We start from the raw sequence: 56,940 nt of genomic DNA, 5'->3' as shown, positions 1-56,940 counted from the left end.
GGACGCCCGGCAGGAGCCGCCGGACGAGCCGGAGCAGCCGCCGCAGGTGTCGGCGTCGGCGCAGGCTTCGGCACCTCAACAACAGCTTCGGGCTGGGGTGCGGGAGCCGCGGGCTGAGGCTCGGGAGCAACCACGACGGGCGCTTCCACCGGTTCCGGCGCTTTTGCGACGACGACCGGCTCAGGAGCAGGCTGGGGCGCAGGAGCGGGCGCTGCGGCCACGGGCGCTACCGGCGCAGGCGCGGGAGCCACCGCAACAGGGGCAGCAGGCTCGGGCGCAGGCTGAGCCGCGGGAGCGGCTGCGCCACCGGGACTGATGGTGCGCTTCTTCTTCTTCTCAACCACGACCGATTTCGAACGGCCATGGGAAAAATTCTGGCGCACATGGCCAGACTCGACCGTCCGGTTCAGGCTCAGCGTCTTGCCGCCCGAAGCCTTCAGTTTGCGATCACTCGAATCCGCCGAGTCGTTCATGCCAGTCCTTCGTGTACGGGGCGCTCTTTGCGCCCATAGCTTTCAAGTCTGGCGAGGTCGCCGAAGACTTTTTCTTTCATGCTGCCCTTGGTCAGGGCTGCATGTACCACATTTGCGCGACCCAATGCCAAACCCATTTCAGCCGCCCAAAGCGGCCTCAGGATCGGTGGCTGGGCCTTTTCGGTGCCGGAATTATGGGCCCTGAGGGCGGCTGCTACCTTGCGGCTGCCATCCTCGGACCCGTCCCGGGCCTCGACCAGAAAGGCGACCTCGCCCTTGCCGATCGCCGACAAAACCTTCTCGAAGCCGAGGACCAGGGCGCCTGCCTTGCGGGCCAGACCCAGGGCATCGGCTGCCCTTTTTGCCAGAAGCCGCTCGACATCCTCGGCGAAACCTTCCGGCACCTCGACCTTTTCCCGCGCGGCCTTTGAGAAAAGACCTTTGCGGATCGCGGTTTCCAGCGCCTCGCGGCTGGCGGAAACCCAAATACCTCGTCCCGGCAGCTTTTCGCCGAGATCCGCGACGGGAGCGCCATCGGGACCGATGACGAAGCGGATAAGGCCCTCTTTAGGCCCCACCTCGCCCGTCACGATACAGTGGCGCTCTTCGGCCTTTTTGGCCTCCGCCTTTTTCGACACCGTCAGGCCTGCGAGTCCTGCTCGAACTCGTCGGCGGTGGTCGGGTTATCGACATCATGATCGGCAGTGAGGCCGACCTTGTTCATGTCCTCGTCCGTGATCCAGCCGGCCTTGACGCGCGCGCGCATGATGAGCGCGTTCGCCTCGCTGGCGTCGATATCGAAGCCTTCGAGAATGCCCGCCTGATGCTTGCGTTCGCCGTTCACCGTCTCGTTCCAGCCGAGCAGGTCGTCGGTGGCGCAACCAGCGAGGTCGTCCACCGACTTCACGTCGTTCTCGCCAAAGGCGACAAGCATGCGCGGCGTCACGCCTTCGATGTCGCCGAGCGCGTCCTCAACGCCGAGTTCACGGCGCTTCTCGTCATATTCGGCATTCTGCCGGTCGATGAAATCTAGAGCGCGGCTCTGGATTTCCTGAGCCGTATCCTCGTCGAAACCTTCGATCTCGGCGATTTCATCGAGCGGCACGTAAGCCACTTCCTCGATCGAGGAGAAACCTTCGGAGGCGAGAAGCTGTGCGATGACTTCGTCCACATCGAGCGCATCGGCGAAAGTCGCGCTGCGGCTCGCAAACTCGGCCTGACGGCGCTCGCTCTCTTCGGCTTCGGTCAGAATGTCGATGTCCCAGCCGGTGAGTTGCGAGGCAAGCCGCACGTTCTGTCCGCGACGGCCGATCGCAAGCGATAGTTGGTCATCCGGGACCACAACTTCAATACGCTTGGTATCTTCGTCGAGCACGACCTTGACGACTTCGGCAGGCGCGAGCGCGTTGACGATGAAGGTCGCGGCATCGGGCGACCACTGGATAATGTCGATCTTTTCGCCCTGAAGCTCGTTCACGACGGCCTGAACGCGCGAGCCCCTCATGCCGACGCAGGCGCCGACGGGATCGATGGAGCTGTCGTTGGACAGCACGGCAATCTTGGCGCGGCTGCCCGGATCGCGGGCAACGGCCTTGATCTCGATGATGCCGTCATAGATTTCGGGCACTTCCTGGGCGAAGAGCTTCGCCATGAACTGCGGATGCGTGCGCGAGAGGAAAATCTGCGGACCGCGCTGCTCGCGGCGCACGTCGTAGATATAGGCGCGGATACGATCGCCATTGCGGAAGGTTTCGCGCGGCAGCAACTCGTCGCGGCGCACGATCGCTTCGCCACGACCCAGATCGGTAATGACGTTGCCATATTCCACGCGCTTCACGATGCCGTGGACAATCTCGCCGATGCGATCCTTGTATTCGTCGTACTGGCGCTCGCGCTCGGCGTCGCGCACCTTCTGCACGATGACCTGCTTGGCGGTCTGGGCGGCGATGCGGCCGAAATCGACAGGCGGCAACTCGTCCTCGATGAGGTCGCCGAGCTGGGCGGCCGGATTGCGGCGCTGCGCATCCCTCAGCTCGATCTGGACGGCGTCGTTCTCGACCTCCTCGACGACTTCGAGCAGGCGCACCAGACGAATTTCGCCGGTGGTCGGATTGATGCGGGCACGGATTTCATTTTCCGCGCCGTAGCGCGAACGCGCGGCTTTCTGGATCGCTTCGGCCATCGCCTCGAGGACGACTTCGCGCTCGATCGATTTCTCGCGCGCGACCGCATCGGCGATCTGCAACAGTTCAAGCCGGTTGGCGCTAACAGCCATTGTCTATTCTCCGTCGGATGGGGCCGGGGCGTCCCGGTCCCTTCGCTTCAAGCTTTCCCTGATGAGGTCGTCGCTCATGGTGAGCTTCGCCTCGCTCAACTGGCGGAACGGCAGGCCGATCACCTGCTTCTCCGCAAAACCTTCAACCTCATGCTCCAGCAGGATCTCGCCGTCCTGGAAGCCATGCAGAATCCCGCGAAAACGCTTTCTTCCGTCGATGGCATCGCGCAGTTCGACCTTCGCCTCGAAGCCCACCCAGCGGTCGAAATCCTTCGGCCTGGTGAGCGGCCGGTCGATGCCGGGCGAGGAAATCTCAAGATTGTATTCCCCCGAAATCGGGTCCTCGACATCAAGGATCGCCGACAGAATCTTCGACAGATCCTCGCAATCGGCGACGACCATGGTGCCGTCGGGACGCTCCGCCATGATCTGAAGCGTATGCCCGTCATGGAGACCGTAGCGCACGCGCACGATCTCGAAACCGGCCGCCTCGGAGGCGCCGCGGATCAGTTCGAAAATGCGTCTCGGCTGACCGGCTGCGGCGACAAGATGCGTGTCGAGCGCATCGGCTTCTTCAGCCGGCGCCGCGTCGCTTGTCTGTCGTTCGAGCTCGATATCCGCCAATAGACCCTCTTCGAAGAAAATGGCGCTCCAGAAACAAAAAAAGCGGGCCCCCGTTTCCGGAGACAACCCACTCGCTTAGTTCGAAGATCGACGATGACCTTCGCTATGTGAGAAGCGTCTTAGCTAACTTGGCGCCTATATAGCGCCATTAGGGGGTTTTTCGCAAGGGGCGCCAAAATGGGGCGGCGTCAGGCCGAAACCACGTGACGGAAGCGCAAATAGGCGGGAGTCCGGCCCTCGCGGATGGCCTTGGCCTCATAGCGGGTGCGGGGCTGGTCGACGGGCCGCTCGCGCCAGTCGGCAGGGCGTTCGGCCAACCATTCGAACCGGCCTTTTTCCTCAAGATTGTGACGGCGGATATGGGCGAGCGTCCAGGCGACGTAATGGGGGATATCGCTTGAGAAACGCAGCTCGCCGCCATCCTTCATGACCCGCGAAATGAGCGCCAGCGTCTCGGCATTCACGAAGCGGCGCTTGTGGTGGCGCGATTTCGGCCAGGGGTCGGGATAGTTGATGGTGACGCGGGAAAGCGTGCCGGGCTTGAGCTTTTCGAGCAGGAAGCGCGCGTCGTCGGCATGAATGCGGACATTCTGTAGCCCGCGCTCGTCGATCTCGGAGACGAGCTTCGCCACGCCGTTGATGAAGGGCTCGCAGCCCATAAAGCCGACCTGACGGTAGTGCTCGGCCTGCCAGGCAAGATGTTCGCCGCCGCCGAAGCCGATCTCGAGCCAGGCCTCTTCGGTCCCCGCCGGAAAGAGCGTCAGGGGGTCCACCTCGCCATCCTCAAGCGAAATGGAGACCCTGGGTGCCAGGGTCTCCATCAGGTTCGCTTGCCGGGGCTTCAGCGTCTTGCCATGCGTCCGGCCATAGACATGGCGGCGCCGGGCATTTTCTTTCTGGTCTATGGTTCGCGCAGTCACGCTTCAGCGGATCTCCGCCTTGAGCTTCTCGGCAAGGTCCGTCTTTTCCCACGAAAAGCCGCCATCGGCTTCCGGGATACGGCCGAAATGGCCGTAGGACGAGGTGCGCGTGTAGATCGGGCGGTTGAGCTGGAGATGCTCACGGATGCCACGCGGAGAAAGGTCGATGACGCGCGGGATCGCGAGTTCAATCGCCGCCTCGTCCACCTTGCCGGTGCCGTGCAGATCGACATAGATCGACAGCGGCTTCGAAACGCCGATAGCGTAGGAAAGCTGGAGCGTGCAACGGTCCGCAAGGCCTGCGGCAACGACGTTTTTCGCCACATAGCGCGCGGCATAAGCCGCCGAACGGTCGACCTTCGTCGGATCCTTGCCGGAGAAGGCGCCGCCGCCATGGGGCGCCGCGCCGCCGTAAGTGTCCACGATGATCTTGCGGCCGGTGAGGCCGGCGTCCCCGTCCGGGCCGCCGATGACAAACTTGCCGGTCGGGTTCACGTAGAATTCTTCTTCGGAAGGGAACCAGCCCTCGGGCAGAACTTCCTTCACATAGGCGCGCACCAGTTCGCGCAATTCCGGCTGCGAGACGTGCTCCTTGTGCTGCGTCGAGACGACGACGGAAGTGACGCCGACCGGCTTGCCGCCTTCATAACGCAGCGTGACCTGGCTCTTCGCGTCCGGCTCGAATTCGGGGCGCTTGCCCGAATGGCGGTCTTCCGCCATGCGCTTCAGGATACGGTGCGCATAAATGATGGGCGCCGGCATGAGCACGTCGGTTTCGGTGCAGGCATAGCCGAACATGATGCCCTGGTCGCCCGCGCCTTCATCCTTGTTGCCCGCGGCGTCGACGCCCTGGGCGATGTCCGCCGACTGGGCGTGAAGCAGGACTTCCACATCGGCATGCTTCCAGTGGAAACCGGCCTGTTCATAGCCGATCTCACGCACCGCGTTACGCGCCGTTTCCTCGATCTTTTCCTTCGTGATCGAGGCGGGACCGCGAACTTCGCCCGCGAGAACGATCTTGTTCGTCGTCGTCAGCGTTTCGCAGGCGACGCGCGCGAAGGGGTCGGCCGACAGGTAAAGGTCGAGCACAGCATCGGAAATCCGGTCGCAGACCTTGTCGGGATGGCCTTCGGAAACGGATTCGCTGGTGAAGAGATAATTGGACCGGGCCAATGTCATGCTCCCGTCAGAGGAAGTTCGGTGTTGATGTCATATCGACGAAACGCGGCGAAACCGGGCCGTCGAGCGTCAAAGGTTTTTGCAAGGAAAGCCCATTGGGTCAACTCCCGTGACCCTTTTTCACAGTAATGTCGCGGTCTTAGGTTTCATCGACCAATTCGCCGTCCGCAGCGGCGCCGTCCGCCCCATCCGAAAGGCCGGGAGCTTCGGTCTCGCCCAGCGCCTTGACGAGTTCGAGCACGCGCTTTCTGACCTTCGGGTCGCGAATGGCGAAAAAGGCGCTGTTGAGCTGGATGCCCTCGGAGGTCGAAAGCATGTCGAAATCGAAATTGGACGGCTCGGCTTCGGCCATTCCTTCGGTTTCGACCGCATCGTCGACCTGAATGCCCTCATAGAAGAACTCCACCGGAACATTCAACACGCGGGCGATCTGATAGAGGCGGCTCGCCCCGATCCGGTTAGCGCCCTTCTCGTATTTCTGCACCTGCTGGAAGGTGAGCCCCAGGCTTTCGCCAAGCTTTTCCTGGCTCATGCCGATGAGCATGCGCCGCATGCGAACCCGGCCGCCGACATAGACGTCGATTGGATTGGGCGATTTCCTTGGCAAGGCGCACCTCTTAACCGCAACCGGCGCGAACCGGCAGAACCAGCAAACCGGACCACATCGCCCCGGCGGCCGCGCCGGAGAGGACTTGAGGCCCGTTCCGACGATATGCAACCGATGCCGCCTTTCGGCAAGAAATACAACCGTCAGGCGGCAAACCCTGCAACAAAAGTTTCATTCAGCCGGAACCAACCTCCGGTGGGCAGGCTTCAGCGCGGCCTGAAAGCGTAAAGAAAGCCGGCGCCGGCAAGGAGCAAAAGCCCAAAGAGCCAGTCGCCGAAACGGGCATAGGGCGTGGGCGCAAGGGCATGGGGGAGCGGATAGTCGATGACGCCCGCCGTATTGAGCGCCCTTTGGGCGAGAATGCGGCCATAGGGGTCGATGACCGCGGAAATGCCGGTATTGGCGGCGCGCGCGATGGGCAGGCCCTGTTCGACCGCCCGGAGGCGCACCTGAGACAAGTGCTGGTAGGGGCCACTCGACGAGCCGAACCATGCGTCGTTGGTCACATTGACAATCCAGCCCGGCCTCTTCGTCGCGTTGACCACGGCTTCCGGGAAGATGATCTCGTAGCAAATGAGGGGGCTTGCAGACGGCGCGCCGGGCAACGGCATCGTTATCGGGCCGGGGCCGACATCGAAACTCCCCTGAAGCTTGGTCAGCTTGTGCAGGCCGATGCTTTCGAGCCAGCGGTGATAGGGCAGATACTCGCCGAAGGGAACAAGGTGGAACTTGTCGTAGGTGGCGATGATCTTGCCGTCTGAATCGACCGTGTAGAGACTGTTGTAGAAACGCTCGAGCTTGTCGGCTGGCCCATCTGGAGAGGGCTCGCCGCGCACACTTCCCGTGATGAGAAGCGCGCCCTTGGGCAGCATGCGGGAGATCGCGGAGAGCACGTAGGGCTCGCGGGCGAGAAAGATCGAGAGCGCCGACTCCGGCCAGACGACGATCGAATGGGGACCAAGGCCTTGCGGCGCCTCGGGCGTCGGGTCGGAACTCATGCGGAGAAACTGGCCGAGGATGGCGATGCGGCTTTCAGGCCGCCATTTCTGTGTCTGCGGAATATTGGGCTGCACGATCCGAAGCATGACATCGTCGGGGCTGGCCACATGGGGCTCCGCCGCCGCGAGGCGCATCGCGCCACCCGCCCAGAGAAGCACGAGCGCGGCGAGCGCCGCGAAGGGCACGACCAGCACTTCGCGGATCGAGAGCCGCACCGAATGAATATCGGCCGCGCGCGCATGCGGATCGAAGAAGGCAGGCGCCGCGACGATCAGGATCGCAATGAAAGAAAGTCCATAGGCCCCCGTAAGCGCCGCCCATTGCATCAGCGCGTCGGACGCCGTGAAGCTCTCGCCAATGAGGTTCCAGGGAAAACCCGTCAGCACATGGCCGCGCAACCATTCGAAGATGCACCAGCTGATCGCGAGCGAAACGATGCGCAGATAGCCCGGAAGCCAGACGGCGCGGGCGAGCGCCGTCGCGGCCCCTGTGAAGATCGCCAGGCCCGCAGGCAACAGCGTGATCGCGAAGGGCATGAAGATCGCGAACTTCTCCGCCTCGACCATGAAGGCATAGCCGATCCAGTGAAGGCCGAAGAGGAAATAGCCAAAGCCGAACCACCAGCCGATGGCCGCGCCGCCGCGCAGCATGCGCCGCCGCGTGGCCGTGGCGTCTTCACCGAGAACGACCGAAGCCGGACCACCGAGCCCGTCCAGCAACCAGACGAGCACGGGAAAGGTGACGAAGAGGATCGGCAGGAAATGGATGGGGGGCAGCGCCAGCACGCTGAGCGAGCCCGCGAAGAAGGCCGCGAGCAACCGTCGCCAGCTTCTCAGCAGCGCGACCTCCCGCGCAACCCGCTCCAGGGCGGAAAAGAGGGCGGTCAAGCCGCGATCGGCATTCATGCGTCAGCTTGCCGCCCGCTTGTCATCGTCCGTGCCATCCTCGTCCGATGACGCGGCGGCTTCGACCTTGTGAATGCGGAGTTTCTTGATGCGGCGCGGATCGGCGTCCTTCACCTCGAATTCAAGGCCGAGCGGATGCTTGATGAGTTCGCCGCGCACAGGCACGCGCCCGACCAACGAAAAGACGAGGCCGCCCAGCGTCTCGATATCGTCATCGCCTTCCTCGTCGACGAGTTTCAACCCGATCATATCCTCGAGTTCCTCGATCGGCGCGCGGGCATCAGCATCGATCGTGCCGTCGTCGCGCTTCACGAGCAAAGGGCCCTGATCGGTATCATGCTCGTCCTCGATGTCGCCGACGATTTCCTCGACCAGATTCTCGATGGTGACGAGACCGTCGGTGCCGCCATATTCATCGATGACGAGAGCGAGGTGGATGTGCGTCGCCTGCATCTTCAGGAGCAGATCGAGCGCCGGCATGGAAGGCGGTACGAAAAGCACCTCGCGCCGGACCGCCTTGAGCGAGAAGGGGTCGCGAGGTGCGCCGGTTCCGTCTGTCGCGAGATAGGTGACCACATCCTTGATGTGGACCATGCCCAGCGGATCGTCCAGCGTCTCGCGATAGATCGGCATGCGCGAATGGGTCGACTCGCGATAGAGGCGCAGTATCTCTTCCAGCGTGTCGCTTTCCTCCACCGCGACGACATCGGCGCGCGGCACCATAACGTCATCGACGCGAAGTTCGCCGAAGCTCAGAATATTCGCCAGCATGTGGCGCTCTTCGGGGGCAAGCGCACGGCCTTCCTCGTCGCGGCCTTCCAGCGCTTCCTCGAGACTTTCGAGCAGCGTCGGATCGCTCGCGGAGGGCGCACCGAGAACATTGCGCCAGAGCGTCTGGAGACGCCGCGCGAAGCTCGCGCGCGGTTTCGGTTCGTCGGCCAATGAGGCCGTGTCGGTTCGGTCGGATATTTTCTGCGCGTCAGACATCGGGGCCGCGGGGAGAACGCTTGCGCGAGTCGTCGGAACCGTCGCTCGGCGAGTAAGGGTCCGTTATGTCGAGATCCTCGAGAATGTCGCGTTCGAGCGCTTCCATCTCTTCGGCCTCGGCATCGACCTCATGGTCGTGACCGAGAAGATGCAGCACCCCATGCACGACGAGGTGAGACAGGTGATCTGGAAAAGTCTTGCCCTGTTCCTTCGCCTCGCGCTCGATGGTTTCGAGCGCCAGCACGACATCGCCGAGAAGCTGCGTCTGCACCGGTTCGGCCTGCGGCATGTCGCCGGTCGGAAAGGACAGTACGTTGGTCGGCTTGTCCTTGCCGCGCCAGGTCTTGTTCAGGGCCTGAACGAAGGGATCGTCGGCGAGAACGACGCAAAGTTCCGCTTCTTCGGCAGGCCCCGCCACGACATAGGCATGCTCGGCGGCGCGGCGCACCAGTTCTTCCGCGTCCGCCGCCCAGTTTCCCGCCTCGCGCAATATGTCGATCTCAAGCCCGGAAACGGGGCTCTGATCTTCCAGCGTTTTCGATTGTCGGCTCGGGCTCATTCCTTGTCCTCTCCGCGGGCGTCCAGAAGGCCCCGGTCGCGGGCATTATAGGCCTTAACCACGCGGGTCACGAGGGGATGACGTACGACATCGGCATCGGTGAAGCGCACCACGCCGATGCCCTCGATGCCGCCCAGCGTTTCCAGTGCGTCCTTGAGGCCGGATTTCGCGCCCAAGGGCAAGTCGACCTGCGAGGGATCGCCCGTGATCGCCATGCGGCTGTTCTCGCCGAGGCGGGTCAGGAACATCTTCATCTGAACGGGCGTGGTGTTCTGCGCCTCGTCCAGAATGACGAAGGAATTGGCGAGGGTGCGGCCGCGCATGAAGGCCAGCGGCGCCACCTCGATCTCGCCCGACTCGATCTCGCGCACCACCTGTTCGCCCGGTAGCGTGTCATAAAGGGCGTCGTAAAGCGGACGCAGATAGGGGTCGATCTTTTCCTTGAGGTCGCCGGGAAGGAAGCCCAGCCGCTCGCCCGCCTCGACGGCGGGACGCGACAGGATGATGCGGTCAACACGCTTCTGGAGAAGCATCTGCACGGCGACGGCGACGGCGAGATAAGTCTTGCCGGTGCCCGCCGGGCCGATGCCAAAGACGAGTTCATGCTTCATCAGCGCGTCGATATAGGTCGCCTGTGTCGGCGATCGCGGCCCGATGACGCGGCGCTTGGTCTGGATCTGGCGGGCGCCGCCGGCAGCCCGGCCTGCTTCTTCTTCCGGAGCTTTCGACATTCGGATGGCTCCATCGACCTCGCCGGCATTCACGTCGAGGCCCGATTTCAGGCGTTGATAAAGTTCGCGGAGAACGCGGTCGGCCTGCGCGCGGGCTTCCGGTTTTCCTGTGATGACAAGCTTGTTGCCGCGGGAACTGGCCAGAACGCCGAGGCCTTCCTCGATGCGGGCGAGGTTTCGATCGTGCTCGCCAAAAAGCTCTGTAAGAAGCCGGTTGTCGTCAAAGGCGATGACGAGGCTCTCGCTATCGCCCGGCGCTGCCCGGCCACCGCCTGCACCACCATTCCTTCCGAAGGTCTTCATCCCTCCCGATGCGCCCAACTGCTCCCTGTCCTTTCAAATACTGGTCATGGAAATACCGGCATCCGGCTCGTCACTCATCAGGCAATCACCTTCTCGCTTTCCGCGAGTCGTCCACGAAGACTATTCGCAAAACCCTGCTCGATGATGACAGGCGCGATACGCCCTAGAAGATCGTCAGGGCCTGCATCGATATGAACGGGCTGAAGATAGGGGCTGCGGCCCAGAAGCTGGCCGGGCGCGCGGCCACGGCGATCAAAGAGGACCGGCATGACCTTCCCCGCGCAGGAGGCGTTGAAGGCTTCCGATTGCTCCGAGAGAAGCGCCTGCAGACGATGAAGCCGCTCGGTCTTCACCTCTTCCGCGATCTGCTCGCCGCGCGTCGAGGCGGGCGTGCCGGGACGGGGGCTGTATTTGAAGGAATAGGCCTGCACGAACTTCACTTCGCGAATGAGATCGAGCGTCGCCTCGAAATCCGCTTCCGTCTCGCCGGGGAAGCCGACGATGAAATCCGACGACAGCGCGATGTCGGGACGCGCGGCGCGGATGCGGGCGATTATCTCGATATAGGTCTCCGCCGTGTGCTGACGGTTCATCAGGTCGAGGATGCGGTCCGAACCCGACTGCACCGGAAGATGCAGATAGGGCATCAGCTTTTCGACTTGCGCGTGGGCGGAAATCAATTCCTCGTCCATGTCTCTCGGATGGCTCGTCGTGTAGCGCAGACGTTCGATGCCGTCGATGTCGGCCAGCGCGCGCAGCAGCGCGCCAAGGGTCGCGGGACGGCCCTTCGCATTTTCGCCGTGATAGGCGTTGACGTTCTGACCGAGCAGCGTGATTTCGCGCACGCCCGCATCGGCAAGGCCGCGCGCTTCGTCGAGGATGCGCGACACGGGCCGTGAGAATTCGCTGCCGCGCGTATAAGGCACGACGCAGAAGGTGCAGAACTTGTCGCAACCTTCCTGAATGGTGAGGAAGGCCGTGGGGCCGCGGGCCAGCGTCTTGCGCCGGTCCGGCGCGGGGAGGCTTTCGAACTTGTCCTCGGTCGGAAATTCCGTCTCGACGATGGCGGGGCCGCCATTGCCGCTGCGTGCCACGAGGTCGGGAAGATGGTGATAATTCTGCGGGCCCACGATGATATCGACCACGGGCGCGCGGCGGCGCATTTCCTCGCCCTCGGCCTGGGCGACGCAACCCGCGACGCCGACGACGAGCTTCTCGCCCCGCGCGGCCTTTTCGGCCTTGAGCTCGCGCAGGCGGCCCAGTTCCGAATAGACCTTTTCGGCGGCTTTCTCGCGGATATGACAGGTATTCAGCACGACGATGTCGGCCTCCTCTGGCGAGGCGGCCTCGACATAACCTTCCGGCGCCATGACGTCGATCATGCGCTCGCTGTCATAGACATTCATCTGACAGCCATAGGTCTTTACGAAAATCTTCTTCTGCGGCACGTGGGAACTCAAAGCAGGGCCAATTCTGGCGGCAAGCGCCATTGCGTCATACTAGCAGGCAGAAGTGCCGTTCCGCATCCACCAATGCGAGGCGCGCTCAAAGCGCGGCAGCGAGGCGAGGCGGCAACTCGATCGTTCCGGCGTCAGGCGCCTCGGACTCTTCGTCAAAACGCCCGTTGATCGCGCGGATGACGCCACTGCGGCAGGCTTCCTCGCAATACATGGCCAGCGCCTTGCGGTTGCCGATTTCGCGGATCGTGACGGGCTTGTGATATTCGACCATCACGTCGATCGGCCCGAGCGAAAAGGCTTCCCAGAGATGGGGGAAGAGATCCATGTCGCCATACCAGGCGAAAAAGGGCCGGAACTGACGGCCCATGGGCAGGCCGTGAAGCTTCACATAGGCGACGGAAACAGGCTGAACCACCAGATCGTCCTCGCGATCTTCCTCGCCATTCACGATGGTGAGCTGGGCGACGCTCATCAGCGCGGATTTGAAATTCAGCACCCGGTTGCCGTCGCTCGACGTACCTTCCGGGAAGAGGATCAGCCGGTCGCCGCCGGCGATGCGGGCGTGGATTTCGTTGCGCGACTCCGCCGTGCGGGTGCGTCGCTCGCGCTCCACGAAGACCGTCTGCTGAAGGCGCGCCAGCGTGCCGAAAAAGGGCCAGCCCGCCACCTCGCTCTTGGCCACGAAGGACGAAGGCTGCAACGAAGCCATGATCGGAATGTCGAGCCAGGAGGTGTGGTTCGCCGCGATAAGACAGGCGCCACCCTGATAGGGCTCGCCGCGGGTCACAACCCGGATGCCGACGAGCTTGCAGAGGAAGCGGTGATAGAAATTGGGAAGGCGCTTGGCGAGCGGCCAGTTCATTTTGAGCGCAAGCGCCTGAACCGGCATCAGAACCATGGCCGACAAAATGAAACCGGCGAGGAGGAAACCCGCGCGCAAGCGACCCATGAGCGTCTCCCTTGTCCCGTCTTCCATTCCCTTATGCGCGAGGTCGAGGCCTCGTGCCTTCATTCTTTCTTGCGAGAGTCGGCGGCTTTCTTGTCCCTGCCGAGCGGAACACCATAAAGCTCGAGGCGATGATCGACGAGATCGAAGCCGAGTTCGCGCGCGATGATGTGCTGCAACCGCTCAATGTCGTCGCTGTGGAACTCGATCACCTTGCCAGTCGACAAATCGATCAGGTGATCGTGATGCTCGTCCGGCACCTGCTCGTAGCGCGAGCGGCCATCGCGGAAATCATGGCGCTCAAGAATGCCAGCCTCTTCGAAAAGGCGAACCGTGCGATAGACCGTCGCGATCGAGATCTTGTTATCGATCTTCGAGGCCCGGTGATAGACCTCCTCAACATCCGGATGGTCATGGGCGCTCGACAGAACGCGCGCAATGACGCGCCGCTGCTCTGTCATGCGCATGCCTTTTTCGACGCAAAGATTCTCGATGCGGTCAGCATCGTTCGCGTCGGTCTCTGTATGGCCGTTGGCGGAAGGGTTTGTCGTCATCGGTGTCATAATAGCTCTAGAGAGGCCTCATTGTCACGGACAAGCAGAACATCCGCTTCACCCTTCTTAACACACTAAGCACCTGAATTATAACCGTTTTGCGACGGCGCACCCACTTGGTCACAATGGTTATTGCGGCTGATCCGCGAGGTCGAGACGCATGGTCAGGGCCGCCACCGACGCGCTGCCACTGCGGCGGTAATAGCCGGGACGGCGGCCGACCGTCGTGAAGCCGAGATTCCGGTAAAGGGCGATCGCTGCAGGATTATCCTCGGCCACTTCGAGGAAAAGGACGCTCGCGCCGCCTGCGAGCGAAGCAGCGGCCGCTTCTTCCATGAGACGCCGGCCGAGGCCCCGGCGGCGATGGCTTTCGGCCACCGCAATGGTGAGAATTTCAGCCTCGCCGGCTGCGACGCGGGCCAGCACGAAGCCGGGAATATGCTCTCCGGCCTTCGCCATCAGGCCGAATGTGCCCGGCATGGCGATGATGTCCCTGATCGCCTCCGTGCCCCAGGGCTCATCGAATCCCGTCGCATGGACATGGGCGAGTTGAGGCGCGACGCCGCTCGTAACGGGTCGAATATCGATATGGTCAGGCCCGCTCATGCGGCGAAGGGGTCGATGCCGCCCGGCAGCTTCGCATCGGGCGCGCGCAAATAGAGGGGGGCAGGCGCAATGCGAAAGGCATCCACGCCCTCCGCGGCGAGGCGGGCGGCGGCGAGGCGACCGACCGAACGCGCATCGGGCTGGGCGGGCGCGTCCGAAAGGCGGGCCACGATGCCCTTCGCGGCGAGCGCGGCGGCAAGAAGACCGGCACCCGTGCCGGCGCAGACGAAAGCGTCGCCATGAACATGGGTCAGCGCCTCTTCGAGCGAGACGAGCATGGGCTCGCTCAGCGCCACATGGTTCGCATCGAAAGTCTGGAGATAGATCTCGCCGCGCTTGGCGTCGAATGCAGCAACGATCGCTTCGCCGGGCTCGGCTCTCACAGGCTCTGCCAGCGCTTCAAGCGTGGTCACGCCGACAAGCGGCAGCGAACGGGCAAGCGCCAGACCACGCGCGGCGGCAAGGCCGACGCGTAGCCCGGTGAAAGTGCCGGGGCCAATGGTGACGGCGAGCGCGTCGAGATCGGCGAAGCCCAGGCCTGCCTCCGCCATCACGGCCTCCAGCATCGGCATCAGATTTTCGGCGTGGCCACGCGTTCGCGGTTCGAAGCGATACGCGACGACGCCCTCCCGCCCAAGAATGGCGGCGGAAAGGGCGCCTTGCGCCGTATCGAATGCGAGAAGGGTCAGAACAGATGCTCCGTTGTCAGACGATCTGGCAGACATCGGCAAAGGGCAGGCGTGGACTGCGGCCGAAAAGCCCGTCCGGGTTGCCATAGCCGAGATTGCAGAGGAAATTGACCTTCACAGTGGTGCCGGCGAAGAAAGCCTCGTCGACCTTCTTCATGTCGAAGCCCGACATCGGACCGCAATCGAGGCCAAGGGCACGCGCGGCGAGAATGAAATAGCCGCCCTGCAGCGAGCCGTTGCGGAAGGCCGTCTGCTCGGCCCATTCCTTCGACCAGTTGAACCAGGTCTTGGCTTCCGGCGCATGCGGGAAAAGTTCGGGAAGGCGCTCATAGAACTCGACGTCATAGCCGATGATCGCAGTGACGGGCGCGGCCATGGTCTTTTCGAGATTGCCGGCCGACAGCGCGGGCTTCAGCTTTTCCTTCGCTTCTTTCGACTTCACGAAAACGATGCGAGCGGCTGAACAATTGGCGCTGGTGGGGCCCCACTTCATGAGATCGTAGAGCTTGTACAGGGTCTCGTCGGAGACCGGCTTGTCCTGCCAGGCATTATGCGTGCGCGCATGGCGGAACAGCGTGTCGAGCGCATCTTCGCTCAGGATACCACTCATGAAGCTGACTCCTCGGGAGGTACGAAAGGAATATTGAAGGGCGCACAGGATAGCGCCGCCTCGCGCGGGCGCTAGCCCCGGCGGTGAAACAATATGACGCGCCGATGAAACAATCAGATCGCGCGGACTTCCCTGACCTCAGGGACGTAATGCTTCAGCGTGTTCTCGACACCTTTTTTCAGCGTCAGGGTCGAGGAGGGGCAGCCCGAGCAAGCCCCCTGCATGGCAAGGAAGACAACGCCGTCCTCAAAGCCCTGGAAAGTGATGTCGCCGCCATCCTGCGCGACGGCAGGGCGGATGCGCGTGTCGAGAACTTCCTTGATCTCGCGCACGATCTCGGCGTCCTCGCCCTCATGCGCTGCATGAGCGTCGCCCGCCGCGAGATCACCGAACAGGATCGGCGCGCCGCCGGTGAAATGCTCCATGATGGCGCCGAGAAGGGCGGGCTTCAGATGCTGCCATTCGCCTTCGCTCTTCGTCACCGTGATGAAGTCCGAACCGAAAAAGACGCCCGAAACGCCGTCCACCGCGAAAAGCCGCATAGCCAGCGGCGAGCGACGGGCAGCTTCCTCATCCGGAAAATCGGCGGCGCGGCCCTCGCCCAGAACCTCGCGGCCGGGCAGAAACTTCAGGGTCGCCGGATTCGGCGTGGCTTCGGTCTGGATGAACATCTCGAAAAACCCTTTTAAAAACGCAGGCTTGCCGCGCTCTATCTGGCTCATAAATGGACCGTCGCGCCGCGGGAATCAAGCATGCCCGAGAAACCGCGACCCAAGGCCGCGAGAGAACTCACGCCAGCGCCCGGATCGCCTCTTCGGTGAGCGTGCCCGGCACGACAGTGACGGGGATCGGGAAACCCTTGCCACCAACCGTCGAAACGAGGGGGCCGGGGCCGTCCTTGCCGGTGCCTGCGGCGAGAACGAGGATCGCGACGTCCTTGTCCTGCGCGATGAACCGGTGCAGCTCGTCGGCCAGCAGCCCTTCGCGGATCACGAGTTCGGGCATGATCCCGGCATATTCGTTCACATGGGCGGCAAGCTTGTGGAGCGTGGCCTCCGCCTCGGCCCGCGCTTCCTCGCGCATGAGGTTCTGAACGCCGAGCCATTGCCCCGCGCTGTCGGCGGGCGGAATGACTGCAAGCAGCGTCACGACGCCATTCGTATGCTGGGCGCGCAGGCTCGCGAAGTGGATCGCCACCTCGGATTCCGGCGTCCCGTCGGCGACGACGAGGAATTTGCGGCGCTTCGCTGTGGCCCGTTCTGTCATGGGGCGCATGCTGCCACCGCCGGGAACCAGCGGCAAGACCGGGCCTATTTCAGTAGCACGTTGGTGATTTCGCGCAGCTGTGTGCGGGCACGCAGGAGGTAGAAGCCCTGTGCCGCAAGGTGGCTCGGTTCGAACTGGGCGTCGGGTGCGCCATTGACGACGACCCATGGCGAAAGCGCGGCGGCCTCGCGGAACGTGTCGAGCAACTGCGCCCAGTTCTTCTGCAAACCCTTCTCCTTGATGACCGGCGCGAAATCCTCGCCGAGGCCCTTGGTCAGCAGGTAATAGCCGTAAAGCTTGCCCTTGGTGTTGTAGAAGACGTCATCGGCATTGGTGTCGATGAAGTAGCTCGAATGCTCCCGCACTTCAGTATCGAGCACAGCCGACTGCGAGCCGAGATCGCTGGCGAAGCGATCGAGCGTCGCCATCAGATTGTCGGCACGACGCTCGAAGGTCGCGTCGCCCTTGGCAAGTCGCTTGTTGTAGCGAATAAGTGCCAGGCGCGCCGCGCGGTATTGGGATTCCGAGCTCGCCTTGATCGCGAGCGAAACGGTCGGATTCCAGATCCAGACGTCGCCGGGATACTGAAGAAGCCCCGCTGCCTTCTGCAGATCGGGATCCGCTTCGCTGCTCCCGCGAGAACGCCCGACCTGATCCGTCATCTCGAAGGAAAAGCGGGCCAACGCGCTGACGATGCCCATCTGATAGTTCGGCATGTTGTCGAGCAGCGCGCCGGGCTGGAAGAAGGGGTCGTTCGCCGTCCAGCTGTTCTCGTTGACCTCTCGGTCGATCAAGGCGGCCATCATGGCGACGGCCTGGCTGCCGCCTTCGCCGATCGCGTTGGCACCCGTAGGCTTGAAGTCCGGATCGTCGTCGATCCGGCTCACCATCAGCATGCCGATGGGATAGTAGAGAAGAACGACGACAACAAGAGCGACGAGCGCGCGCCAGACGATACCGCCCCAGCCCGGCTCATCGAGCTTCGAGAACAGCGCGCCGCCATTTCCAGCGCCCTCGGAAGAAGCGCCCTTGCGGTACATCCAGCGGTGACGCAGCCAGTCCGTCGCGCCATCAAACCTGTCCCTCCCCCAGTCGCGCATCCGCGCAACATTTTCACGAAAGGACATTTTCTCCGGCTCCTGTCGATTGTCGCCTTGACCAGATCGCTTCAACTAGATGGGAAGTAAGGCCTTCCGGTCAAGACGCCTGCGTTCCGCCTGGTCTTCAGATAAACCCAACGATCTCGCGGACGCGGCTGTAGATCGGCGCTGCGATGGCATTGGCGCGCTCGGCACCGCTTGCGAGCACCGCGTCAATATAGCTGCGATCCTGATCCAGCATGCGCTTCATTTCGCCGGTGATGGGCGAAAGTTTTTCGACCGCAAGCTCGGCAAGCGCCGGCTTGAAGACGCCGAACTGCCGGCCGCCGAACTTCGCAATCACTTCGGCCTTGGAAAGCCCCGACAGCGCCGCATAGATGCCGACAAGATTGTCCGCGCCGGCGCGGCCTTCGAGCCCTTCGACAGTTTCCGGCAGGGGCTCCGGATCGGTCTGCGCCTTGCGGATCTTCAGCGCGATGGCGTCTGCGTCATCCTTCAGCGTGATGCGCGAATAGTCCGACGGGTCCGACTTCGACATTTTCTTGGTGCCGTCGCGCAAGCTCATGACGCGCGTCGCCGGGCCCATGATGAGCGGCTCGGGGAGCGGGAAAAAATCGGTGCCGCCCGTCTCCGCGTAGTCGTTGTTGAACTTCTGCGCCACGTCGCGGGCAAGTTCCAGATGCTGCTTCTGGTCCTCGCCGACCGGCACATGGGTGGCGCGATAGGCGAGAATGTCGGCGGCCATCAGCACCGGATAGGAATAGAGGCCGACGGACGCCTTTTCGCGGTCCTTGCCCGCCTTGTCCTTGAACTGGGTCATCCGGTTCAGCCAGCCGATGCGGGCGACGCAATTCAGGATCCAGGCAAGCTCAGCATGGGCCGGAACCTTGGACTGGTTGAAGATGACATGCTTCTTCGGGTCGATACCGGCGGCGATATAGGCGGCAGCGACCTCGCGCGTGTTCGCCGCAAGTTCCTTCGGATCCTGCCAGACGGTGATCGCGTGCATGTCGACGACGCAGTAGAGGCATTCATGCGTGTCCTGGAGCCCGACGAAATTGCGGATCGCACCCAGATAATTGCCCAGATGCAGGTTGCCCGTGGGCTGCACGCCCGAGAAAACGCGGTTGGTCGGCTTTTCCATTCAAATCGTCCGTAACCCCGGCCCCGATGGCGGGCCGTTCCGCGAGGTTTATGCGGCGGAGGGCACCCGCTTGGCAATGGCGGCGGAGGCATTTCGGCAGGGGAACACGTAAATCGAAGCCCAGTATTTGAGAATTATTCTAAACTATCTTGACAGGCCAGTCCTCGATTTCTAAGTTGGAACTATTCTAACCTAGGAGGGCGCCATGAGCGACCAGAAAAAGAGCGATCCGACCGGCAAACCCGTCCGCCTGACGACCGCTGCCGGCATCCCCGTCCCCGACAACCAGAATGCGCTGACCGCCGGCCCACGCGGGCCGCTCCTCGTTCAGGATTGGCAGCTCTTCGAAAAGCACGCCCATTTCAATCGCGAGCGCATCCCCGAACGCGTGGTGCATGCCAAGGGCGCGGCCGCCTTCGGTGTCTTCCGCGTCAACAATGACATCACGAAATACACCAAGGCGAAGCTCTTCGAGCATAATGGCAAGGAGACGCCGGTGTTCCTGCGCATGTCCACCGTCGCGGGCGAACGCGGCGCTGCGGACGCCGAGCGCGACGTGCGCGGCTTCGCGGTGAAGTTCTATACGGAAGAGGGCAACTGGGACCTCGTCGGCAACAACACGCCTGTCTTCTTCGTGCGCGACCCCTACAAGTTCTCGGACTTTATCCACACGCAGAAGCGCGACCCGCGCACCAACATGCGCAACCCGACAGCGATGTGGGATTTCTGGTCGCTCTCGCCGGAAAGCCTCCATCAGGTCACGATCCTTTTCTCCGATCGCGGCATCCCCAAAACGCTGCGCCACATGCATGGCTTCGGCTCGCACACTTACAGCTTCATCAATGCGAAGAATGAGCGCCATTGGGTGAAGCTCCACTTCAAGTCGATGCAGGGCATCGAAAACCTGACCGATGCGGAATCGACGAAGCTCATCGGCGAGGATCGCGAGAGCCATCAGCGCGATCTTTACGAATCGATCGAGCGCGGCGACTTCCCCAGGTGGCGCGTCATGGTGCAGGTGATGACGGAAGAGCAGGCCGGAAAGACGCCCTACAATCCCTTCGACCTGACGAAAGTCTGGCCGCATAAGGATTTCCCGCTGATCGAGGCGGGCGTGCTGACGCTGAACAAGAACCCGGAGAACTATCACGCGGAGGTCGAGCAATCGACTTTCTCGCCGGCAACCGTCGTTCCCGGCATCGGCCACAGCCCGGACAAGATGCTTCAATTCCGCATCTTCTCCTATGCGGATGCCCATCGCCATCGCGTCGGCACCAATGCGGACGCGCTGCCGGTCAACCGTCCGCGCTGCCCGGTCCACACCTATCACCGCGACGGAGCGATGCGCTTCGACGGCAATGGCGGCGGGTCGGTGAACTACGAGCCGAACTCCTTCGGCGGTCCGAAGGAAGACCCGAGCGTGAAGGAGCCGCCGCTGAAGATCGAAGGCGATGCCGACCGCTACGACCACCGCGACGGCAACAACGACTACAGCCAGGCGGGCGATCTCTTCCGCCTGATGTCGGAGGGACAGAAGGCGGCGCTGATGGACTCGATCGCTGGCGCGATGAAGACCGTGCCGGAAGAGATCCAGCGCCGCCAGATCGGCCACTTCTCCAAGGCCGATCCGGCCTATGGCGCAGGCGTGGCGGCACGGCTCGGTCTGAAACCCTGAGATCGCGAGGCCGCTGGGCTAGTCTCCTTCCTCAGCGATCACCTTGCGAAATGCGGCCCCGGCGAGGGAAAAGCCGGGGCCGTTGCTATTTTGGCGATAGCTCAGCGCCTTCGCAGCAGGCGCATGACGTCCGAATAGCGCGCCGCACCGGTGAACTGGCAGAAGATCGCATAGGCGCCCATGCCGCCCGCAACGAGGCCCGTCAGCACCGAAACACTCCAGATGAAGCGCAGCCCGAACCAGGGCGCGAGGAAATGCGCGCCTACATAAAGCACTGCCCCCATGCCGACCGAAGCAAGGAGGGTAAGCGGCAAGCGCTTCATCAACTGCGCGTCGGGCACCAAATGACCATGCTTCCAGAGACGTAGTCCAAGCTGGCCCGTATTCACCCAGGCCGCGATCGACGTTCCCGCCGCGATGCCCGCATAGCCGAAGAACTGAAAGAGCGTAATGCTCGACGCGATGTTGACCGCAATGGAGACGGCGGCGAATTGCAGCGGCGTCTTCGTGTCCTCACGCGCATAGAAAGCCGGCGAGAAGACCTTGTTGAGCACGAAAGCGGGCAGGCCCACCGCATAGATCAGCAGCGCAAGCGAGGTCGCATGCGTATCGACCTCGTGGAAGCGCCCGCGCTCGAACAGCACCTTGATGATCTCATAGGGGATAATCGCCAGTGCCACGGCGGCCGGCACCGTCAGCAGCATCGAGAATTCGATGGCGCGGTTCTGGCTCCAATGCGCGCCGTCGCCATCGCCCGCACGCAAGCGCCGCGACAGATCGGGCAGCAGCACCACACCGATGGCAATGCCGATGACGCCGAGCGGGAACTGATAAATGCGGTCGGCATAATAGAGCCACGACACCGCGCCCTCCTGCCACGACGCCATGATCGTGCCGATGGTGAGATTGAGCTGGCCGATGCCACCCGAAATGAGCCCCGGCACGGCGAGAAGCAGCAGATGCTTCACCTCCGGCGTGAGCTTCGGCAAGCGCAGGCCCAGCGACATGTTCGCGCGGTGGCAGGAGATCGCCAGCCAAACGAACTGGATGATGCCGGCCGCCATGACGCCCCATGAAAGCGCGAGACCCGGATTGGTGGCAAGCGGCACGACGAACCAGAGCGCGACGATCATGGTGATGTTGAGCATCACCGGCGCGGCGGCGCCCGCGAAGAACTTGCCGAGCGAATTCAGGATCGCCGACTGGACGGCGGTCAGCGAAATGAAGAGCAGATAGGGGAAGTTCACCCTCGTGAACTGCACGGCCCATTCATGCTTCTGCGGATCGTCGCCGAATCCCGGCGCAAAAAGCCACATCAGCCAGGGCATGAAAATCTCGACGAGGATCGTGAAGACGAGAAGCCCCGTCAGCAACACCGAGGTCGCATCCTCGGCAAAGCGCCGCGCGGACGCCTCGCCTTCGCCCTCGAGCTTCTTGGCGAAGAGCGGCACGAAGGCCGAGTTGAAGGCGCCCTCCGCGAAGATGGCGCGGAACATGTTTGGAAAACGGAAGGCGACGAAAAAGGCGTCTGCAATCGGACCCGTGCCGAGAGCCGATGCCACCATCATGTCGCGCAGGAAGCCGAGAACACGACTTAGAAAAGTCGTGCCGCCGACGGTCGCGGCTGAACGCAGGAGATTCATCGGATGAACAGCCCGCCGTTCATTCCGCCGCCGCCGTTTCCTCGCGGCGGCGCGGCTTCGCGGGCCGCGCCTTTGCCATGGGATCAGCCAGCGCCTCGAGCAGATGGCGCTCGACGGCCTTCCTCTTGTTGGCGTTGGTGACCTTATGGCCGATCACGTCCTTCACATAGAACACGTCGACGGCTCGTTCGCCATAGGTCGCGACATGGGCGGAACCGATGGTAAGGCCCAGATGGAACAGCGCCTTGGTGAGCGCGTGGAGCAGGCCCGGCCTGTCGAGACCGTTCACCTCGATGACGGTAAAGGCATCCGAGGCTTCATTGTCGATGAAGACCTGCGGCGCGACGCTGAAGGCGTCCGTGCGGTTTTCGCCCTTGAAGCGTTGCTCGATCGCGTCGGGCGGCAGTACCTCGCCCGAGAGCACCTTGCGCATCGTTTCTTCGAGGCGCTTCACGCGGCGCTCTTCGCCGATCGCGCCGCCATGCTGATCCTGCACCCAGAGCGTGTCGAGGGCCATGCCGTCGCGTGTGGTGAAAATCTTCGCGTCGACGATGTTCATGCCGAGAATGGCGCAGGCGCCGGCGAAGCGCGAAAAGAGGCCCGGATGGTCCTGCGCGTAAAGCGTAATCTCGGTAACGTCGCGCGTTGGTTCCGACTGCGCGGCGATGGTGAGCGCGTCCTTCGCGCCCGAAATCAATCGCGCCTGACGCTCCAGCACATTGGTGTCGAAGGACAGCCAGTAGGCTTCGGTGTGTCGCGCGAGATAGGCGCCCCAGTCTTCCGCTGGCCAGTCCGACAGGCGTTCGCGCAGCGCGTCCTTCGCCGCCGCGATACGGTTCGCGCGATTGAGCAACGCGTCTCCGCCCTGAAGAACGGCGAGCGTCTCGTAATAAAGCTCGCGCAGCAACTGCCCCTTCCAGCCGTTCCAGACGCCTGGACCCACCGCCTTGATGTCGACCACGGTAAGGATGAAGAGCATCTTCAGCCGTTCGGGGCTCTGCACGAGGCTTGCGAAGTCGCGGATTGTGCGCAGATCGGAGATATCGCGCTTCTGAGCCACGTCACTCATCACGAGATGATTCTTGACGAGCCAGGCGACCGACTCCGTTTCGCCCTCGCTCATGCCGAGGCGCGGGCAGAGCTGTTTTGCAATGCGCTCGCCGGCATCCGAATGGTCTTCGTCGCGGCCCTTGGCGATGTCGTGCAGAAAGACGGACATGTACATCGCGGCACGGCTCTGCACCTTCTGAATCAATTCATTCGCAAGCGGATGATCGTCTTCCTCCTGCCGCTTCTCCACCTCGGAAAGAATGCCGATGGCGCGCAGAAGGTGCTCGTCCGCCGTGTAGTGGTGATACATGTTGAACTGCATCAGCGCGACGATCCGCCCGAAATCCGGAATGAAGCGGCCGAGCACGCCCGCCTCGTTCATCATCCGCAACGTATGTTCCGGGTCTTTTTCCGAAGTCAGGATTTCGAGGAAGAGGCGGTTCGCTTCCGGATTGGCGCGCAGATCCGCACCGATATATTTGAGCGAGCGCGTGACGAGCTTCAACGCATCGGGGTGAAGCTCGAGCGTATGCGCATCCGCAAGATGGAAGATGCGGATGATGTTGACCGGATCCTGCTCGATCATCTTGTCGCTCTGGAACGCAAGGCGCCCGCCCTCGAGCTTGAAGCCCTTCATCATCTTCTTCTTGCGCCGCAGCACCTGCATGAAGCGTCCAATGCCGGGCTTCTTCTTCTTTTCCTGTTCCTCAAGCGCAGCGCAGAAAATGCGCGTCAGATCGCCCACTTCCTTCGCGACGAGAAAGTAGTGCTTCATGAAGCGCTCGACGGCTTTCAATCCGCCATGCCCCTGATAGCCGAGACGGTCCGCCATTTCGGTCTGAAGATCGAAGGTGATGCGCTCCTCGGCACGACCGGTGAGGAAGTGCAGCTCGCAGCGCACCGCCCAGAGAAAATCCTCAGCCTTGCGAAAGGTCGCATATTCCGAGCGGGTGAAGACGCCGACACCGACGAGATCGGAGGGCTGCTTCACGCGGTAGATATATTTGCCGATCCAGAAGAGCGTGTTGAGGTCACGAAGCCCGCCCTTGCCTTCCTTGACATTGGGCTCGACGAGATAGCGGCTCTCGCCCGCACGGGCATGACGACCGTCCCGCTCGGCGAGCTTCGCATCGACGAACTCATTGCCCGTGCCCTTCACCACCTCGGCGTCGAAGCGCTTTTCGAATTCGTCGAAGAGGGCCTGATCGCCATGGAGATAGCGCGATTCAAGGAGCGCGGTGCGGATGGTGAAATCCTCGCGGGCGAGCCGGACGCAATCGGCGACCGAGCGCGTGGAATGGCCGACCTTCAGGCCCAGATCCCAGAGGACATAGAGCATGTATTCGACGACGCTCTCGCCCCAGGGAGTCTGCTTGTAGGGTCGCAGAAACAGAAGGTCGATGTCGGAACCGGGTGCCAACGTTCCCCGGCCATAGCCGCCAACCGCCGCGATGCAGATCTTTTCCGCCTGGCTCGGATTGGCAACCTGAAAGACGCGCGTGACCGTCACATCATGCAGCGCGCGGATGATCGTGTCCTGAAGGTAGCAAAGGCTCTCGGCGCAGACCCGGCCCCGATGGGCGCCCTGTTCCAGCCTTTCGCGCGCCTTGGCCCTGCCGGCGGCGAGCGTCTGCTTCAAAACGGAAACAAGCCCGCGCTTCAGCGCGACTTCGTCGCCCCCATTGCGGACGGCGACCTCATCAAGCTCTGCGGCCAGACGGGCGGGGTCGACGATTTCGAGAAGGCTCGGCAACATGCGGGCCATGAAAGGGCCACTCCTTGGGAGCCGGAAACCCGGCGGGTCAATGCATCATATAGCAAGGCTGCGCATCAAATATGGTGTTGATCGCAACGGAGCGCACCGGTTTTTTGCAGGTGCGCCGCGTCCGTCATCGCCATGAATGCATCGCCAGCTCCGATTTCGCACCGGGGCATTCCGCTTTTAAAGCATGACGGGACCCTGAACGCAGCATTGCCGAGGTTTAAGGCAATGCTCTCTGTTTCGTCGCCGCCTCCGGCCCTATCTTCTATCCGTTGGGGGGCAACATTGCAGAAAGGAGAAGACCATGAACCGCCTTCTGTTTTCGGCCGCATTCGTTGCCCTTCTGGCAAGCTCGGCCGCTCCCGCTTTCGCCGCAACCGACAACGGTCTGTCGTCGAGTGATGCCCGGGAGCTATGCAGCAAGCTCGACGCGCAATACCAGTTCCTGACGCCCTTCAAGGAGGGCCTGCCCTACTGGAAGGCGGCAAGTACCGAGGCGCAGAAGGGCGAGACAGCCTGCAAGAACGGCAAGGCGATCGACGGCGCCCACGACATGCAGGCCGCGATCTCCGACCTCTACGTCAAGCCGGATACGCTCTAGACTCCGGCTGAAGGCATCAACGCCTTCAGCCTGTAAAGAAGATCGAGCGCCTCGCGCGGTGTCAGCTCGTCAGGGCTGACACCGTTCAGAGCTTCCTCGACTGCGCTTTTCTGTGGCGCCGGCGGCGCCGACCTCGCCACCGCGGAAAAAAGCGGCAGATCGTCGATCAGCACATGGGCGCGGTCGCTCGAACCATCCTTTTCGAGCGCGGTCAGCACCTCGCGGGCGCGATGGATGACGGCGGCAGGGAGTCCTGCGAGCTTTGCCACCTGAATGCCGTAAGAGCGATCGGCGGCGCCGGGCCCCACCTCATGCAGGAAGACGACGTCGCCTTCCCATTCCTTGACCTTCATCGTCGCATTGGCGAGATGCGGCAGCTTTTCGGCAAGCGCCGTCAGCTCGTGATAATGCGTGGCGAAGAGGGCGCGCGAGCGGTTCACCTCATGCAGATGTTCGACCGCCGCCCAGGCGATGGACAAGCCGTCAAAGGTCGCCGTGCCTCGTCCGATCTCGTCGAGGATGACGAGCGCGCGGGGGCCCGCCTGGTTGAGGATCGCCGCCGTCTCGACCATTTCGACCATGAAGGTCGAGCGGCCCCGTGCAAGATCGTCCGCCGCGCCGACGCGTGAGAACAGACGGTCCACCGTGCCGATATGCGCGTCCTCGGCAGGCACGAAGCTTCCCATCTGGGCGAGAATGGCGATCAGCGCATTCTGCCGGAGAAAGGTCGATTTACCGGCCATGTTCGGGCCGGTGAGCAGCCAGAGGCGATGAGCTTCCTCGCCTTCACCGGTCAGATCGCAATCATTGGGCACGAAGGGTGCCGCGCTCGTCTCGCGCTCCAGCGCGGCTTCGACCACCGGGTGACGCCCGCCCCTGATGCGGAAGGCGAGGCTGTCATCAACACGGGGACGCGCGTAGCGCCGCTCAACCGCAAGTTCGGCGAGCGCCACCGTCGCGTCGAGAGCACCCAGCGCGGAAGCCGCTCGCGAAATCACATCCGCCTTTTCCAGCGTTGCCGCGACGAGTTCGTCGAAAAGACCGAGCTCGATTTCGAGAACGCGGCCTGCGGCTTCGGCGATGCGGCTCGCGAGATCGGCTAGCTCGCCCGTGGTGAAGCGGACGGCGTTCGCCAAGGTCTGGCGATGAATGTAGTTCTGCGAAAGCGGCGCCGCCATCATGCGCTCGGCATGTTTCGGGCCGACTTCGATGTAATAGCCCAGCACATTGTTGTGCCGAACCTTCAGGACGGAAACGCCCGTCTCATCGGCATATTTCGACTGGAGCCCCGCAATGAGGCGGCGGCTTTCATCGCGCAGCATCCGCAACTCGTCGAGCGGCGCGGAAGCGCCCGCAGCGATGAACCCGCCGTCGCGCGCGATGAGCGGCAGGTCCTGCGCGAGCATGGCGGCGAGGCGATCGCGCAGCGCCGCCGCAACGCTTCTGAGCGCATCCGCTGTGTCGGTGATTTCCCGCGGCAGCGGCATGAGAGAGGGTGGTGCCTGGTCGATGAGCCGCGCCAGCTCATGTGCCGCTCCGAGCCCGTCGCGGATCGCGGCAAGATCGCGCGGACCCCCGCGACCGAGCGAAAGGCGCGTCAATGCGCGGGCCATGTCGGGCGCAGCGCGAAGTTCCGCGCGAAGCCGCCCACGCAGGTCGCGCGCCTCGCCAAAACATTCAACCGCGTCGAGCCGCTCATTGATCGCATGGGGATCGGTAAGGGGTGCGGCGAGCCGCGCGCCGAGTTCGCGCGCGCCCGCGCCCGTCACCGTGCGGTCGATGGTCGAAAAGAGAGAGCCTCTGGTCTCGCCCTTCAACGTCTTCATGAGTTCGAGATTGGCCCGCGTCGCCGCGTCGATGGCCATGGCCGAGCCCGTCGCGACGCGGCGCGGCGTCTGCAGGGCGGGCATGCGGCCCACCTGCGTGAGTTCGACATAATCGAGCAGGGCGCCCATAGCCGCGATTTCGGGCCGCGTGAAACTGCCAAAGCCGTCCAACGCGCCGACACCGAGACGGGATTTCAGGCGTCGTTCGCCCGCGCCCGAGTCGAAGCGGGCGCCCGGAAGCGCCGTCACCGAGCCCACATGCTGGGCGATGAGTCCTGAGAGCATCTCGTCGCGGAAGAAGCTGTCGGCAACCAGAAGCTCGCCCGGATCGAGACGGGCAAGCTCCGCCCCCAGCGTCGCTTCCGAAACATTCGTTACCTCGAATTCGCCGGTCGAGACATCGGCCCAGGCAAGGCCGAAGCCCTGATCGGCGCCCGTGCGGGCGAGGGCGGCGAGATAATTATGGGCACGGGCATCGAGCAGCGTGTCCTCGGTGAGGGTGCCCGGCGTCACCAGCCGGACGACTTCGCGGCGAACGACCGACTTCGAACCGCGCTTCTTCGCCTCCGCCGGATCCTCGGTCTGCTCGCAGACGGCGACCTTGAAGCCCGCACGGATCAGCCGTTCGAGATAGCTCTCATGGGAATGAACGGGGACTCCGCACATGCGGATATCTTCGCCCAGATGCTTGCCGCGCCTGGTCAGCGCGATGTCGAGCGCCTCGGCAGCCTTCACGGCGTCGTCGAAGAACATCTCGTAGAAATCACCCATGCGGTAGAAGAGCAGCGCGTCCGGATAGGCGTGTTTGATCTCCAGATATTGCGCCATCATGGGCGTGGCATCCGCCGGAATGGCGGGGGCTGCCCCGGATTCCGCGGCGTATTCCCCGACTTCGGCGGCATCGCCGTCGAGCGGGCTGGGCATTGAGTTGGGTGCAGGTTCGGACATGGGGCGGAGCCTAACAGATCGGCCTCTCCCGAAAAGAGGGAGCCAAAAAAGAGCGCCCTTAAATTGGTTCTTCGGCTTAAATCAACCAACTTCGCTTGTTATTGGACCTTCAGGGGCCTAAAAAGCGGGCCTGCCAGCCCCCCTGTGGACAACTTGTCGCCCGCGCCCGGATCGAAGCCATCATGAGCAAAAAACGCAGCCAGTTTACCGACGAGGAAGCGCTCCTCTTCCACTCCCAGGGAAAGCCCGGGAAGATCGAGATCAACGCGACGAAGCCGATGGCGACGCAGCGGGACCTCTCGCTCGCCTATTCGCCCGGCGTCGCGGTACCGGTTCGCGCCATCGCGGAAAACCCGGACGCGGCCTATGACTACACAGCCAAGGGCAATCTGGTCGCGGTCATCTCGAACGGCACGGCGATCCTCGGCCTCGGCGACCTCGGCGCGCTGGCTTCGAAGCCGGTCATGGAAGGCAAGGCCGTTCTCTTCAAGCGCTTCGCCGATGTCGACTCGATCGATCTTGAAATCGACGTCAAGGCGAAGGACCCGGACACTTTCATCAACGCGGTGCGTTATCTCGGGCCCTCCTTCGGCGGCATCAACCTCGAAGACATTTCGGCGCCCGACTGCTTCATTATCGAAAGCCGGTTGCGCGAACTCATGAACATCCCGGTGTTCCATGACGATCAGCACGGCACGGCGATCATCACGGCGGCCGGCCTCATCAATGCGCTCTATCTCACGGGCCGCGACATCAAAGACGCCAGGATGGTCGTCAATGGCGCGGGTTCGGCGGGCATCGCCTGCCTTGAGCTGGTCAAGGCGATGGGCCTGCCGCATGAGAACGCGATCCTCTGCGACACCAAAGGCGTCATCTATCAGGGCCGCACCGAGGGCATGAACCAGTGGAAGTCGGCCCATGCCGTCGCCACCAAGCTGCGCACGCTCGAAGAAGCGATGGAAGGCGCCGACATCGTGCTCGGCCTGTCGGCCAAGGGCGCCTTCACGCCCGCCATGATCAAGTCGATGGCGCCGAAGCCCATCATCTTCGCCTGCGCCAATCCCGATCCCGAGATCACGCCGGAAGAGGTGGCCACCGTCCGCGACGACGCCATCGTCGCCACGGGCCGCTCCGACTACCCCAACCAGGTCAATAACGTCCTCGGCTTCCCCTATATCTTCCGCGGTGCGCTCGACGTGCGCGCAACCTCGATCAACGAGGATATGAAGATCGCCTGCGCCCGCGCGATCGCCAAGCTTGCCCGCGAGGATGTGCCTGACGAAGTCGCCGCCGCCTATCATGGCGAGCGTCCGCGTTTCGGCCGCAACTACATCATCCCGGTGCCCTTCGATCCACGCCTCATCCGCGAAATCCCGCCGGCAGTCGCCAAGGCGGCGATGGATTCCGGCGTTGCGCGTCATCCGATCGTCGATATGGATGCCTACAAGAACCAGCTTTCGGCGCGTCTCTCGCCGACGGCCGGCATGCTCCAGGTCATCACCGACAAGGTGCGCCGCGACCCGAAGCGCGTCGTCTTCGCCGAGGGCGAGGAAGAGCGCGTGATCCGCGCCGCCATCACCTTCCGCGATACCGGCCTCGGTCATCCGATCCTGATCGGCCGCGAGGAGCTGGTGCGCGAGACGCTGCGCAATATCGGCCTCGATCCCAATACCGATCTCGATATCCGCAATGCGCGGCTCTCGGACAGCAACCCGGCCTATACGGACTTCCTCTACAAGCGGCTGCAGAGACGGGGCTATCTGCTTCGCGACTGCGCGCGCCTCGTGAACAACGACCGCAACATCTTCTCCGCGATCATGGTCGAGTTGGGAGATGCGGACGCGATGGTGACGGGCGTGACCCGCAACTACGCCGTCGCACTCGAGGACGTGCTGCGCGTCATCGACCCGGTGGAAGGCCGCCGCGCCATCGGCGTGACGCTTGCCGTCGCGAAGGGCCAGACCGTGCTCGTCGCCGACACCAACGTGCATGAAATGCCGACGGCGGAAGAACTCGCCGACATTGCGGAGCAGTCGGCGGATGTAGCCCGCCGCCTCGGCTACGAACCGCGCGTCGCCATGCTCGCCTATTCAACCTTCGGCAATCCGATGGCCGAACGCTCGGAACGCATCCGCGAGGCGATCCAGATCCTCGACCGCCGCGGCGTCGACTTCGAGTATGACGGTGAAATGGCGCCCGATGTCGCGCTGAACCGCGAAGCCATGGCGCTCTATCCCTTCTGCCGCCTTTCGGATACGGCGAACGTCCTCGTCATGCCGGCGATCCATGCCGCGTCGATCTCGACCAAGCTGTTGAAGTCGCTCGGTCAGGCAACGCTGATCGGCCCGCTCCTCGTCGGGTTGAAGCGTTCGGTGCAGATCGCTCCGATCGGCGCCAACGTGTCGGAGCTCGTCAATATTGCGGCGCTCGCGGCCTATAATCTCGGCCGCTGAGCAGACGCCGACGCGGAGCTTTCCGCCCCGGCGACAGGCCTTGCTTCTCCCTCATTTGCGAATGACTATCAGCCGTCTGCAAATGAGGGAGCCCATCATGTCTTCGATCCGAACAGCAACACTCGCTGCCGCACTCATGCTGGCTGGCGTAAGCGCCGCGCCTGCCTGGGCGGAAGAAGCCGCTGCGCCGACGGCCCAATGGCCCGCCGAGGCCAAAGCCTACATCATCTCGCCGAAAAACGGCGCCAAGGTGAAGAGCCCCGTCACCGTGGTGTTTGGATTGAAAGGTCTCGGCGTCGCGCCCGCCGGCGTGGACAAGGCCAAGACCGGCCATCACCACCTGCTGATCGATGCCGACCTGCCGAAGGGCGAAGAACTCAACGATCCGCTGCCGAAGGATGAGCATCACATGCATTTCGGCGGCGGCCAGACGGAAGCCACGATCGAACTCGCGCCGGGCAAGCACACGCTGCAGCTGGTCATGGGCGATGCGAACCACGTTCCGCATAATCCGCCGGTCACATCCGAGAAGATCACGATCACGGTTGTGAAGTAACTTGGCGTGAATTGGCGGTCGAGGCGGGATCAGGCCGGCTTGCTCGAACCGAACTTGGTGAGATAGCGCTCGGCAATCTGCGTCACGGGGAAAAGGATCAGCACATCGGTGGTGCCGAATTGCTGATCCACCACCGCGCCGTCGCCGATATAGCAGCCTGCGCGGAGATAACCCTTGATCATGGGCGGCAGCATGCGCCACGCCTCGCGCTGGTCGATATCTTCCTTCGCCATGAGATTCATCTCGACATAGCGATCGGGCAGCGCGCGCACATGCCACTCCGACGGCGTCAGATGGTAGTGATAGAGATATGAGAGCGGCAGTTTGAGCTTCGCCGGGTCCGTGCCCTCGAAACTCGCGCAGCCGAACATCACATCGAGATTATGCAGCGCCACATATTGCGCGATGCCGTGCCAGAGAAGCTCCACGGTGGGCTTGTTGCGATAGGGCGCCAGCACGCAGGAGCGGCCGAGCTCAAGGAAGCGAAGATCCTTGTTCACCCGGGCGAGCAGCGGCGCGATGTCGTATTCGCTGGCCGTGTAGAAACCGCCATGGCGCTCCGCCACATCCTGACGCAGCAAACGGTAGCAGCCGACCACCGCATCGAGCGGCAGATCGTCGCCTTCCGCGCCCTTGGCCAGCGCATGATCGAAAACGAGAAGGTGGTCGCAGAATTCGTCGAAGCGGTCGACGTCGCGCTTGCTCGCGCGCGTCTGCGCATCGGCCTGGGCCGACATTTCCTCATAGAAGACGCGGTAGCGCAGCGACTGCGCCGCGTCGATCTCGCGCGGTGTGCGCGCAAGACGCACCTCAAACGTACCCTTGCGCGCAAAGCTCAAGGGGCTCGCCGCCGCTTTTGCGCGGGCCTGAGCCTCGGGCAATTGGGTGACGGTCGCATCCGAATGCGGCAACGTCATATGTTCGAACCCCGTTATCGCTCGTGCCCCGGCGCTTCCGCGCGTGGCAACACCCGGCAGCCCGGCCCTGAGCCGATCTGCCTCAACCTTGGCCATCAACGTGTGGCTGGCCATTTTAGCCATCCTTTCATTATCACGCCCGGAAGCCAAGAAAAGGGCGAGGGGTTTGTCACTTTGTGACGTCATATTGCGTCACGAGTATGACAGTCATAAGCCCTTGAAAGGCATTGTTTATTTGAAACGTTAAAAAGCAGTCACGATGCCGCTGCCGTCGATTCGACTTGCCCCGGCGTCCCGGTTTCGCGCCGAAGCAGGTAGAAGATCAGCAGAATGGCCGGGAGGCCGAGGAGCCCCGTGGTGACAAAGAAGGGTACATAGCCCGCCGTCTTGGCCGTCAATGTCGGAGCATAGCCGATCAGGACGTCCCGCAGGGTGCCTTGCGCGCCGTACCAGTCGACCATGATGCCGGACATGCCGCCGAGGAGCTTGCCCGGCAATGCATAGGCCGAGCTGAACAAGGCGTACTGCGTCGCCGTGAATTCGTGATTGGTCAGGCTCGACATATAGGCGATGAGGCTGGTGGCCGCGAAGCCGCCCGAGAAATTCTCCGCGCCGATGGCGATGGTGAGCGCCGAGACGTCGCCGCCTCGAGTCGCAAGCCAGGCAAAGAGGAAATTGGTGAGCGAGACAGCGCTGGCCCCGATCAGCAGCGAGCGCAGTATGCCGAGCCGCGCAATGGAGACGCCGCCGACAATGGCGCCCGCAATCGTCATCCAGACGCCGAAAACCTTCACCACGGTCGCGATGGTGGCGAGCGAAAAGCCGAGATCGATATAAAGCGGGTTCGCCATGACGCCCATGACGAAGTCCGGCAGGCGATAGAGTCCGATCAACGCCAGAATGACAAGCGCCTGCCAGCCGCGATGGCCGAAGAAGTCGACGAAGGGTGCAACGGCCGCACGATAGATCCATGTGACGGCGTCCTTCAGCGGCCCGTGGAGCGCGAAACGGCCCGCAAAGGCCTTCACCGCCGCTTCGCCAAGGACGGCAAGCTGCGCGTCGGCCAGACGGGGTGCTGCGAGCGCCGCGCCGATGCCGATGCACATCAACGCCGCCATGGCGAGATAGGCGGCATGCCATGAAACGAATTGCGCGAGATAGAGCGCGCCTGCACCCGACGCGATGATGGCGAGGCGATAGCCGAGCTGATAGGCGGCAGCCATCGCACCCTGTTTTTCGTCCGACGCCGCCTCGATGCGCCATGCGTCGACCGAAATGTCCTGCGTCGCGGAAGCGAAGGCGAGCATGACCGCAAAAAGCGCGATGGGCGTCAGCGCCACATGGGGATCGCAGAACGAGATGCCGACCAGAGCGAGCGCGACAAGCGCTTGCGCCACGATCATCCAGGCGCGGCGTTTGCCAAGGCGCGATGCGAGCCAGGGAAGGCGGATCTGGTCGATCAGCGGTGCCCACAGAAACTTGATCGTATAGGCAAGGCCCACATAGCTCATCAGGCCGATTTCGGTGCGGCTGACGCCCGCCTCGCGCAACCACGCCGACATGGTGCCGAAGACCAGCATGAAGGGAAGGCCGGAAGAAAAACCGAGTAGCAGCATGATGAGGACACGCCGCTCGCCATAAATCGAAATCGCGCTGGCGAACCGCGCCGCGAAGCTTCGCTTTTCCGTCATCTCCGCCACGACCTTGCCCTTGAAACCGACTCCAGGATGGGCCCGGAGTTTAGGCGAGATTTGTTCTTTCGCCAGTCGTGTCTTGCGGGACATAGCCCAGCGCACTGCGGCGCGACGACCAGAAGGCGAGCGAGCGGGCCAGCGCGTCGGGCATGATGGGCTTGGAGAGGTAATCGTCCATGCCGGCAGCAAGGCAGGTCTGGCGGTCCTCGGCCATGGCGTTGGCCGTCAGCGCGATGATCGGCAGGTTGGAGCGTTCATCGGCCAGCGCCCGAATGCGGCGCGTCGCCTCAAAACCATCCATGCCCGGCATGTGGAGATCCATCAGCACCAGATCAAACGCGTCGCGCCTTTCGAGGCTGGCCAGCGCCTCCTCGCCGTTGCGCGCGAGGATGACGCTATGGCCGTCGCGTTCAAGAAGTGTGCGGGCAAGCAGCGCGTTGATGTCGTTATCCTCGACGACAAGGATGTTCAGCGGGCGGCGGAACGGCGCGACGATTTCGGCAACACGCTCGTCGATATCGGGTTCTGCATCGGCGCTTCCCACATACCTTTCGGATTTCGCCAGCACTTCAAGCCTTGTCAGCAGCGAGGAGGCGCGGACGGGGCGCACCAGGTAGGCGTCGAACATGCTCGGAAAAACGGAAAGCGCGTCATCCTGCGCGATCAGGCCGGGCAGGCGATCGCGATCCTGCGGTCGCAGCATCACGATGGCACCGAGATCGGGGGCCAACCCCCGCGCGCGCGCCACGAGTTCCGCGCCGGGGCCTTCGGCCGTATCGATAGGGCAAATCAGAATATCGGCGGGCTGGGCCTTCAATGCGTCGAGAAGTTCGCCAGCATTTCGCACGAGGCGAACATCGGCGCCTGCAGCGCGCGCCATGCGGGCGAGCGAAGACCCGAGAATGGGGTGGTCATCGAAAATGACGATACTGACGCCGGAGAGCGGATCGCGGCTCTGCGCGGCAGACTCGACAACACGGAGGGCGATGCTCACACGGAAGAGCGAACCCGCACCCGGACGGCTCTCGACCTCGATCGTACCGTCCATGGCGGTCACGAGATGACGGCTGATGGCGAGGCCAAGCCCCGTGCCTTCATAGCGCCGTGCATGGCCCTGATCGCCCTGCTGGAATTCCTCGAAGATGAGTTCGAGGACACTTTCATCCATGCCGATGCCGGTATCTTCGACCTCGATGACGATCTGTGCCTTCTCTTCCGCGCCGGGACCGGATTCGAGGCGAGCGCGGAGAAGGACGCCGCCCCTTTCCGTGAACTTGATCGCATTGCCGACAAGATTGATCAGGACCTGCCGGATGCGCGTCTCGTCGCCCATCAGGCGCGTCGGAATCTGCGGCTCGGCCTCGGAGATGATTTCGAGCCCCTTTTCAAAGGCGCGCGGACTCAGAAGTTCGCAGACGCCTTCCAGCGTCGCCCGAAGGTCGAACGGCGCTTCTTCGAGATGAACCTTCCCAGCCTCGATCTTCGAATAGTCGAGAATATCGTTGATGATCGAGAGCAGCGCCTCGCCAGAACGCTTCACCGCCTCGGCATAGGAACGCTGGGCGGGCGTGAGCTTGGTATCGAGAAGCAGGTTCGTCATGCCGAGCACGCCGTTCATGGGTGTACGGATCTCGTGGCTCATGGCGGCGAGAAACTGGCTCTTGGCCCGGTTCGCGGCCTGCGCCTCGTCCAGCGCTTCGGCCAGTCGTTCCTCCACCGCCTTGCGCTCGGTGATGTCACGGCCCACCGTCTGGATCTCGCGGAGCTTGCCCTCGTCGTCGCGGAGCGCGAATTCCTCCCACACGAACCAGCGGGGGCCATGCACGGTGACGACACGCTGGTCGAACTGGATGCGATAGGGCGGCAAGTGCAGCCCGGCGAAGGAGGCAAGGCGCGGCCTCTCGCCTTCGGGCAATTCGGGCGCGAAGGCGGCGCCCAGCACATCGGCTGGTGTCTTGCCGAAGGTCTGGCAGAAAACTTCGTTCGCATAGGTGATGCGGCCAAGAAGATCGCGGCGCAGCACGACATCGCCCTGCGTGCGGACGAGATCGCGAAAGCGCTCCTCGCGTTCGGCAAGGTGCCAGTTCTCGTCGCGGAGCGTCTCGACGACCGTATGAACGCGATCGGTTTCCCGCGCCAGGACGCGGGCGCGCGCCGCCGCGCGCCGCCAGGCCTCGAGACCGAGCAGGAGGACCGCGGCGAACCCCAAAAGGACCGCAAACGCTTGATGATCGAAGACGGCGAACATGGTTCTCGCAGTGAAGGGCAAACCGGCCCCTAAACTGCGACGAACATGCTTTCCATTCGGTTACCGCCTCCCTGCCGAGGGAGGCGGTGTCTCCGGTTCGGTTTATTTCTCGCTGGCCGGCGTGAAGAGGGTGACCTTCGAGTCGATGGGCGGCACTGTTCGGAGATAGGCATAGATCGCGCCGAGATCGGCGTCAGTCATGCCGGCAAAATAGCTCCAGGGCATTTCGGTATCGAAGTCATGGCCAGAGGGCGTGATCCTGGCGTCCGCCTCCGCGTTGCGGGAACGGAAGCGAGCGATGAATTCCTCGCGCGACCAGCCGCCGATACCCGTCTCGTTGTCCGGCGTGATGTTGGCCGAAATGGCCATGGCACCGCCGGGCAGCCCGAAGGGGTTTCCGCCGGCGAAGGGCGTACCTGTCGGCTCGCCACGCTCATTGCGCTTGGTGTGGCATTCGAAGCAGGAAGAGGTGAAGGCCAGATATTTGCCAAGCGCGACCTCGTCCTTGCCGTCCGGGCGCGTTTGCGGCGTCGCATCGGCGGGCACCAGGCGCATGAAGATCGGAAGCGGCATGGGCAGCTTTGTGCGCGGCATCGTGATCGGCTGCGGCGGCAGCGAGCGGATATAGGCTATGACCGCCTTCACATCCTGAGGATCGAGGCTCTTGTAGAAGGGATAGGGCATAACCGGGAAGAGTGGCTTGCCGTCGCGATCCACGCCCGAAACAATGGCGCGATAAAGCTCGCCATCCGTCCAGTCGCCAAGCGCCGTCGGCGTCAGGTTCGGCGCGTAGACATCGGTCGGGAAATCGGGCACGCCACCCATGTGCCGGCCCGCGCCGATGCGCGCCTCGTCGGCGACGCGGGAGAAGCGGTGCGGCTCCATTTCCGGCGTGTGGCAGGCGCCACAGGCGAACTGGCTGTTGAAGAGATAGCTGCCACGGGCGACGAGCTCGGGCGTCGTCTCGACCTTGAGCTCGGGCGCGGACGAGACACGCGGAAAGATCAGAAAGACGGCGGCTACGACCAGCACGACAAGCGCAACAATGGCGGCACCAGCCCGGAGGGCAATGCGTTTCAGCGACATGAGATGTTCCCCTTCAAGGCCGGATAATTGCCTCGGCCGTTTCGGGCGCCATCCTCATTTGATTTTTATTCGCAATCAAGACCGTGAGCGGACAATTATTGCCACCCACACAAATTGCAGCTGAACAATCCGTGCCTGTACCCGGACAATCATGGTACAGGCGCCATTTCAGGCATGCGCCCCCGGGTCAGGCATGCGCCCCCGGGTCAGGCATGCGCCCCCGGGTCAGGCATGCGCCCCCGGGTCAGGCATGCGCCCCAAGACGTCCGGCAACGGGCTCGCGATAGGCCAGCGCCTCGGCGACATGGATGCGGCGAACGCAATCCGAGCCGTCGAGATCGGCAAGCGTACGGGCAACACGGAGCACACGATGATAGCCCCGCGCGGTAAGGCGCATGCGCTCCGCCGCCTCGGTGAGGAGCCTTACGCCCGCCTCGTCGGGCGCGGCCACCTTGTCGAGCAATTCGCCCTCGACCTGCGAATTGAGGCTTGGGCCGCCATGGGCCGCATGCTCCGCGTAACGCGCCTCCTGCACCGCGCGCGCCGCCGCGACGCGGGCACCCACTTCCGCCGAGCCCTCTGCGGCGGGTGGCAGGGAAAGATCGGCAGGCGAAACGGGCGGCACCTCGACATGGATGTCGATGCGGTCGAGGAGCGGCCCTGAAAGCTTCGACTGGTAATCGGAGACGCAGCGCGGCACACGCGGGCAGGCGCGGGAGGCGTCTCCGGCATGTCCGCAGCGGCAGGGATTCATGGCGGCGACGAGCTGAAAACGCGCCGGATAGGTGACATGCGCATTGGCGCGCGCGACCACCGCCTCGCCGGTTTCGATGGGCTGGCGAAGACTGTCGAGCACCTGGCGCGGGAATTCCGGCAATTCGTCGAGAAAAAGAACACCGCGATGAGCAAGCGACACTTCGCCCGGTTTCGCTCGAAGGCCGCCGCCGACCAGCGCCGCCATGGAGGCGGAATGATGGGGCGCGCGGAAGGCGCGGGCGCGGCCAAGGCCCGTCGCCGTCAGCTCGCCCGCGATCGACGCAATCATCGAGACTTCGAGCATTTCGCGGGGATTGAGCGGAGGCAGAATGCCGGGAAGGCGAGAGGCGAGCATCGACTTGCCGGAGCCCGGAGGACCGACCATCAGCAGATTATGGCCGCCCGCAGCAGCCACTTCGAGGGCACGCTTGGCGCTTTCCTGCCCCTTGATGTCGCGAAGATCGGGAAGAGCCCGCCCTTCCACCGCGCGCATCGGCGCGGGCTCGGCGAGAACCTGCGTTCCCTTGAAGTGATTGACGAGCTGGATGATGGAACGAGGCGCGAGAACGCCGCCCGGATTGTCGGCGCCCATGCCTGCCCACGCGGCCTCGGGCCCGCAAGCCTCGGGGCAGATCAGGCCCTTGGACCTGCCATTCGCGGCAATCGCTGCCGGAAGCGCGCCCGCCACGGCATTGATCGCGCCGTCGAGCGAGAGTTCACCGATGACGACGAAGCGCTCAAGCTCCTGCGCGGGCATGACATTCATGGCGACAAGGAGGCCGATCGCAATCGGCAGGTCATAATGGCTGCCTTCCTTCGGCAGATCGGCGGGAGCGAGATTGACGGTGATGCGCTTGGGCGGCAGACCGAGCCCGATGGCCGAGAGCGCCGCGCGAACACGCTCGCGGCTTTCGCCAACCGCCTTGTCCGCAAGCCCCACGACCGAAAAGGCGGGCGCGCCGCCCGCGATCTGAACCTGCACGTCGACGGGCCGCGCCTCCACACCCAGAAAGGCGACCGTCTCGATATGCGCAACCATGCCCCGCGCCCCCGCACTCACTCAGCCCACAGAGGACCCTAGCGAAGCGGCAAGGGCGAAGCAAGAACGAAATGAGAACTCAGCCCGCGAGACTGACGCCGACCAGTGCCCCGACACCATAGGTGACGCCGGCGGCGGCAAAGCCGATCAGCAATTGCCGCATGGCGGAGAAGACGGCGCTACGCCCGGTGAAGAGCGAGGTGCCAAGACCGATGCCCACAAGGGCAAGTCCACTGAGGGTGAGGCTGACGATGAGCGCCGACCAGCCGGAGAGGAAGAAATAGGGCGCCACCGGAAAGATCGCCCCAAAGGAGAAGAGCAGGAAGGACGTTCCCGCCGCCCCCCAAGCCGATCCGCCGAGCTCATCCGGGTCGATGCCAAGCTCCTCCCGCACCAGCGTATCGAGGGCTGTGCTCTTGTCGGAGAGAAGCTTGTCGGCCAATGCCTTCGCCTCGGGCTCGCTCAGCCCCTTGGCCTGATAGATGAGGACGAGCTCTTCCTTTTCCTCCTCGGGCACCTCTTCCAGCTCCATCGCTTCGGTCGCGATCTGCTTCTCGTAGAGTTCGCGCGAGGAATTGACCGAGAGCCACTCGCCCATGGCCATGGAACAGGCGCCGGCGACAAGGCCGGCAAGGCCCGTCAGCACGATGGTGCTGTTCGAGACCTCTGCTCCGGCGACGCCCATGACGAGCGACATGTTGGAGACGAGGCCGTCATTGGCGCCCAGCACCGCAGCGCGGAGCGCATTGCCGCCCATGGCGCGGTGGCGTCCCTCGAGCCGGGCAATGGTGCCACCTTCGAGGCCGGATTTGGGGCTCGCGATGGCCGAGAGAATACGCGCATGGGAACGCTCGGCCTGCGGCAGGCCGCCCGCAACGGCTTCGGGCTGCTTGTCATAAACCCCGCTATCGGCCTGTTCGAGCGTGTTGATGACCGGAAGCACGAAAGCGGGGCCGAAGCGACGCGCCAGGAAGGAGAGGGCCCGCGTGCGAAAGCCCGGCTTCAGCCCGGGTACGCGCGCGCCAACTTTGCCGAGCTGCTTCTTCCAGTATTCTGCGTGGCTCTCTTCCACCGCGGCGAGGCGCCGATAGACCTCCGCAAGCTTCGCATCCGGCTCGACATCCGCCAACGACCGATAAAGCGATGCGCCGTCAATCTCGCCCTGGAGGTTTTCCTTGTAGCGCTCGCTCTTGCTCTCGGCCATGTCGCACTCCGTTTCGACGCATCATGACGCAGACAATGCGGGTAGGCGAGTGCCGGAGTGAGCGGCCTATGGCGCTTTCCGCGCGGCGGCAACCTCGTCCATGACGCGCATGATGTTGCCGCCCCAGAACCTGGCAATACCGTCCTGCGAATAGCCACGGCGGACGAGATCCTTCGTCAGGTTCAAGGTTTCGCCCGCATTGGCCCAGCCCGTGACGCCGCCACCGCCCTGGAAGCCCGACGCGATGCCGACATGGTCGATGCCGATCAGCTTCACCGCATAGTCGACGTGATCGACGAGATCGGAGACGGTGGCAGGCGGATATTTCCTGTTGATCGCCCCGACACCCGTTCGAAATTTTGTCCTCACATCCGGGCTCGCAGCGAAGAACGCGTCGAGGCTCGTAAGGCCGAGCGACTTCGCAAGCTTGCGGCGCGCTGCCTTTTTCTCCTTCGGCAGGGAGGTGGTCGATCGCGCCGGCTATTTGCCATCGGAGCACAACCACGAAGCATTGCTCAATGTGTGATAACCATTATGGGCGGAATCTCGATCGAGACGTTGGATCCTTGTCCCAAATTCTTGTAAACGCGGCCCGTCTCGATACTCGAAGCAATTTTGATGTTGGAAAACCCGGGATACTTCTTCACAAAAACCTTCATGTCCCGCTCCGCACGGTCCCTATAATCCATGATCATACCCGTCGTTGTGGCACCAAACCTGTCAGCCTCCTCGAAATAAAAATTGCCGAGATAGACAGCTTTGCCCGGCTCCACGTGGAAGTGGATACTGAAATCCTCCGCTGATCCCATATGTGCATAGCCGCTGCTAGCCGCCCAACGCACGATCTCATAGTCTCCCGCGGGCACTTCAACAGCGAAGAGATCGCCTTTGTCCGCACCCCCCTCTATGTCATTACCCGCAACCAACGAGACCAGCATGTCGGAATGTCCGGCGCTGAAATAGCTAATATTGGTATCGCCGATCTTTCGGTAAACGACCGTACAGGCCGAGGATGCACCCACATAGGTAATCGAACCAATTACTACCCCCTTTCCCGCGGTCTGGGAAAAAGCATAGCTCTGGTCGATATTTTTTGGCGCACAGCCTGCGAGAAAGAACCCACAGACCAGAGTGACATACCGGATTATTCTGAAATGAATCACCACAGCCCCCGTTACTCAGTTTTGTCCGTATTCAACCTGTTTGAACGAAGCGAGTCGAGGGGATAGAGACTCTAGCTACGCCGCGCCTCGATCGCGTCCCACACCAGCGCCACAATGTTGGTCTGGTCGAAGCGGTCGATCTCCTGAATGCCGGTCGGCGAGGCGACGTTGATCTCGGTGAGATAATCGCCGATGACGTCGATGCCGACAAAGATCAGTCCGCGCTTCTTCAGGTCCGGACCGATGATCTCGCAGATTTCCTGCTCGCGTTTTGTGAGTTTCGACTGCTCGGGACGGCCGCCGACATGCATGTTGGACCGCGCCTCGCCCTCGACCGGTACGCGGTTGATCGCGCCCACGGGCTTGCCGTCTCTCCGTTGAATCGTCCGCCGGCCTTCACGACATTAGTATAGCTGCGTGAGCGTCGACCTGCCGGCGCGCGCCTTCTTGTTTTCATACATCTCCTTGTCGGCCACTTTGATGGCGTCCAGAAGATCTATCTCCGCAAGGCTGAAGCACATGCCGATGCTGGCCGTGCTGCCGGTAAAAGTCTGCGCGGACGGAACACGAATTGCCGCAATCATATCGCCGATTTTCTCGCCAAGCGCCTCGACATCGGCTTCGTCACGACATGAGGCCATGACGAGGAACTCATCGCCACCAAGCCGCCCTGCAACCAGATCGTCATTCTCAAGCTTGCGCAGCACGTCGGCGACGGAACGAAGGTAGTCATCGCCGATCGCGTGTCCGTAGAGATCGTTGATCGATTTGAAGTCATCGAGGTCGATAAGGATGACGGAGTTGAACCGCCTCTCCGCCGCGTTGAAGAGCTCGGTGAGGGCGCTGCGATTTCGCAAGCCGGTCAGATAATCCCTGCCGGCGACGCTTTTGTAGTAGTCGCGGTTACGTTTGATAAAGACAAGCTGCTGGTTCATTTGCTTGTGCACATAGTCCAGGTAATAAACGACCATGCCTGCCGAGACGACAGCCAGAAGGCACTTGAGCTCCATCGCATAAAAATCGTAAGGCCCTCGGGCCTCGCTCCACTCATAGATATTGAGGCCGGTCGCCAGCAGCAAATAAGACCCGAGAAAGGCGCCAATCCAGCTCTTGTCCGAATGCCAGTAAAGCGTCATGCAGGTGAGCGGCATGAAAGCACCGACTATCACATCCTGCCTCTGACCAAAAAATTGAGCGACGAGATTGACGAGGGTCACAAGGATCAGGAAGGTGAGAAAGACCCTTTGCCTCGCAAAGTTGTTCACGACAAAGAGAAAGACGACCGCAAGAGCCTGAATCCCGGGAACAGCCATATTCATGGGGTAAAGCCGGTAGGCATTCAGCGGCACGAGGAGAAGCAGCACGACCAGAAATCGGTTCTGAAAATTCCGAATGGTCTTTTCGTCAACTTTGTCCAATACGACATGGTTCATCGAAGCCTCCCACCACCTCAGACGGGATGATTGCGGCGTGCCCCTCACCACAATCCCCGTCGCTATTTTCTTCCCTCGATCGCATCCCAGACGAGCGCCGCAATGTTGGTCTGGTCGAAGCGGTCGATCTCCTGAATGCCGGTCGGCGAGGTGACGTTGATCTCGGTGAGATAATCGCCGATGACGTCGATGCCGACAAAGATCAGTCCGCGCTTCTTCAGGTCCGGACCGATGATCTCGCAGATTTCCTGCTCGCGCTTTGTGAGCTTCGACTGCTCGGGACGGCCGCCGACATGCATGTTGGACCGCGCCTCGCCCTCGGCCGGTACGCGGTTGATCGCGCCCACGGGCTTGCCGTCGACAAGGATGATGCGCTTGTCGCCCTTGCGCACATCGGAAAGATATTTCTGCACGATGACCGGTTCGCGGTTCATCTGGCCGAACATTTCGAGCAGCGAGTTCAGGTTCTCGTCGCCCTCGCGGATGCGGAAGACGCCCATGCCGCCATTGCCGAAAAGCGGCTTCACGATGATGTCGCCGAACTCCCTGCGGAAGGCACGGATCTCTTCCGGGTCGCGGCTGATGAGCGTCGGCGGCAGCAAGCCCTCGAAGCGCGTCGCGAAAAGCTTCTCCGGCGCGTTCCTGACTTCCGCCGGATCGTTCACGACGAGCGTTTTGGGATGGACCATCTCCAGCATATGCGTCGCGGTGATGTAGCTCATGTCGAAGGGCGGGTCCTGCCGCATCAACACCACGTCGACCTCGTGAAGGTCGATCTTTTCGAGGCTGCCCAGCGTCGAATGATTGCCGATCTCGCGGCGGAGCGTCATGGAGCGGCCACGCGCATAGACGCGGCCGTCGCGCATCGAAAGCTCTTTCGGCTCGTAATAGAAGAGCCTGTGCCCGCGCGCCTGCGCTTCCAGACCGAGTGCGAAGGTCGAATCCGCGTTGATGTTGATCGTATGGATCGGGTCCATCTGGATCGCGACTTTGAGGCTCATGGGGGCTCCGGTCTTGAGGCTGGTTTCTTCTGGCGTCGAATGTGGCGTCTCGCGGTCCGCGTTTTAAGCGGGCCAGTTGTTTTAGCCCATTTTGCCCTCGACATGGGAAGGGGGCAGGCAAAAGACCAGAGGGCCGGCGGTCCATGCTTGCAGTTTTGGGCCGAAGGCACGACCCTGTTGCTTCGACGGGAGAGCACATGACCAACGAACTCATCACCTTCGGCCTGACGGCGCTGGCCGGCTATTTCGCCATTGCGAACCCGATTTCAGCGACGCCGATCTTCATCGCGCTGACGGCAGGCGACCGGCCGCCGGTGCGCCGCGCCATCGCCCGCAACGCGGTGCTGACCGCGCTTTTCGTCGTCATCCTCTTCAGCGTTGCGGGCAAGGTCATTTTCGAAATGTTCGGCATCACCATGGCCGCGCTCCGGATCGCGGGCGGAATCCTGGTCGCCATTGTCGGCTACGAGATGCTTCAAGGCCGGTCCTCTTCCGTGCAGGTGCCTCAGCAGGTCGAGGGCGAGGAACCGCGCGCCGACATTATCCGCGCCCAACTTTCGATCGCGGTATCGCCGCTCGGCATGCCGATGATCGCGGGCCCCGGCACCATCGCGACCGCAGTCGGCTTCGCGGCCAATCCGGGAGTTCTCTATACAGCCGTCTCGATCGCAGCCTTCACGGTGATCGCAGGCGTCACCTATCTCATGTTCATGCAGGCGCCGCGCATCGTGCGCTTTCTGGGGGAAACCAATCTCACCGTGGTGACGCGGCTCATGGGCCTCATCGTCGCGACCATCGGTGTGGAAATGGTGCTGACCGGCGCGGGAGACGCCATGCGCGACTTCCTGCACTCGGTGCAGTCAATCCCCATGCCCCGGCCTTGAGCTAATTCAGGCGTGTCTTGAGGCGACGCAGCGCCTCTTCGGCCATGCCTGCGATGCGCATTTCACCATCGCCCGACGCCATGTTGCGGCAGATTTCGAAAGCTTCGGCCGCCGCACCCATATGGCCCGCATGGACCTCGAGGCGGCCAAGCTCGAAATGCAATCCGGCGCGGCGCGGCGCGATCCATATCATGCGGGCGACGACGTCTCGCGCGCGATCCAGCTCATTGGCGCGAATGGCGCGGCTCAGAATATTATTCTGTAGTCGGAGCAGAATGTCACGCGCACTCACCGACGCATGAGTCTCCGGCGTCAGCTTTGCTTCCTCGCCCTCGATACTGCGAAGAAGGCGAAGAAGATCGGCGGTGGAAAGAAGCTCGCCCCGATTGAACGGATCAATGATCGCGGCGGTTTGACCGACGCGAAGACGCAGCACGAAATGGCCGGGAAAGTTGAGCCCGCAAATATCGAGACCGAGCGACCGGGCGGCATGCAGATAGAGAATGCCGAGCGTCACCGGCAAGCCTTTGCGCCGATCTATCACATGCATCAGGTTCGCATTCTGCGGATCGTCGTAAGTCGCATTATCACCTCGATAGAGGAAACGATCGGCGACGATGGCCGCAAGCGCGCCGGCGACGACCTCCGCGCTGTCGCCGCTTCGCGACGGATCGGGGCTGAGCCTCACGCGCAGGCTGCGGACGAGTTCCTTCAGATGTTCTTCATAGGGCGCCAGCGAAATGCCTGGGCGGTCAAGCGCTGCAAAGGCGAGCGCCAGACGCGCGATGTCGAGCGCGTCGTCAGGCGTCTCGCCCGCGGCTCTCAGTTCGGCTTCGATGTCAGCCTCAGCCTTGCCCATGTGTCGATCATGGCGCGGGAAGCGCCATGACGGCAAGACACCTCTCGCCATCATGGCCGAAGAAATGAGCGGAAGGATTTACTGCTGCGTTATGGAGGATTTGACCTCGACATTCGAGACGACGTTGCGGACGCCGGAGACCCCGCGCGCATGCGCGATCACGCGATCAAGCTCGGACTGGTTCTGGGCTATGCCCATCAGGTAAACCGTGCCGCGCACAGTGTCGATCGAGTAGTTGATGCTTGAAATTTTCGAGTCGCCCGTGATCTCGCCGCGAAGCTTGGTCGTAATCACCGTGTCGTCGGTATTCTCGGAGAAGCTCAGGGGCTGTCCAACCTGAAGTTCGTCGATGACCTGCTTCACGCCATCGACCTTGCGGCTGATCTCCACAACGGTCAGGCGATCCTCTGTCCTGGCGACCGTGCCGATGAGTACGACGCGGCCCCGGTTCACCTGCGTCGAAACGCGACGGAAGAGATCGCCATTCTTGTCCGCAAGCCTGCGATTAATCTCGAAGGCGATTTCGTTGTCGTTGACGCCCTGTTCAAGGCCGCGATCCTGCGCAGCAGCAACAGCGCCCGTCGCACCCGCGCCCACGACCAGAGGGATGCATCCGGACAAGGAGAGAGCCGAGATGAGAAGCGCCGGAAGAAGCCGCGCCGTCGTGAGATGTCGCATTATGCTCAGCCTTTCGAGCCATCGAAACGAACCATCACGCAAAAAGACCCCGGCCATGCGGCGATATTATGACGATAGTTGGGCCGCTGCGGTTCAGGGCCGCCAGGCATCGGGCAAATGGCGGGGCCAGCGGCGTGGTGCCACCAGAACCAGGTCGAACCGCATGTCGAGATCCATCAGCGCCGGACGGGCACCGACGAACAGCTCCGCCGCGCGGGCGAGGCGGGCGCGCTGGCGCATCTGAAGCGCTTCGGCGGCAGCCTCCAGATCGCTCCGGGCCTTGACCTCCACGAAGACGAGGCTACGCCCGCGCCGAACCACGAGGTCGATTTCGCCCGCCCGGGTCTTCATGCGCCGCGCCAGGATGCGATAACCCTTGAGTTGAAGGAAAAGAGCGGCCAGCGCCTCGGCGCGAAGGCCGGAGGTATGGGCCGCGCGGCCCCGCGCCGCATCGCCCCTCATTCGCCGTCGTCGCCCGAGAGCGTCAGGGCGCGAGCATAGACCTCGCGCCGGGGAAGCCCGGTCATGGCCGTGACTTCGGCGACCGCGTCCTTGAGGCTCGTTCGCTTCAGGGCGTTTTCGAGCATGGCATCGACTTCTCCCTGGCAAAGGGGCGCGCGTGCGGCCGGCGGGCCCACCACCACCACGATCTCGCCCTTGGGCGCGCCCGCTTCGGCATAATGCGCGGCAAGGTCGGAGAGGTGCCCGCGGCGCACCTCCTCGAAGCGCTTGGTCAGTTCGCGGGCGACGGCCGCCTCCCGGGGCCCAAGCGCCATCGCCATATCGGCGAGCGAGGCATCGAGCCGGTTCGCGCTTTCGAGAAAGACGAGCGTCGCCGGAACGGCGGCGAGGTCGGCCAGCTCCTTGCGCCGCGCCTCCTGCTTTGCGGAGAGGAACCCCGCAAAGAAGAAACGATCCGTGGGCAGGCCCGCCAGCGTCAGCGCCGCCATGACGGAGGAGGCGCCGGGCAGCGTTGTCACATTGTGGCCGGCCTCCACCGCCTCGCGCACGAGCTTGTAACCGGGATCGGAGATGAGCGGCGTACCCGCGTCCGACACCAGCGCAATGCGTTCGCCCGCTTCGAGACGGCGCAGAACCTTCGGCCGCATCTCCGCGGCGTTATGGTCGTGGTAGGGCGCCATTTTCGTGTCGATCCCGTGAATGGCGAAAAGCTTTGCCGTCACCCGCGTATCTTCGCAAAGGACAAGATCGGCACCCCGCAGCACGTCGAGCGCGCGCAGGCTGATGTCGGAGGCATTGCCGATAGGCGTCGCCGTCACATAAAGGCCGGGCGCAAGGGCATTGAGAGAGCGATCGGGAGCAGGTTTCGACATGAGACTTCCGGTTTCGGGGGTGTGGCGACCTTGCGCCGGACCGCCTTATTTGGCAATGCCGGGCCGCATCGGGGGAGCCTTGGCGTTTACTTGGGCCGGGAGCGAGATTAGGCTCCAGCCTTCATTTCTGGGACATATGGTTCGCATGCAGCGCCTCGCCTCGCATCTTCCTTCTGGCTTCCGTTCGGTTCTGGGGGCGCTTGTTTTTCTCGGTGCAGGCTTGAGCCTTGCGGGCTGCGCCGGATTCGGCGGCGCCGAGGAAGCGCCGCCACCGCGCCCGGTCCTCCAGTCGCCGCCCATCGCCGTGCAGCCGCCGCCGCAAAAGGTCGAGCCGCAGGCGACGCGCCAGACCGGCGGCTTCTACACGCCGAAGCAGATGGAGGGGCGCCCGCTCATCCGCGTGGCGCTGCTGCTGCCGTTCAATTCCTCGCGACCCGATGTGCGGGCGCTGTCGAACTCGCTCTACAACGCCGCGCAGCTCGCACTGTTCGAGTTCAACAATCCGAACATCCTGCTCATCCCCAAAGCGACCGGCGGCAGCGCGCTCGGCGCGCAGACGGCGGCGACCGAGGCCGTGAAGGAAGGCGCCGATCTCATCATCGGGCCGCTCTTCGCCGAAGAGGTGAGCGCGGTGGCACCAGTCGCCCATGGCGCCAATGTGCCGGTCGTCGCCTTTTCGACGGACTCCACTGTCGCGGGCAACGGGGTCTATCTCCTCTCCTTCCTGCCGAGCGCGGACGTGAACCGCATCGTCGACTATGCGGCGTTGCACGGCATCACCAATTTCGCGGCGCTTTTCCCGCAGAACGATTACGGCATCCGTGTGCGCGCGGCCTTCGAGCAGGCGGTCGCCGACCATGGAGCCCATATCGCGGCCGTCGAGACTTATCCGGCGAATGGCCTGGGCATGAACGGGCCGGTGCAGCAACTGGCCAATTACGGCGCCCGCCATGGCGCGCTGCTCGCCAAGCGCAGCGAACTGAAGAAGGCCAATGACGTGCAAGGCCTCAAGGAAATCGAAAAGCAGGACACGATCGGCGATGTGAACTTTCAGGCCGTCTTCGTGCCGGAAGGAGGCGCGCGGCTGCGCGCGCTTGCGCCACTGCTGCCGTATTACGATGTCGACCCGCGCAAGGTGAAGTTCCTCGGCACCGGCCTCTGGGACGATCCTTCGCTGCAGAGCGAACCCTCGCTCGACGGCGGCTGGTATCCCGCGCCGCCGCCCGAGGCGCATGCGCAGTTCGTCGCGCGCTATGCCCGCGTCTACGGCTCGACGCCGCCGCGCATCGTGAGCCTTGCCTATGACGCCGTGAGCCTCGCGGTGGCGCTCGCCTCGAAGCCCGAGGGCGAGCGCTTCACCGCGCAATCGCTCACCGAGCCGGATGGCTTTGCGGGCGTCGACGGCATTTTCCGTTTTCTGCCCGACGGACGGACGGAACGCGGCCTCGCCATTCTCGAAATGCATGGCTCCGGGCCCGTCGTCATCGATCCCGCGCCAACCAGCTTCAGCGTGCCGCCATCCCTCTAGGTTCTGTGAGTTCCCGGTCCATGCGTCTCTATAATTTCTTCCGAAATTCGGCAGGCTATCGCGTCCGCGCCGTCCTCAACCTCAAGAACATTCCCTACGAGCATGTCTCGATCGACATTCGCCCGCCGGTCGAGGCGCAATTCTCCGAAGAGTTTCGCAAGGTCAATCCGCTGGCGCTGATCCCGGCGCTGGAGCATGACGGCAAGATCATCACGCAGTCTTCCGCGATCATCGAATATCTCGAGGAGCTTTTCCCCGAGCCATCCGTCTTCCCGAAGGATGCGGTTCTCAGGGCGCAATCGCGCGCCTTCGCCGCCTCCGTCGCCGCCGAGACCCATGCGCTGCTCAACATGCGCGTCTTCAAGTTCCTCGACAAGGAACTGGCGCTGCCGCAGGCCCACCGCGACAAGTGGTATGCGCATTGGGCGCATAAAGGCTTTTCAGCCCTCGAATCGATGCTGCGAAATGGGCCGGACACGCAATTCGCCTATGCCGACTATCCGACGGTGGCCGATATTTTTCTGGTGCCGCAATATTACAATCTGCGCCGCATCAAGATGGATCTGAGCGCCTATCCGCGCCTTGGCGAAATCGTCGCCCGCTGCGAAGCGCTGCCCGCGTTCCAGAAGGCAGCGCCGGAAGCGCAGCCGGATTACGACGACCGGTAATTGGCAGCGCACTTTTCTGACGACTGAAAAAGCGATTGTCACCCCCGGGACGTAGCCCGGGGTGACAGTTGAGGTGGGTACCTTTACGCCAGCAACCGGCCAAGGAGCGCATCGAGGACGAGGCGGCCGCGCTGGGTGGTAGCGATGCGATCGCCCTCGCGCAGCAGGAGCCCCTTCTGCACGAGGTCGTCGACGCGCGCGTCGTCAAGCGCGTGGCCGGTAAGGTGGGCGTGGCGCGAAAGCGAGACGCCTTCCTCGAGGCGGAGACCCATCAGCATCATCTCGTCGCCCTGTTCGGCCGTGCTCACGTCTTCGAGCGCCGCAATGCCGTGGCCTTCCGCGTTCACGGCGGCGAGCCATTCGCCCGGCATTTTCAGCGTTTGGGTCGCGAGCTTCTTTCCGTCGCCAGAGATGCGCCCATGCGCGCCGGGGCCGACGCCCGCATAATCGCCATAGCGCCAATAGACGAGATTGTGCCGCGCCTCCGCGCCGGGCCTGGCGTAGTTCGACACTTCATAGGCGGACATTCCGGCTTCCGCCGCGATCTCGCCGGTCAGGCGATAGAGCTCGGCTGCGTCTTCTTCCTCGGGCAGACGGAAGGCACCGCGCTCATAGAGACGCGCGAAGGCCGTGCCTTCCTCGATGGTCAATTGATAGAGCGAGAGATGATCCGCGGCATGCGACAAAGCGAGACGCAATTCGCGCGCCCAGGCCTCAGCCGTCTGTCCCGGTCGCGCATAGATGAGATCGAAAGAGAGGCGCGGAAAGATTTCTCGTGCAAGGCCGATGGCCTTCAACGCTTCTTCCGCGCTGTGAAGGCGGCCCAGAAACTTCAGTTCGCGGTCGTCGAGCGATTGCACGCCGAGCGAGAGGCGATTGACGCCCGCCGCGCGATAGCCGCGAAAGCGCTCCGCCTCGACGCTGGTGGGGTTTGCTTCAAGTGTGATCTCGACGCCCTGATGGATGCCCCAGAGCCGGTCGATGGCAGAGAGCACCGCTTCGACGGTCGGGACCTCCATCAGCGAAGGTGTGCCGCCGCCGAAGAAGATCGAGCGCAGCTCGCGCGGGCCGGTGAGGCCGCGCATGTGCTCAAGTTCGCGCGTCAGGGCATCCGCCCATTGGCGCTGATCGACATTGGCGACGACATGGGAGTTGAAGTCGCAATAGGGGCATTTGGACAGGCAGAAGGGCCAGTGGACATAGACGCCGAAACCGGCCTCGTCCTCTCCCTGAACTATATTTCTTTTGTCCGTATTCAGACTATTTCTGTCCAAAGCAGCTATCGACGATTTGCCGGAAGGCGTCGGCGCGATGCGACATCGCGTGTTTGCGCTCGGGCTCCATCTCGCCGAGGGTTTCGTCGTAGCCATTCGGCACGAACATGGGATCGTAGCCAAAGCCTTTCGTCCCGCGCGGCGGCCAGACGAGTTCGCCGTCGACCCGGCCTTCGAAATATTCGATGTGGCCATCGGGCCAGGCAAGCGCAAGGCCGCAGACGAAATAGGCGCGTGTATCGAGCGTGCCTTCCTCGACGAGACCGAGGCGAACGCGCTCCATCGCGAAGTCGAAATCCTTCTGCGGACCCGCCCAGCGCGCCGAATAGATGCCGGGGGCACCGCTCAGCGCCTCGACGCAAAGGCCGGAATCGTCGGCAAGCGAGGGCTTGCCGCTGGCCTTCGCGGCGGCGAGCGCCTTCAGCTCCGCATTGGCGCGGAAAGTCTCGCCGGTTTCTTCCGGCTCATCGAGGCCCAGATCGCCGGCGGACACGGTTTCGATACCGAAAGGCGCGAGCAATTCGCGGATCTCCCGGACCTTGCCCGCATTGTGGCTGGCAACAACCAGTGTCTTTTCGGCAAACTTGCGGCTCATAGGCCGACGGCCTTCTTCTGAAGCTCCACGAGATCGGCGATGGAAGTCCGCGCGAGGCCGAGAAGCGACATCAGCTCTTCCTGGCTGAAGGGTTCGGCTTCCGCCGTGCCCTGAATCTCGCAAATGCCGCCCTTGCCGGTCATGACGAAATTCGCATCCGTCTCGGCCTCGGAATCTTCCGGATAGTCGAGATCGGCCACGGGAACGCCGCGATAGATACCGCAGGAGATCGCCGCCACGTGATCCTTGATCGGGGAGACGGTCAGCATGTTGCGGGCCTTCATCCACTCGATGCAGTCGTAAAGCGCGACCCATGCGCCGGTGATCGAGGCCGTACGGGTGCCGCCATCGGCCTGAAGCACGTCGCAGTCGATCGAGATCTGACGCTCGCCGAGAAGCTTCATGTCGACGACGGAGCGAAGCGAACGGCCGATCAGGCGCTGGATTTCCTGCGTGCGGCCGGACTGCTTGCCCTGAGCGGCCTCGCGGCGCATGCGCTCATGGGTGGAGCGGGGCAGCATGCCATATTCGGCCGTGACCCAGCCGGCGCCCTTGCCCTTGAGGAAGGGGGGCACGCGCTCTTCAAGGCTCGCCGTGCAAAGCACATGGGTGTCGCCGAATTTGACGAGGCAGGAGCCCTCGGCATGCTTGGTGACGCCGCGTTCGAGGCTGACAGCCCTCATCTCATGGGGCGCACGACCAGATGGACGCATGGAAACCTTCTCTTCCGTCAAAATTGCTGTTGGCCCGCCGATGCCGGACGCGCCGGGGACCGCGGGTTTAGTAGCGCGGGCAGGGCCCAAAGGCAAAGGTTGCGGGAGGCCGTGGACTGCCGCAATTGACGGGGGAGGCCACACTTCCTAGATTTACCTCGAATTTTAGCGCCAAATTCAGACAGATAGCGGAGACGCAAGAACCCATGGTTGCCGTCAAGGATCTCAACGATCGCTCGCGCGAGATATTGCGCCGTGTCGTGGAGAGCTATCTTGAGACCGGCGATCCGGTTGGCTCCCGCTTCCTGTCGCGCCATCTTCCCATATCGCTTTCGGCTGCCTCGATCCGCAATGTGATGTCGGATCTGGAGGCACTCGGCCTGCTTTTTTCACCGCATACGAGCGCGGGCCGCATTCCGACCGAAGCGGGCCTGCGCATGTTCGTGGACGGGCTTCTCGAGATCGGCGACCTCTCGGAGGAGGAGCGCCGCTCCATCGAGCGGCAGGTGTCGGGCCAGCACAAGAGCGTCGAGGACGTGCTCGACGAGGCGTCGAAAATGCTCTCCGGCCTCAGCCATGCGGCAGGCTTCGTGCTGGCGCCGAAATATGAAGCCTCGCTGAAGCATATCGAGTTCGTGCCCATCGATCCGGGCCGGGCGCTCGTCGTCATCGTCACCGAAGGCGGCGAGGTGGAAAACCGCGTCATCGAAATTCCGATGGGCCTGCCGCCTTCGACGCTGGTGGAAGCGACCAATTATCTGAATGCGCGGCTTCGCGGCAAAACCTTCGAGGAAGCGAAAACCATTCTCGCCAGCGAGATGGAAACGCAGCGGGCGGAACTCAACGAACTGACCTCGCGCGTCATCGCGTCGGGCCTTGCCACATGGTCGGGATCGAAGGTCGCGCAATCCGACGATCCGCTGTCGAAGTCGCTGATCGTGCGTGGCCGTGCGCGGCTTCTCGAAGATGTGCATGCGATGGAGGATCTGGAGCGCGTCAGGCTGCTTTTCGACGAGATCGAGAACAAGCGCGAGCTGGTGCAGCTTCTCGGCCTCGCCGAGCAGGCGGATGGCGTGCGCATCTTCATCGGCTCGGAGAACAAGCTCTTTTCGCTGTCGGGCTCATCGCTGATCATCAGCCCCTATATGGACCAGCGCCAGCGCGTGGTCGGCGTGCTGGGCGTGATCGGGCCCAAACGGCTCAATTACGCCCGCGTGATCCCGATGGTGGATTACACGGCGAAACTCGTCGGGCGCCTCATCAACTGAGGCAGGACGGCAATTCGAAGCACCCAGGTTGACAGACGGGGCCCGAACGCGCACATGCGGGGCTCACATCCAGTGGATATGACGATGAGCGATCAGAACAACGAAAACGAAGCGGCGGCCATGGGCATTGCGCCCCAGCCGGAAACCGAAGGCGCCATTGAACCCCAGGGCGTCGAAGGCGAGGGCGACCCCTTCGTCGTGCTGCAGGCGCTTCAGGCCGAAAATGCCGATCTGAAGGACAAGCTCCTTCGCGCCGTCGCCGAGGCCGAAAATGTCCGCCGCCGCGCCGAGCGCGACAGGCAGGATGCGGCGCGTTATGGCGCGCAGAATTTCGCCCGCGACATGGTGCCGGTGTCGGACAATCTGCGCCGCGCCATCGCCACGCTGAACCCCGAAGAGCGCGAAGCCGCCTCCGCGACGGTGAAGGCGCTGATCGAAGGCGTGGAGATGACCGAGCGCCAGCTCCTTGCGACCTTCGAACGCCACGGCATCAAGGAAATCACGCCTGCCCCCGGCGACCGCTTCGACGCCAATCTGCACGAAGCCATGTTCGAAGTGCCCGGCACCGGCCAGCCGGCGGGCACGGTCGTCCATGTCGTCGAGGCCGGTTACATGATCGGCGACCGCCTGCTGCGCGCCGCCCGCGTCGGCGTCGCCAAGGCGGATGAGGCTGCGCCCAGCGGCACCCATGTCGATACCAGGGCGTAAAGCCATCCCGGCCTGATCGCAGGCCGACCTGCACACATCCCCGAAAAGCAATGTCTCCCTGCGTTAAGCGGGGAGACAGCACCACCGCTTATCCCCGCCCCATCGCCAGCGCTTATCATTCGACCTCGTTGAAACGGGTTCGGAGCGAGGCTTTGTTTTTGATGTTCTTTTTTGACGTTCGGGCGAATTGAGGCATGCTGAGAAAAGCCCTTGTTCGGGAGGGGGCAAGAACGATTTTCAATCGCGTTTGGTACGAGGCAGGGGAGTTTCATGGCGAATCTGTGGGCGGCGGCGGCCTTCTTTCTGGCTATTCACATTGGCGTTTCGGGGACGCGTCTGCGCGATGCAGTCGTCGGCGCTGTCGGCGAATGGCCCTATCTCGGCGCTTTCGCGCTCGCCTCTGTGGGCGGGCTCGTCTGGCTTATCATCGGCTACAACGAAGCCGTGATGGAGCCCGACCGGCTCTATTGGGTTGCGCCCGTCGGGCTCAAGCACATGGCGCCGCCGGTCATGCTGATCGCCTTCCTTTTCGCGGTGGTGGGCCTCACCACACCGAACCCGACCGCCTTCCGCTCGGAGCGCGTGCTCGACACCGAAGGCGACGACGCGCTGGGCATCGTCCACATCACGCGTCATCCGTTCCTCTGGGGCGTGATGATCTGGTCGACGCTTCACATCGCCATGAAGGGCGACAAGGCCTCGATCCTTTTCTTCGGAACCTTCCTGCTGGTCGCGGCGCTGGGCACGCTCTCCATCGACGAAAAGCGCCGCCGCAAGCTCGGCGCGAAGTGGGACGCCTTCGCGGCCAAAACCTCAAACCTTCCCTTCGCGGCGATCTTCTCAAAGCGGACGAAGTTCCGTTTCACGAGGCACGGCTGGTGGCGCATCCTCGCCAGCCTCATCGCCTTCGCGCTGATGCTCTATGTCCATCTCTGGCTTTTCGAGGTCTCGCCGATCCCGGGCTGGAAGCCTTATTGAGATAAGAAGACTAAGCGCGTGACCGGTCAACGAAATCACGACCCGTGGCCATTCGGATTCAAACTTTGAAAAAGTTTAGATATCACGAAATCGGACTAAGCTCGTTGCTCACCAAGGAAGCAATGAGCTTCTACCTTAAAAATTATCATTTGTCAATGCCACCATGAGATGGTCTATCAATTTTGATTGGCTGTAGTCCGACTAAGGAAGACGATCATGACAAATGACGCAAAGCGTGCTGCGATCAAAAAGATGATCGCCCAACACACAAAAAACGTCACAGCTAGCGCTAAGACAGCCCAACAATCACTCGTTAAAGAAGGCGTGTACACCAACGAGGGAAAGCTATCTCCCGATTATGGTGGTCAGAAGGTTATTAACGCGCGTTGAGCCGGCTTCAAACATCTTTCGTCCTCGGCTATCACGGTTGCGACAAAACTCTTGGTGAGCAGGCCGTCACCGGAGAGATAGACCTTTTACATAGCAAGACAGCGTTCGATTGGCTTGGCTCCGGAATTTATTTTTGGGAGGGCGATCCGCGCAGAGCGTGGGAATGGGCAGAGGCAAAAGCCGCCCGCAGTGATTACAAAGAGCCATTTGTAATAGGAGCGGTAATCGACTTAGGCAATTGCCTCGATCTGCTCGTCCGAGAGAATCTTGAATTGGTCAAAGACGCTGCGAATTCCTTTGCAGAGGTTCAGAAGGCCTCCGGCTATCCAATGCCCGTTAACGCAAAAGCGCCTAAGGACCCAAGTCCAGATCTGGTGTTGCGCTACCTCGACTGCGCGGTAGTTAATCATCTTCATTCAATTATTGAGGGCCCAAACCGACCAGAAGGTGTTGAACCATTTGACACTGTGCGAGGTCTATTTGGCGAGGGAATCGAACTTTTCCCGGGAAGCGGCTTTAAAGACAAAACTCACTCTCAAATTGCCGTGAGAAACACAGACTGCATTAAAGGGATTTTTCTTCCGCGATGACGCACCAAATTATCTCCCTACTGACTTTTTAAAGCGTACCTGCTCGATAAACTTTTGGTTCGATCAGCCAGCGATCAAAGCTAACCATGATCAAAAGGCGCTCATCCTCTCATACATTCCTCACCCGCCTCAGAGTCAAATTCAGCCTCCCTCCGCCTTCCACCAGTTGCGACGAGCCGGGGATGATCCGGTCGACGCCGTGGAAGCGCAGGCGGGAGGCGCCGCCCAGAACCAGCACGTCGCCGCTCGAAAGGCGGAAGCTTTTCGACTTGTCGCGGCGCTCGTAGCCGCCGACGCGGAAGACGCATGTGTCGCCCAGAGAGACCGAGAGGACGGGGGCATCCAGTGCCGCTTCGTCGCGGTCCTGATGGAGGCCCATCTTGGCCTTCTCGCCCCGGTAAATAGTAAGCGGTGTTTTGCCCCCACATTACCTCTGGCGTCGTGATCTGCGATCACCTTTTGATGGAAGATTGCAGGGAGT

Annotated in this window: 53 protein-coding genes and 2 pseudogenes (1 of these 55 only partly in view); 12 read left to right on the top strand and 43 right to left on the bottom strand. The window is 62.8% G+C overall.

Translation table 11 applies throughout. The annotated features are described in order from the left end of the window. The 21 genes from infB to trpS all read right to left on the bottom strand — a co-directional run. Positions 1 to 473, bottom strand: the 5' portion of a protein-coding gene (infB, locus tag F2P47_RS00270; protein ID WP_152214159.1) for a translation initiation factor IF-2. It extends 2,356 nt beyond the left edge of the window; only the first 473 of its 2,829 coding nucleotides appear in the window; its start codon is at positions 471 to 473; the stop codon falls past the left edge of the window. Further along, on the bottom strand, positions 470 to 1,111 hold the full coding sequence (locus tag F2P47_RS00265; RefSeq protein ID WP_204886449.1) for an RNA-binding protein: 642 nt from the start codon (positions 1,109 to 1,111) through the stop codon (positions 470 to 472). The genes infB and F2P47_RS00265 overlap by 4 nt, the downstream gene beginning before the upstream one ends. Positions 1,112 to 1,113: 2 nt before the next feature. Further along, entirely contained in the window at positions 1,114 to 2,748 is a 1,635-nt protein-coding gene (gene nusA, locus F2P47_RS00260; RefSeq protein ID WP_246176658.1) for a transcription termination factor NusA, read from the bottom strand. Positions 2,749 to 2,751: 3 nt separating this feature from the next. Beyond that, positions 2,752 to 3,372 (bottom strand): ribosome maturation factor RimP, encoded by a 621-nt coding sequence (gene rimP, locus F2P47_RS00255; RefSeq protein ID WP_246176656.1) that lies wholly within the window; start codon positions 3,370 to 3,372, stop codon positions 2,752 to 2,754. Positions 3,373 to 3,560: 188 nt separating this feature from the next. Beyond that, positions 3,561 to 4,292, bottom strand: coding sequence for a tRNA (guanine(46)-N(7))-methyltransferase TrmB (trmB, locus tag F2P47_RS00250; protein WP_152214157.1), 732 nt, complete (start codon positions 4,290 to 4,292; stop codon positions 3,561 to 3,563). Between the two features lie 3 nt (positions 4,293 to 4,295). Continuing rightward, entirely contained in the window at positions 4,296 to 5,465 is a 1,170-nt protein-coding gene (metK, locus tag F2P47_RS00245) for a methionine adenosyltransferase (RefSeq protein WP_152214156.1), read from the bottom strand. Positions 5,466 to 5,610: 145 nt separating this feature from the next. Then, the gene (locus F2P47_RS00240; RefSeq protein ID WP_152214451.1) at positions 5,611 to 6,024 is read right to left on the bottom strand and encodes a helix-turn-helix domain-containing protein; all 414 of its coding nucleotides are present in this window, start codon (positions 6,022 to 6,024) and stop codon (positions 5,611 to 5,613) included. Between the two features lie 260 nt (positions 6,025 to 6,284). Then, a complete protein-coding gene (gene lnt / locus F2P47_RS00235) occupies positions 6,285 to 7,982 on the bottom strand; it encodes an apolipoprotein N-acyltransferase (protein WP_152214155.1) in 1,698 nt (565 codons plus the stop codon). Positions 7,983 to 7,985: 3 nt separating this feature from the next. Beyond that, on the bottom strand, positions 7,986 to 8,969 hold the full coding sequence (locus F2P47_RS00230) for a hemolysin family protein (RefSeq protein ID WP_152214154.1): 984 nt from the start codon (positions 8,967 to 8,969) through the stop codon (positions 7,986 to 7,988). Then, a complete protein-coding gene (gene ybeY / locus F2P47_RS00225) occupies positions 8,962 to 9,528 on the bottom strand; it encodes an rRNA maturation RNase YbeY (protein WP_152214153.1) in 567 nt (188 codons plus the stop codon). Before ybeY ends, F2P47_RS00230 begins: the two co-directional genes overlap by 8 nt. Continuing rightward, positions 9,525 to 10,562, bottom strand: coding sequence for a PhoH family protein (locus tag F2P47_RS00220; protein ID WP_152214152.1), 1,038 nt, complete (start codon positions 10,560 to 10,562; stop codon positions 9,525 to 9,527). Before F2P47_RS00220 ends, ybeY begins: the two co-directional genes overlap by 4 nt. 77 nt (positions 10,563 to 10,639) lie before the next feature. Then, positions 10,640 to 12,052, bottom strand: coding sequence for a tRNA (N6-isopentenyl adenosine(37)-C2)-methylthiotransferase MiaB (gene miaB, locus F2P47_RS00215; protein ID WP_152214151.1), 1,413 nt, complete (start codon positions 12,050 to 12,052; stop codon positions 10,640 to 10,642). 55 nt (positions 12,053 to 12,107) lie between these two features. After that, positions 12,108 to 12,971, bottom strand: coding sequence for a lyso-ornithine lipid O-acyltransferase (gene olsA / locus F2P47_RS00210; RefSeq protein WP_204886447.1), 864 nt, complete (start codon positions 12,969 to 12,971; stop codon positions 12,108 to 12,110). 59 nt (positions 12,972 to 13,030) lie between these two features. Continuing rightward, positions 13,031 to 13,522, bottom strand: a complete 492-nt coding sequence (locus F2P47_RS00205; protein WP_152214149.1) for a Fur family transcriptional regulator — start codon at positions 13,520 to 13,522, stop codon at positions 13,031 to 13,033. Between the two features lie 129 nt (positions 13,523 to 13,651). Beyond that, positions 13,652 to 14,128, bottom strand: a complete 477-nt coding sequence (gene rimI / locus F2P47_RS00200) for a ribosomal protein S18-alanine N-acetyltransferase (protein ID WP_152214148.1) — start codon at positions 14,126 to 14,128, stop codon at positions 13,652 to 13,654. Continuing rightward, positions 14,125 to 14,853, bottom strand: coding sequence for a tRNA (adenosine(37)-N6)-threonylcarbamoyltransferase complex dimerization subunit type 1 TsaB (tsaB, locus tag F2P47_RS00195; RefSeq protein WP_185680872.1), 729 nt, complete (start codon positions 14,851 to 14,853; stop codon positions 14,125 to 14,127). Before tsaB ends, rimI begins: the two co-directional genes overlap by 4 nt. After that, on the bottom strand, positions 14,834 to 15,427 hold the full coding sequence (locus tag F2P47_RS00190) for a malonic semialdehyde reductase (RefSeq protein WP_152214146.1): 594 nt from the start codon (positions 15,425 to 15,427) through the stop codon (positions 14,834 to 14,836). The genes tsaB and F2P47_RS00190 overlap by 20 nt, the downstream gene beginning before the upstream one ends. Positions 15,428 to 15,540: 113 nt before the next feature. Then, positions 15,541 to 16,098 (bottom strand): NifU family protein, encoded by a 558-nt coding sequence (locus tag F2P47_RS00185; RefSeq protein ID WP_152214145.1) that lies wholly within the window; start codon positions 16,096 to 16,098, stop codon positions 15,541 to 15,543. Positions 16,099 to 16,216: 118 nt separating this feature from the next. Continuing rightward, complete coding sequence (locus F2P47_RS00180; protein ID WP_246176654.1) at positions 16,217 to 16,693, bottom strand: universal stress protein; 477 nt, start codon at positions 16,691 to 16,693, stop codon at positions 16,217 to 16,219. 44 nt (positions 16,694 to 16,737) lie between these two features. Next, on the bottom strand, positions 16,738 to 17,820 hold the full coding sequence (locus F2P47_RS00175) for a DUF2333 family protein (protein ID WP_152214143.1): 1,083 nt from the start codon (positions 17,818 to 17,820) through the stop codon (positions 16,738 to 16,740). A 97-nt stretch (positions 17,821 to 17,917) separates the two neighbouring features. Continuing rightward, positions 17,918 to 18,937 carry a tryptophan--tRNA ligase gene (trpS, locus tag F2P47_RS00170; protein WP_152214142.1) on the bottom strand — a complete coding sequence of 340 codons (1,020 nt, stop codon included), beginning with the start codon at positions 18,935 to 18,937 and terminating at the stop codon, positions 17,918 to 17,920. A 205-nt stretch (positions 18,938 to 19,142) separates the two neighbouring features. Here trpS and F2P47_RS00165 point away from each other — a divergent pair, with 205 nt between their 5' ends. Continuing rightward, on the top strand, positions 19,143 to 20,612 hold the full coding sequence (locus F2P47_RS00165) for a catalase (protein WP_152214141.1): 1,470 nt from the start codon (positions 19,143 to 19,145) through the stop codon (positions 20,610 to 20,612). A 101-nt stretch (positions 20,613 to 20,713) separates the two neighbouring features. Here the strand turns inward: F2P47_RS00165 and murJ are convergent, their stop codons facing one another. Further along, positions 20,714 to 22,255, bottom strand: coding sequence for a murein biosynthesis integral membrane protein MurJ (murJ, locus tag F2P47_RS00160; RefSeq protein WP_152214140.1), 1,542 nt, complete (start codon positions 22,253 to 22,255; stop codon positions 20,714 to 20,716). A 19-nt stretch (positions 22,256 to 22,274) separates the two neighbouring features. Next, complete coding sequence (locus F2P47_RS00155; protein ID WP_152214139.1) at positions 22,275 to 25,070, bottom strand: [protein-PII] uridylyltransferase; 2,796 nt, start codon at positions 25,068 to 25,070, stop codon at positions 22,275 to 22,277. 301 nt (positions 25,071 to 25,371) lie between these two features. Here F2P47_RS00155 and F2P47_RS00150 point away from each other — a divergent pair, with 301 nt between their 5' ends. After that, complete coding sequence (locus F2P47_RS00150; RefSeq protein ID WP_152214138.1) at positions 25,372 to 25,668, top strand: hypothetical protein; 297 nt, start codon at positions 25,372 to 25,374, stop codon at positions 25,666 to 25,668. Here the strand turns inward: F2P47_RS00150 and mutS are convergent. Next, complete coding sequence (gene mutS, locus F2P47_RS00145) at positions 25,665 to 28,418, bottom strand: DNA mismatch repair protein MutS (RefSeq protein WP_152214450.1); 2,754 nt, start codon at positions 28,416 to 28,418, stop codon at positions 25,665 to 25,667. The genes F2P47_RS00150 and mutS overlap by 4 nt on opposite strands. Positions 28,419 to 28,624: 206 nt before the next feature. Here mutS and F2P47_RS00140 point away from each other — a divergent pair, with 206 nt between their 5' ends. Beyond that, positions 28,625 to 30,895, top strand: a complete 2,271-nt coding sequence (locus F2P47_RS00140; RefSeq protein WP_152214137.1) for an NADP-dependent malic enzyme — start codon at positions 28,625 to 28,627, stop codon at positions 30,893 to 30,895. 106 nt (positions 30,896 to 31,001) lie between these two features. After that, on the top strand, positions 31,002 to 31,451 hold the full coding sequence (locus F2P47_RS00135; RefSeq protein ID WP_422561980.1) for a DUF4399 domain-containing protein: 450 nt from the start codon (positions 31,002 to 31,004) through the stop codon (positions 31,449 to 31,451). Between the two features lie 29 nt (positions 31,452 to 31,480). Here the strand turns inward: F2P47_RS00135 and olsB are convergent, their stop codons facing one another. The 11 genes and pseudogenes from olsB to gshB all read right to left on the bottom strand — a co-directional run bounded on the left by olsB (position 31,481) and on the right by gshB (position 43,992). Continuing rightward, positions 31,481 to 32,482 (bottom strand): l-ornithine N(alpha)-acyltransferase, encoded by a 1,002-nt coding sequence (olsB, locus tag F2P47_RS00130; RefSeq protein ID WP_185680871.1) that lies wholly within the window; start codon positions 32,480 to 32,482, stop codon positions 31,481 to 31,483. Between the two features lie 140 nt (positions 32,483 to 32,622). Then, entirely contained in the window at positions 32,623 to 34,059 is a 1,437-nt protein-coding gene (locus F2P47_RS00125) for an AmpG family muropeptide MFS transporter (protein ID WP_152214134.1), read from the bottom strand. A gap of 49 nt (positions 34,060 to 34,108) precedes the next feature. Next, positions 34,109 to 36,271: a PAS domain-containing hybrid sensor histidine kinase/response regulator gene (locus F2P47_RS00120; protein ID WP_185680870.1), complete on the bottom strand. Its 2,163-nt coding sequence runs from the start codon at positions 36,269 to 36,271 to the stop codon at positions 34,109 to 34,111. A gap of 141 nt (positions 36,272 to 36,412) precedes the next feature. Beyond that, on the bottom strand, positions 36,413 to 37,396 hold the full coding sequence (locus tag F2P47_RS00115; protein WP_152214132.1) for a c-type cytochrome: 984 nt from the start codon (positions 37,394 to 37,396) through the stop codon (positions 36,413 to 36,415). Positions 37,397 to 37,640: 244 nt separating this feature from the next. Beyond that, the gene (locus tag F2P47_RS00110; RefSeq protein WP_152214131.1) at positions 37,641 to 39,191 is read right to left on the bottom strand and encodes a YifB family Mg chelatase-like AAA ATPase; all 1,551 of its coding nucleotides are present in this window, start codon (positions 39,189 to 39,191) and stop codon (positions 37,641 to 37,643) included. Positions 39,192 to 39,270: 79 nt separating this feature from the next. Further along, a complete protein-coding gene (locus tag F2P47_RS00105; RefSeq protein ID WP_152214130.1) occupies positions 39,271 to 40,395 on the bottom strand; it encodes a VIT1/CCC1 transporter family protein in 1,125 nt (374 codons plus the stop codon). Positions 40,396 to 40,461: 66 nt separating this feature from the next. Beyond that, a complete protein-coding gene (locus F2P47_RS00100) occupies positions 40,462 to 40,764 on the bottom strand; it encodes a membrane dipeptidase (protein ID WP_204886443.1) in 303 nt (100 codons plus the stop codon). A gap of 146 nt (positions 40,765 to 40,910) precedes the next feature. Beyond that, the gene (locus tag F2P47_RS00095; RefSeq protein WP_152214128.1) at positions 40,911 to 41,558 is read right to left on the bottom strand and encodes a hypothetical protein; all 648 of its coding nucleotides are present in this window, start codon (positions 41,556 to 41,558) and stop codon (positions 40,911 to 40,913) included. A 71-nt stretch (positions 41,559 to 41,629) separates the two neighbouring features. Beyond that, a pseudogene (locus F2P47_RS00090) lies at positions 41,630 to 41,959 on the bottom strand (ATP-grasp domain-containing protein); the annotation flags it as partial. A 3-nt stretch (positions 41,960 to 41,962) separates the two neighbouring features. Then, positions 41,963 to 42,991, bottom strand: coding sequence for a GGDEF domain-containing protein (locus F2P47_RS00085; protein ID WP_152214127.1), 1,029 nt, complete (start codon positions 42,989 to 42,991; stop codon positions 41,963 to 41,965). 62 nt (positions 42,992 to 43,053) lie between these two features. Continuing rightward, entirely contained in the window at positions 43,054 to 43,992 is a 939-nt protein-coding gene (gene gshB, locus F2P47_RS00080) for a glutathione synthase (protein WP_152214126.1), read from the bottom strand. Positions 43,993 to 44,189: 197 nt separating this feature from the next. Here gshB and F2P47_RS00075 point away from each other — a divergent pair, with 197 nt between their 5' ends. Beyond that, positions 44,190 to 44,876 (top strand): MarC family protein, encoded by a 687-nt coding sequence (locus F2P47_RS00075; protein ID WP_152214125.1) that lies wholly within the window; start codon positions 44,190 to 44,192, stop codon positions 44,874 to 44,876. A gap of 1 nt (position 44,877) precedes the next feature. Here F2P47_RS00075 and F2P47_RS00070 read toward each other — a convergent pair whose 3' ends face one another. From F2P47_RS00070 to rsmI, 4 genes are all read right to left on the bottom strand, one after another. Then, entirely contained in the window at positions 44,878 to 45,735 is an 858-nt protein-coding gene (locus tag F2P47_RS00070; protein ID WP_185680869.1) for a SirB1 family protein, read from the bottom strand. Between the two features lie 78 nt (positions 45,736 to 45,813). After that, positions 45,814 to 46,413: a BON domain-containing protein gene (locus F2P47_RS00065; RefSeq protein ID WP_185680868.1), complete on the bottom strand. Its 600-nt coding sequence runs from the start codon at positions 46,411 to 46,413 to the stop codon at positions 45,814 to 45,816. A gap of 93 nt (positions 46,414 to 46,506) precedes the next feature. Beyond that, a complete protein-coding gene (locus F2P47_RS00060; protein ID WP_152214122.1) occupies positions 46,507 to 46,875 on the bottom strand; it encodes a YraN family protein in 369 nt (122 codons plus the stop codon). Next, positions 46,872 to 47,747, bottom strand: coding sequence for a 16S rRNA (cytidine(1402)-2'-O)-methyltransferase (rsmI, locus tag F2P47_RS00055; RefSeq protein ID WP_152214121.1), 876 nt, complete (start codon positions 47,745 to 47,747; stop codon positions 46,872 to 46,874). The genes F2P47_RS00060 and rsmI overlap by 4 nt, the downstream gene beginning before the upstream one ends. A gap of 145 nt (positions 47,748 to 47,892) precedes the next feature. On the opposite strand from rsmI, the gene F2P47_RS00050 reads away from it, so the two are divergent. Together F2P47_RS00050 and maiA are read left to right on the top strand one after the other, a co-directional pair. After that, on the top strand, positions 47,893 to 49,275 hold the full coding sequence (locus F2P47_RS00050) for a penicillin-binding protein activator (RefSeq protein ID WP_185680867.1): 1,383 nt from the start codon (positions 47,893 to 47,895) through the stop codon (positions 49,273 to 49,275). Between the two features lie 20 nt (positions 49,276 to 49,295). Continuing rightward, complete coding sequence (gene maiA, locus F2P47_RS00045; protein ID WP_152214119.1) at positions 49,296 to 49,943, top strand: maleylacetoacetate isomerase; 648 nt, start codon at positions 49,296 to 49,298, stop codon at positions 49,941 to 49,943. An 83-nt stretch (positions 49,944 to 50,026) separates the two neighbouring features. On the opposite strand, the gene hemW is transcribed toward maiA, so the two are convergent. Genes hemW through rph form a run of 3 tightly spaced genes read right to left on the bottom strand, consistent with a single transcriptional unit; the run spans position 50,027 to position 52,525 of the window. Continuing rightward, on the bottom strand, positions 50,027 to 51,217 hold the full coding sequence (gene hemW, locus F2P47_RS00040) for a radical SAM family heme chaperone HemW (RefSeq protein ID WP_246176653.1): 1,191 nt from the start codon (positions 51,215 to 51,217) through the stop codon (positions 50,027 to 50,029). Then, positions 51,204 to 51,812: an RdgB/HAM1 family non-canonical purine NTP pyrophosphatase gene (gene rdgB, locus F2P47_RS00035; protein ID WP_152214117.1), complete on the bottom strand. Its 609-nt coding sequence runs from the start codon at positions 51,810 to 51,812 to the stop codon at positions 51,204 to 51,206. The genes hemW and rdgB overlap by 14 nt, the downstream gene beginning before the upstream one ends. Continuing rightward, positions 51,809 to 52,525: a ribonuclease PH gene (rph, locus tag F2P47_RS00030; RefSeq protein WP_152214116.1), complete on the bottom strand. Its 717-nt coding sequence runs from the start codon at positions 52,523 to 52,525 to the stop codon at positions 51,809 to 51,811. The genes rdgB and rph overlap by 4 nt, the downstream gene beginning before the upstream one ends. A 206-nt stretch (positions 52,526 to 52,731) precedes the next feature. On the opposite strand from rph, the gene hrcA reads away from it, so the two are divergent. From hrcA to F2P47_RS00010, 5 genes are all read left to right on the top strand, one after another. Beyond that, positions 52,732 to 53,793: a heat-inducible transcriptional repressor HrcA gene (hrcA, locus tag F2P47_RS00025; RefSeq protein WP_152214115.1), complete on the top strand. Its 1,062-nt coding sequence runs from the start codon at positions 52,732 to 52,734 to the stop codon at positions 53,791 to 53,793. An 84-nt stretch (positions 53,794 to 53,877) separates the two neighbouring features. After that, the gene (gene grpE, locus F2P47_RS00020; protein WP_152214114.1) at positions 53,878 to 54,501 is read left to right on the top strand and encodes a nucleotide exchange factor GrpE; all 624 of its coding nucleotides are present in this window, start codon (positions 53,878 to 53,880) and stop codon (positions 54,499 to 54,501) included. A gap of 270 nt (positions 54,502 to 54,771) precedes the next feature. Further along, the gene (locus F2P47_RS00015; RefSeq protein ID WP_152214113.1) at positions 54,772 to 55,479 is read left to right on the top strand and encodes an NnrU family protein; all 708 of its coding nucleotides are present in this window, start codon (positions 54,772 to 54,774) and stop codon (positions 55,477 to 55,479) included. A 216-nt stretch (positions 55,480 to 55,695) separates the two neighbouring features. Next, positions 55,696 to 55,869 carry a hypothetical protein gene (locus F2P47_RS17555; RefSeq protein ID WP_185680866.1) on the top strand — a complete coding sequence of 58 codons (174 nt, stop codon included), beginning with the start codon at positions 55,696 to 55,698 and terminating at the stop codon, positions 55,867 to 55,869. Then, positions 55,866 to 56,459, top strand: a complete 594-nt coding sequence (locus F2P47_RS00010; protein WP_152214112.1) for a hypothetical protein — start codon at positions 55,866 to 55,868, stop codon at positions 56,457 to 56,459. Before F2P47_RS17555 ends, F2P47_RS00010 begins: the two co-directional genes overlap by 4 nt. A gap of 109 nt (positions 56,460 to 56,568) precedes the next feature. Here F2P47_RS00010 and F2P47_RS00005 read toward each other — a convergent pair. Beyond that, positions 56,569 to 56,853 (bottom strand): annotated as a pseudogene (locus tag F2P47_RS00005) (alpha-ketoglutarate-dependent dioxygenase AlkB); the annotation flags it as partial. Positions 56,854 to 56,940 lie beyond the last annotated feature (87 nt).

Source organism: Parvibaculum sedimenti, from assembly GCF_009184905.1.
Taxonomy (GTDB): domain Bacteria; phylum Pseudomonadota; class Alphaproteobacteria; order Parvibaculales; family Parvibaculaceae; genus Parvibaculum; species Parvibaculum sedimenti.
Note: the sequence above shows the minus strand (reverse complement) of the source record. Positions and strands in the feature narration are given on the sequence as shown.

Excerpts from the sequence above, each read along its gene's own strand:
- rimI (WP_152214148.1), bottom strand. The coding sequence starts at position 14,128 with ATGAGCGGGCCTGACCATATCGATATTCGACCCGTTACGAGCGGCGTC.
- rph (WP_152214116.1), bottom strand. The coding sequence starts at position 52,525 with ATGCGTCCATCTGGTCGTGCGCCCCATGAGATGAGGGCTGTCAGCCTC.
- F2P47_RS00165 (WP_152214141.1), top strand. The coding sequence starts at position 19,143 with ATGAGCGACCAGAAAAAGAGCGATCCGACCGGCAAACCCGTCCGCCTG.
- F2P47_RS00155 (WP_152214139.1), bottom strand. The coding sequence starts at position 25,070 with ATGGCCCGCATGTTGCCGAGCCTTCTCGAAATCGTCGACCCCGCCCGT.
- F2P47_RS00230 (WP_152214154.1), bottom strand. The coding sequence starts at position 8,969 with ATGTCTGACGCGCAGAAAATATCCGACCGAACCGACACGGCCTCATTG.
- murJ (WP_152214140.1), bottom strand. The coding sequence starts at position 22,255 with ATGAATCTCCTGCGTTCAGCCGCGACCGTCGGCGGCACGACTTTTCTA.
- F2P47_RS00175 (WP_152214143.1), bottom strand. The coding sequence starts at position 17,820 with ATGTCCTTTCGTGAAAATGTTGCGCGGATGCGCGACTGGGGGAGGGAC.
- ybeY (WP_152214153.1), bottom strand. The coding sequence starts at position 9,528 with ATGAGCCCGAGCCGACAATCGAAAACGCTGGAAGATCAGAGCCCCGTT.
- tsaB (WP_185680872.1), bottom strand. The coding sequence starts at position 14,853 with ATGTCTGCCAGATCGTCTGACAACGGAGCATCTGTTCTGACCCTTCTC.
- rdgB (WP_152214117.1), bottom strand. The coding sequence starts at position 51,812 with ATGAGCCGCAAGTTTGCCGAAAAGACACTGGTTGTTGCCAGCCACAAT.
- olsA (WP_204886447.1), bottom strand. The coding sequence starts at position 12,971 with ATGGGTCGCTTGCGCGCGGGTTTCCTCCTCGCCGGTTTCATTTTGTCG.
- F2P47_RS00115 (WP_152214132.1), bottom strand. The coding sequence starts at position 37,396 with ATGTCGCTGAAACGCATTGCCCTCCGGGCTGGTGCCGCCATTGTTGCG.
- lnt (WP_152214155.1), bottom strand. The coding sequence starts at position 7,982 with ATGAATGCCGATCGCGGCTTGACCGCCCTCTTTTCCGCCCTGGAGCGG.
- F2P47_RS00240 (WP_152214451.1), bottom strand. The coding sequence starts at position 6,024 with ATGCGGCGCATGCTCATCGGCATGAGCCAGGAAAAGCTTGGCGAAAGC.
- F2P47_RS00205 (WP_152214149.1), bottom strand. The coding sequence starts at position 13,522 with ATGACGACAAACCCTTCCGCCAACGGCCATACAGAGACCGACGCGAAC.
- F2P47_RS00050 (WP_185680867.1), top strand. The coding sequence starts at position 47,893 with ATGCAGCGCCTCGCCTCGCATCTTCCTTCTGGCTTCCGTTCGGTTCTG.
- F2P47_RS00140 (WP_152214137.1), top strand. The coding sequence starts at position 28,625 with ATGAGCAAAAAACGCAGCCAGTTTACCGACGAGGAAGCGCTCCTCTTC.
- mutS (WP_152214450.1), bottom strand. The coding sequence starts at position 28,418 with ATGCCCAGCCCGCTCGACGGCGATGCCGCCGAAGTCGGGGAATACGCC.
- F2P47_RS00190 (WP_152214146.1), bottom strand. The coding sequence starts at position 15,427 with ATGAGTGGTATCCTGAGCGAAGATGCGCTCGACACGCTGTTCCGCCAT.
- nusA (WP_246176658.1), bottom strand. The coding sequence starts at position 2,748 with ATGGCTGTTAGCGCCAACCGGCTTGAACTGTTGCAGATCGCCGATGCG.
- grpE (WP_152214114.1), top strand. The coding sequence starts at position 53,878 with ATGAGCGATCAGAACAACGAAAACGAAGCGGCGGCCATGGGCATTGCG.
- olsB (WP_185680871.1), bottom strand. The coding sequence starts at position 32,482 with ATGGCCAGCCACACGTTGATGGCCAAGGTTGAGGCAGATCGGCTCAGG.
- F2P47_RS00220 (WP_152214152.1), bottom strand. The coding sequence starts at position 10,562 with ATGAAGACCTTCGGAAGGAATGGTGGTGCAGGCGGTGGCCGGGCAGCG.
- F2P47_RS00060 (WP_152214122.1), bottom strand. The coding sequence starts at position 46,875 with ATGAGGGGCGATGCGGCGCGGGGCCGCGCGGCCCATACCTCCGGCCTT.
- F2P47_RS00070 (WP_185680869.1), bottom strand. The coding sequence starts at position 45,735 with ATGGGCAAGGCTGAGGCTGACATCGAAGCCGAACTGAGAGCCGCGGGC.
- F2P47_RS00110 (WP_152214131.1), bottom strand. The coding sequence starts at position 39,191 with ATGGTTGCGCATATCGAGACGGTCGCCTTTCTGGGTGTGGAGGCGCGG.
- F2P47_RS00185 (WP_152214145.1), bottom strand. The coding sequence starts at position 16,098 with ATGTTCATCCAGACCGAAGCCACGCCGAATCCGGCGACCCTGAAGTTT.
- F2P47_RS00075 (WP_152214125.1), top strand. The coding sequence starts at position 44,190 with ATGACCAACGAACTCATCACCTTCGGCCTGACGGCGCTGGCCGGCTAT.
- F2P47_RS00150 (WP_152214138.1), top strand. The coding sequence starts at position 25,372 with ATGAACCGCCTTCTGTTTTCGGCCGCATTCGTTGCCCTTCTGGCAAGC.
- F2P47_RS00065 (WP_185680868.1), bottom strand. The coding sequence starts at position 46,413 with ATGCGACATCTCACGACGGCGCGGCTTCTTCCGGCGCTTCTCATCTCG.
- F2P47_RS00015 (WP_152214113.1), top strand. The coding sequence starts at position 54,772 with ATGGCGAATCTGTGGGCGGCGGCGGCCTTCTTTCTGGCTATTCACATT.
- F2P47_RS00105 (WP_152214130.1), bottom strand. The coding sequence starts at position 40,395 with ATGGCCGAGAGCAAGAGCGAGCGCTACAAGGAAAACCTCCAGGGCGAG.
- F2P47_RS00125 (WP_152214134.1), bottom strand. The coding sequence starts at position 34,059 with ATGACGGAAAAGCGAAGCTTCGCGGCGCGGTTCGCCAGCGCGATTTCG.
- trpS (WP_152214142.1), bottom strand. The coding sequence starts at position 18,937 with ATGGAAAAGCCGACCAACCGCGTTTTCTCGGGCGTGCAGCCCACGGGC.
- F2P47_RS00180 (WP_246176654.1), bottom strand. The coding sequence starts at position 16,693 with ATGACAGAACGGGCCACAGCGAAGCGCCGCAAATTCCTCGTCGTCGCC.
- miaB (WP_152214151.1), bottom strand. The coding sequence starts at position 12,052 with ATGGCGCTTGCCGCCAGAATTGGCCCTGCTTTGAGTTCCCACGTGCCG.
- gshB (WP_152214126.1), bottom strand. The coding sequence starts at position 43,992 with ATGAGCCTCAAAGTCGCGATCCAGATGGACCCGATCCATACGATCAAC.
- rsmI (WP_152214121.1), bottom strand. The coding sequence starts at position 47,747 with ATGTCGAAACCTGCTCCCGATCGCTCTCTCAATGCCCTTGCGCCCGGC.
- hrcA (WP_152214115.1), top strand. The coding sequence starts at position 52,732 with ATGGTTGCCGTCAAGGATCTCAACGATCGCTCGCGCGAGATATTGCGC.
- F2P47_RS17555 (WP_185680866.1), top strand. The coding sequence starts at position 55,696 with ATGACAAATGACGCAAAGCGTGCTGCGATCAAAAAGATGATCGCCCAA.
- F2P47_RS00085 (WP_152214127.1), bottom strand. The coding sequence starts at position 42,991 with ATGAACCATGTCGTATTGGACAAAGTTGACGAAAAGACCATTCGGAAT.
- maiA (WP_152214119.1), top strand. The coding sequence starts at position 49,296 with ATGCGTCTCTATAATTTCTTCCGAAATTCGGCAGGCTATCGCGTCCGC.